This window comes from Streptomyces sp. NPDC088725, from assembly GCF_044751305.1.
Taxonomy (GTDB): Bacteria; Actinomycetota; Actinomycetes; order Streptomycetales; family Streptomycetaceae; genus Streptomyces.
Window position 1 is genome coordinate 463,767 of the sequence record NZ_JBIVLO010000004.1, and the last position, 54,815, is coordinate 518,581.

Annotated in this window: 47 protein-coding genes, 3 tRNA genes, 1 pseudogene and 2 CRISPR repeat arrays; of the genes and pseudogenes, 31 read left to right on the forward strand and 20 right to left on the reverse strand. The window is 70.3% G+C overall.

Annotation, left to right across the window (positions count from 1 at the left end; translation table 11 throughout):
- Positions 1-53: 53 nt before the first annotated feature.
- A tRNA-OTHER gene (locus ACIP6N_RS12280) sits at positions 54-142 on the reverse strand.
- 29 nt (positions 143-171) lie between these two features.
- Positions 172-260: pseudogene (locus ACIP6N_RS12285) on the reverse strand.
- A gap of 176 nt (positions 261-436) precedes the next feature.
- On the opposite strand from ACIP6N_RS12285, the gene ACIP6N_RS12290 reads away from it, so the two are divergent.
- From ACIP6N_RS12290 to ACIP6N_RS12335, 10 genes are all read left to right on the forward strand, one after another.
- Complete coding sequence (locus ACIP6N_RS12290; protein WP_401814980.1) at positions 437-1,429, forward strand: DUF2156 domain-containing protein; 993 nt, start codon at positions 437-439, stop codon at positions 1,427-1,429.
- 116 nt (positions 1,430-1,545) lie between these two features.
- Complete coding sequence (locus ACIP6N_RS12295; RefSeq protein WP_401814982.1) at positions 1,546-1,794, forward strand: hypothetical protein; 249 nt, start codon at positions 1,546-1,548, stop codon at positions 1,792-1,794.
- Between the two features lie 261 nt (positions 1,795-2,055).
- A complete protein-coding gene (locus tag ACIP6N_RS12300) occupies positions 2,056-3,237 on the forward strand; it encodes a fatty acid desaturase family protein (RefSeq protein WP_401814984.1) in 1,182 nt (393 codons plus the stop codon).
- A 150-nt stretch (positions 3,238-3,387) separates the two neighbouring features.
- Complete coding sequence (locus tag ACIP6N_RS12305) at positions 3,388-4,788, forward strand: MFS transporter (protein WP_401814985.1); 1,401 nt, start codon at positions 3,388-3,390, stop codon at positions 4,786-4,788.
- A 169-nt stretch (positions 4,789-4,957) separates the two neighbouring features.
- Positions 4,958-5,164: a hypothetical protein gene (locus ACIP6N_RS12310; RefSeq protein WP_401814986.1), complete on the forward strand. Its 207-nt coding sequence runs from the start codon at positions 4,958-4,960 to the stop codon at positions 5,162-5,164.
- Between the two features lie 269 nt (positions 5,165-5,433).
- Positions 5,434-6,075: a histone deacetylase gene (locus ACIP6N_RS12315; protein WP_401815243.1), complete on the forward strand. Its 642-nt coding sequence runs from the start codon at positions 5,434-5,436 to the stop codon at positions 6,073-6,075.
- 114 nt (positions 6,076-6,189) lie between these two features.
- A complete protein-coding gene (locus tag ACIP6N_RS12320) occupies positions 6,190-7,359 on the forward strand; it encodes a hypothetical protein (protein WP_401814987.1) in 1,170 nt (389 codons plus the stop codon).
- A 542-nt stretch (positions 7,360-7,901) separates the two neighbouring features.
- A complete protein-coding gene (locus ACIP6N_RS12325) occupies positions 7,902-8,213 on the forward strand; it encodes a hypothetical protein (RefSeq protein WP_401814988.1) in 312 nt (103 codons plus the stop codon).
- Between the two features lie 405 nt (positions 8,214-8,618).
- Positions 8,619-9,224: a SigE family RNA polymerase sigma factor gene (locus ACIP6N_RS12330; RefSeq protein ID WP_401814989.1), complete on the forward strand. Its 606-nt coding sequence runs from the start codon at positions 8,619-8,621 to the stop codon at positions 9,222-9,224.
- A 224-nt stretch (positions 9,225-9,448) separates the two neighbouring features.
- Positions 9,449-11,101 carry a long-chain fatty acid--CoA ligase gene (locus ACIP6N_RS12335; RefSeq protein ID WP_401815245.1) on the forward strand — a complete coding sequence of 551 codons (1,653 nt, stop codon included), beginning with the start codon at positions 9,449-9,451 and terminating at the stop codon, positions 11,099-11,101.
- Between the two features lie 72 nt (positions 11,102-11,173).
- On the opposite strand, the gene ACIP6N_RS12340 is transcribed toward ACIP6N_RS12335, so the two are convergent.
- Both ACIP6N_RS12340 and ACIP6N_RS12345 read right to left on the reverse strand, forming a co-directional pair.
- Positions 11,174-15,436 (reverse strand): PAS domain-containing protein, encoded by a 4,263-nt coding sequence (locus ACIP6N_RS12340; protein ID WP_401814990.1) that lies wholly within the window; start codon positions 15,434-15,436, stop codon positions 11,174-11,176.
- Positions 15,437-15,690: 254 nt separating this feature from the next.
- Positions 15,691-16,281 (reverse strand): SSI family serine proteinase inhibitor, encoded by a 591-nt coding sequence (locus tag ACIP6N_RS12345; RefSeq protein ID WP_401814991.1) that lies wholly within the window; start codon positions 16,279-16,281, stop codon positions 15,691-15,693.
- A 272-nt stretch (positions 16,282-16,553) separates the two neighbouring features.
- On the opposite strand from ACIP6N_RS12345, the gene ACIP6N_RS12350 reads away from it, so the two are divergent.
- Both ACIP6N_RS12350 and ACIP6N_RS12355 read left to right on the forward strand, forming a co-directional pair.
- Positions 16,554-16,644: transfer RNA gene (locus ACIP6N_RS12350), tRNA-Ser, on the forward strand.
- 172 nt (positions 16,645-16,816) lie between these two features.
- A tRNA-Arg gene (locus ACIP6N_RS12355) sits at positions 16,817-16,889 on the forward strand.
- A 143-nt stretch (positions 16,890-17,032) separates the two neighbouring features.
- Here the strand turns inward: ACIP6N_RS12355 and ACIP6N_RS12360 are convergent.
- Positions 17,033-17,566, reverse strand: a complete 534-nt coding sequence (locus ACIP6N_RS12360; RefSeq protein ID WP_401814992.1) for an NUDIX hydrolase — start codon at positions 17,564-17,566, stop codon at positions 17,033-17,035.
- Positions 17,567-17,614: 48 nt separating this feature from the next.
- On the opposite strand from ACIP6N_RS12360, the gene cutA reads away from it, so the two are divergent.
- Positions 17,615-17,938, forward strand: coding sequence for a divalent-cation tolerance protein CutA (gene cutA, locus ACIP6N_RS12365; protein ID WP_401814993.1), 324 nt, complete (start codon positions 17,615-17,617; stop codon positions 17,936-17,938).
- A 4-nt stretch (positions 17,939-17,942) separates the two neighbouring features.
- On the opposite strand, the gene ACIP6N_RS12370 is transcribed toward cutA, so the two are convergent.
- The 3 genes from ACIP6N_RS12370 to ACIP6N_RS12380 form a co-directional block, all read right to left on the reverse strand.
- Positions 17,943-18,653, reverse strand: coding sequence for an XRE family transcriptional regulator (locus ACIP6N_RS12370; protein ID WP_401814995.1), 711 nt, complete (start codon positions 18,651-18,653; stop codon positions 17,943-17,945).
- A gap of 66 nt (positions 18,654-18,719) precedes the next feature.
- Complete coding sequence (locus ACIP6N_RS12375; RefSeq protein WP_401814997.1) at positions 18,720-19,265, reverse strand: hypothetical protein; 546 nt, start codon at positions 19,263-19,265, stop codon at positions 18,720-18,722.
- Positions 19,266-19,924: 659 nt separating this feature from the next.
- Positions 19,925-20,896 carry an aldo/keto reductase gene (locus ACIP6N_RS12380; RefSeq protein WP_401814998.1) on the reverse strand — a complete coding sequence of 324 codons (972 nt, stop codon included), beginning with the start codon at positions 20,894-20,896 and terminating at the stop codon, positions 19,925-19,927.
- Positions 20,897-21,028: 132 nt separating this feature from the next.
- On the opposite strand from ACIP6N_RS12380, the gene ACIP6N_RS12385 reads away from it, so the two are divergent.
- From ACIP6N_RS12385 to ACIP6N_RS12395, 3 genes are all read left to right on the forward strand, one after another.
- Positions 21,029-21,940: a DUF2797 domain-containing protein gene (locus ACIP6N_RS12385; RefSeq protein ID WP_401815000.1), complete on the forward strand. Its 912-nt coding sequence runs from the start codon at positions 21,029-21,031 to the stop codon at positions 21,938-21,940.
- Between the two features lie 192 nt (positions 21,941-22,132).
- Positions 22,133-22,888, forward strand: coding sequence for a response regulator transcription factor (locus ACIP6N_RS12390; protein WP_401815001.1), 756 nt, complete (start codon positions 22,133-22,135; stop codon positions 22,886-22,888).
- Positions 22,889-23,181: 293 nt separating this feature from the next.
- A complete protein-coding gene (locus ACIP6N_RS12395) occupies positions 23,182-24,048 on the forward strand; it encodes a TetR/AcrR family transcriptional regulator (RefSeq protein ID WP_401815003.1) in 867 nt (288 codons plus the stop codon).
- A 57-nt stretch (positions 24,049-24,105) separates the two neighbouring features.
- Here ACIP6N_RS12395 and ACIP6N_RS12400 read toward each other — a convergent pair whose 3' ends face one another.
- The 4 genes from ACIP6N_RS12400 to ACIP6N_RS12415 form a co-directional block, all read right to left on the reverse strand.
- On the reverse strand, positions 24,106-24,576 hold the full coding sequence (locus ACIP6N_RS12400; RefSeq protein ID WP_401815005.1) for a PPOX class F420-dependent oxidoreductase: 471 nt from the start codon (positions 24,574-24,576) through the stop codon (positions 24,106-24,108).
- A 286-nt stretch (positions 24,577-24,862) separates the two neighbouring features.
- On the reverse strand, positions 24,863-25,690 hold the full coding sequence (locus tag ACIP6N_RS12405; protein WP_401815007.1) for a YceI family protein: 828 nt from the start codon (positions 25,688-25,690) through the stop codon (positions 24,863-24,865).
- Between the two features lie 150 nt (positions 25,691-25,840).
- Positions 25,841-28,330, reverse strand: a complete 2,490-nt coding sequence (locus ACIP6N_RS12410) for an MFS transporter (RefSeq protein WP_401815008.1) — start codon at positions 28,328-28,330, stop codon at positions 25,841-25,843.
- A 13-nt stretch (positions 28,331-28,343) separates the two neighbouring features.
- The gene (locus tag ACIP6N_RS12415; protein ID WP_401815009.1) at positions 28,344-28,826 is read right to left on the reverse strand and encodes a MarR family winged helix-turn-helix transcriptional regulator; all 483 of its coding nucleotides are present in this window, start codon (positions 28,824-28,826) and stop codon (positions 28,344-28,346) included.
- Between the two features lie 233 nt (positions 28,827-29,059).
- On the opposite strand from ACIP6N_RS12415, the gene ACIP6N_RS12420 reads away from it, so the two are divergent.
- On the forward strand, positions 29,060-29,272 hold the full coding sequence (locus tag ACIP6N_RS12420) for a hypothetical protein (RefSeq protein ID WP_401815010.1): 213 nt from the start codon (positions 29,060-29,062) through the stop codon (positions 29,270-29,272).
- Between the two features lie 154 nt (positions 29,273-29,426).
- On the opposite strand, the gene ACIP6N_RS12425 is transcribed toward ACIP6N_RS12420, so the two are convergent.
- The 3 genes from ACIP6N_RS12425 to ACIP6N_RS12435 form a co-directional block, all read right to left on the reverse strand.
- Entirely contained in the window at positions 29,427-30,311 is an 885-nt protein-coding gene (locus tag ACIP6N_RS12425; protein ID WP_401815011.1) for an RNA polymerase sigma factor SigF, read from the reverse strand.
- 234 nt (positions 30,312-30,545) lie between these two features.
- The gene (locus ACIP6N_RS12430; protein ID WP_401815012.1) at positions 30,546-31,379 is read right to left on the reverse strand and encodes an RNA polymerase sigma factor SigF; all 834 of its coding nucleotides are present in this window, start codon (positions 31,377-31,379) and stop codon (positions 30,546-30,548) included.
- A gap of 187 nt (positions 31,380-31,566) precedes the next feature.
- Entirely contained in the window at positions 31,567-31,860 is a 294-nt protein-coding gene (locus tag ACIP6N_RS12435; RefSeq protein ID WP_401815013.1) for a Dabb family protein, read from the reverse strand.
- A gap of 497 nt (positions 31,861-32,357) precedes the next feature.
- Between ACIP6N_RS12435 and ACIP6N_RS12440 the strand changes: the two genes are divergently transcribed.
- From ACIP6N_RS12440 to ACIP6N_RS12450, 3 genes are all read left to right on the forward strand, one after another.
- A complete protein-coding gene (locus ACIP6N_RS12440) occupies positions 32,358-33,587 on the forward strand; it encodes a S8 family serine peptidase (protein ID WP_401815014.1) in 1,230 nt (409 codons plus the stop codon).
- A gap of 127 nt (positions 33,588-33,714) precedes the next feature.
- A complete protein-coding gene (locus tag ACIP6N_RS12445) occupies positions 33,715-33,906 on the forward strand; it encodes a hypothetical protein (RefSeq protein WP_401815016.1) in 192 nt (63 codons plus the stop codon).
- A 185-nt stretch (positions 33,907-34,091) separates the two neighbouring features.
- Complete coding sequence (locus ACIP6N_RS12450) at positions 34,092-34,697, forward strand: TetR-like C-terminal domain-containing protein (RefSeq protein WP_401815018.1); 606 nt, start codon at positions 34,092-34,094, stop codon at positions 34,695-34,697.
- A gap of 55 nt (positions 34,698-34,752) precedes the next feature.
- Here the strand turns inward: ACIP6N_RS12450 and ACIP6N_RS12455 are convergent, their stop codons facing one another.
- On the reverse strand, positions 34,753-35,406 hold the full coding sequence (locus ACIP6N_RS12455; protein ID WP_401815019.1) for a TetR/AcrR family transcriptional regulator: 654 nt from the start codon (positions 35,404-35,406) through the stop codon (positions 34,753-34,755).
- 132 nt (positions 35,407-35,538) lie between these two features.
- Between ACIP6N_RS12455 and ACIP6N_RS12460 the strand changes: the two genes are divergently transcribed.
- Complete coding sequence (locus ACIP6N_RS12460) at positions 35,539-36,762, forward strand: cytochrome P450 (RefSeq protein WP_401815020.1); 1,224 nt, start codon at positions 35,539-35,541, stop codon at positions 36,760-36,762.
- An 8-nt stretch (positions 36,763-36,770) separates the two neighbouring features.
- Positions 36,771-36,968 carry a ferredoxin gene (locus tag ACIP6N_RS12465; protein ID WP_401815021.1) on the forward strand — a complete coding sequence of 66 codons (198 nt, stop codon included), beginning with the start codon at positions 36,771-36,773 and terminating at the stop codon, positions 36,966-36,968.
- Positions 36,969-37,163: 195 nt separating this feature from the next.
- Here the strand turns inward: ACIP6N_RS12465 and ACIP6N_RS12470 are convergent, their stop codons facing one another.
- From ACIP6N_RS12470 to ACIP6N_RS12485, 4 genes are all read right to left on the reverse strand, one after another.
- Positions 37,164-37,592, reverse strand: coding sequence for a hypothetical protein (locus tag ACIP6N_RS12470; protein WP_401815022.1), 429 nt, complete (start codon positions 37,590-37,592; stop codon positions 37,164-37,166).
- The gene (locus ACIP6N_RS12475; RefSeq protein WP_401815247.1) at positions 37,576-38,082 is read right to left on the reverse strand and encodes an RNA polymerase sigma factor; all 507 of its coding nucleotides are present in this window, start codon (positions 38,080-38,082) and stop codon (positions 37,576-37,578) included. Before ACIP6N_RS12475 ends, ACIP6N_RS12470 begins: the two co-directional genes overlap by 17 nt.
- 102 nt (positions 38,083-38,184) lie before the next feature.
- Positions 38,185-38,823, reverse strand: a complete 639-nt coding sequence (locus ACIP6N_RS12480; RefSeq protein ID WP_401815024.1) for a class F sortase — start codon at positions 38,821-38,823, stop codon at positions 38,185-38,187.
- Entirely contained in the window at positions 38,820-39,263 is a 444-nt protein-coding gene (locus ACIP6N_RS12485) for a sortase-dependent protein (RefSeq protein WP_401815025.1), read from the reverse strand. Before ACIP6N_RS12485 ends, ACIP6N_RS12480 begins: the two co-directional genes overlap by 4 nt.
- A 420-nt stretch (positions 39,264-39,683) precedes the next feature.
- A CRISPR array of direct repeats spans positions 39,684-43,308; the repeat unit is 28 nt; unit sequence GGAACACCCCCGCAGGCGCGGGGCCGAC.
- 237 nt (positions 43,309-43,545) lie between these two features.
- Between ACIP6N_RS12485 and cas3 the strand changes: the two genes are divergently transcribed.
- From cas3 to ACIP6N_RS12530, 9 genes are all read left to right on the forward strand, one after another.
- Positions 43,546-46,527, forward strand: a complete 2,982-nt coding sequence (gene cas3, locus ACIP6N_RS12490; protein ID WP_401815248.1) for a CRISPR-associated helicase Cas3' — start codon at positions 43,546-43,548, stop codon at positions 46,525-46,527.
- Positions 46,528-46,641: 114 nt separating this feature from the next.
- A complete protein-coding gene (gene casA, locus ACIP6N_RS12495) occupies positions 46,642-48,420 on the forward strand; it encodes a type I-E CRISPR-associated protein Cse1/CasA (RefSeq protein WP_401815026.1) in 1,779 nt (592 codons plus the stop codon).
- 65 nt (positions 48,421-48,485) lie between these two features.
- Positions 48,486-49,106 (forward strand): type I-E CRISPR-associated protein Cse2/CasB, encoded by a 621-nt coding sequence (gene casB / locus ACIP6N_RS12500; RefSeq protein WP_401815027.1) that lies wholly within the window; start codon positions 48,486-48,488, stop codon positions 49,104-49,106.
- Positions 49,107-49,252: 146 nt separating this feature from the next.
- On the forward strand, positions 49,253-50,404 hold the full coding sequence (gene cas7e / locus ACIP6N_RS12505) for a type I-E CRISPR-associated protein Cas7/Cse4/CasC (protein ID WP_401815028.1): 1,152 nt from the start codon (positions 49,253-49,255) through the stop codon (positions 50,402-50,404).
- Positions 50,401-51,264 (forward strand): type I-E CRISPR-associated protein Cas5/CasD, encoded by an 864-nt coding sequence (gene cas5e, locus ACIP6N_RS12510; RefSeq protein ID WP_401815030.1) that lies wholly within the window; start codon positions 50,401-50,403, stop codon positions 51,262-51,264. The genes cas7e and cas5e overlap by 4 nt, the downstream gene beginning before the upstream one ends.
- A 5-nt stretch (positions 51,265-51,269) precedes the next feature.
- Positions 51,270-52,118 carry a type I-E CRISPR-associated protein Cas6/Cse3/CasE gene (cas6e, locus tag ACIP6N_RS12515; RefSeq protein ID WP_401815032.1) on the forward strand — a complete coding sequence of 283 codons (849 nt, stop codon included), beginning with the start codon at positions 51,270-51,272 and terminating at the stop codon, positions 52,116-52,118.
- A 3-nt stretch (positions 52,119-52,121) separates the two neighbouring features.
- On the forward strand, positions 52,122-53,294 hold the full coding sequence (gene cas1e, locus ACIP6N_RS12520; protein WP_401815033.1) for a type I-E CRISPR-associated endonuclease Cas1e: 1,173 nt from the start codon (positions 52,122-52,124) through the stop codon (positions 53,292-53,294).
- Positions 53,291-53,569 (forward strand): type I-E CRISPR-associated endoribonuclease Cas2e, encoded by a 279-nt coding sequence (gene cas2e, locus ACIP6N_RS12525; RefSeq protein ID WP_401815035.1) that lies wholly within the window; start codon positions 53,291-53,293, stop codon positions 53,567-53,569. The genes cas1e and cas2e overlap by 4 nt, the downstream gene beginning before the upstream one ends.
- A 398-nt stretch (positions 53,570-53,967) precedes the next feature.
- Positions 53,968-54,159: a hypothetical protein gene (locus ACIP6N_RS12530; RefSeq protein ID WP_401815036.1), complete on the forward strand. Its 192-nt coding sequence runs from the start codon at positions 53,968-53,970 to the stop codon at positions 54,157-54,159.
- Between the two features lie 107 nt (positions 54,160-54,266).
- Positions 54,267-54,784: direct repeats of the CRISPR family, unit length 28 nt; unit sequence GGAACACCCCCGCGTGCGCGGGGCCGAC.
- Positions 54,785-54,815 lie beyond the last annotated feature (31 nt).

Consider the following 54,815-nt stretch of genomic DNA (forward strand, 5'->3'; position numbering starts at 1 on the left):
ATGAGCCGCTCCGGGCACCTCTCCTTTTTCCGGCCTGGTTTCCCGGGCCGTTGCGGAGAGGGCAGGATTCGAACCTGCGTGGGCTGTTAGGCCCGATCTGGCTTGCGCCTGGTCCCCGATGAGCCGCTCCGGGCACCTCTCCTTTTTCCGGCCTGGTTTCCCGGGCCGTTGCGGAGAGGGCAGGATTCGAACCTGCGTGGGCTGTTAGGCCCGACTTGGCTTGCGCCTGGTCCCCGATAAGCCGCTCCGGGCACCTCTCCAACTTGCCGGCCCGGTTTCCCGTGCCGTCTTCATGTCCATAACTGTGCCAGCCCCTGCTGACACCACACTGACGCATATCTGACGCCTCCCCGGAAGGCAAATCCAGGCTTCCCATGACGGGGTGGTCGGTGCTCTACTCGCAGTGGCATACACACTTCAAGAAAGGGTCGCTTTCATGTCCCTCATTGCCACGGAAAACGCGGTTCTCGCGGCCATCCGCAAGCATACGGAAGCCGAGAATCCCAGCTCATTCCTCACCCTCAATAGCGGAAACAGCACGTTCAGCGTGCCCGAGGCCGACGGCGTGATCGTCTATCGGCGCACCGGCCGGCACGTGGTGCAGTTCGGCGGTCCGTTCGCGGCCACGGAGGACTACGACTTGCTGGCCGGACGCTTCCTGGAGCACGTCAGGGAGCAGAACCTGAGCCTGGTCGGCGTGCAACTCCAGCGCCACGACGCCGAGCGGTACCGGCGGTACGGCTTCACCGTGAACCAGGTGGGCGCTTCGTGGGCCAGGCGTCTCGAGGACTTCACCCTGCGCGGCACGCGGTTCATGCAGCTGCGGAACAAGATCTCGCGGGCTCACCGCAACGGTCTGGAGATCCGCGAGGTGGCGGCGGAGGACTGGGAGGCCGAGCTCAAGGTGATCGACGGCGCCTGGCTGTCCTCCAAGGGCGGTGCCAGCCAACTGGAGTTCCTGGTGGGCCAGATGGGCGGCGAGGTCCAGCCCCTGCGGCGGCTTTTCGTCGGCACCATCGAGGGCGCTCCTGTCGCGTACATCTCGTACTCTCCGGTCTACGGGAGCCGCGCCGGCTGGATGCACGACCTCAGCCGCCGTATCCCCGAAGGGTCACCGGGCCTCATGGAGGCCATCAACGCGCACGCCATCGAGGTCTTCCGCGGCGAGGGCGTCGCATGGCTCCACTTCGGCTTCACGCCGTTCACCGGGCTGGACGCCGACTTCGAGATCGAGGGGCACAGCCCCGCGTTCCAGTGGCTGATGAGCGCACTGTGGGCCGAGGGCGCGGCGCTGTACCCGGCCCAGACACAGCTTTCGTACAAGCAGAAGTGGGCTCCCGATCTGGTGATCCCGGAGTACGTCGCCTTCGACGGGCAGGCCTCGCTGGCCTCCTTCGCGCACATATTCCGCGCCTGCAAGGCCTTCTAGACCGGACGACCGGACCCCGGCCGGACCGAGGCGCCACCCGTTGCCGTCCGGACGACCGCATCACCGGACCACCGCATCACCGCACCACCGACCACCCATCCCAGGAGGAGACGGCAGTGAGCACAGCCGAGACGGACATCCCCGACACCACGGCACCGACAACGGCACCGACGACGGAATCGACACCGCCCGCCGCCGCGCCCGAAGCGGCCCCGGCGACCGCACTCGAAGAACTCCAACACGCCATGCTCGGCGGGCTCATGGGCATCATCGGCGCTCCGGACGACCCGGCGGTCGCACAGGCCGGCGACGAGGTCGTGCTGCGGCTGGACGCCCTGCTGGCGAGTCAGACGCCCCCGGCCTGAGCGGTCTCCCGCGCGCATCCCTCGCCGATCAGCCCGGTGTCAGCGCTTCATCAGCTCGACGCGGAACGCTGAGACGTACGTTCGCTCGGCGTCCGATCAAGAGGTGCGGGTCCCGTCCTCCCGAGACCGGTGTCCGTTCCGGCGCTCGGCGCTGGGCATGCCCGGCTCGTAGGGCGCTTGCCCTTCCGTGTCACCGCAGGCCGGGGCCGGGCGTGGCCCGCGTCCTCTTTACCGGCGCCAATGTTTCTTAGGAGAGCATCCATGCAGCGTCCGCAAGAAGAACGGACATCTGGAGCAGCGCCCGCGGCCCCGGTCGAAGCGGAGCAGCCCGCCGCCCCGCAGCACGTCGGAACGGACGATGTCGCCGCCCCGCAGCACGTCGGAACGGACGATGTCGCCGCCCCGCAGCGCGTCGGCGCGTCCGCCACGTTCGCCGAACTGCTGAAGCGCGTCAAGGCGGAGGGCCTTCTCGACCTCAACCCGCGTTACTACCTGGGCCGGTTGGCCCTGAATACTGCCCTGCTGGTGGCGGGCCTGGTGGCCTTCTTCCTCGTGGGCGACTCGTGGTGGCAGATCCCCGTGGCGGTGTGGATGGGGCTGTGCGGTGTGCAGTCGGCCTACATGTGGCACGACGCGGGTCACAAGGCCATGTTCCGGAACAAGCGGGCTGCCTCCGCCGTCGGCTACTTCCACGCCAACTTCGTCAACGGAGTCAGTTTCGGCTGGTGGGTCAACCACCACAACCGTCACCACAGCAACCCCAACCACCTCGACATGGACCCGGACATCGGCCGGCGCACCGCCATCTTCGACATCAAGCAGTACCGCACCCGGACCACCGTTCAGCGCTTCATCGTGCGCTACCAGAGCGTGCTGTTCTTCGTGCTGCTCGTCCTCGAATCGTTCAAGATGCACAAGACCGCGGTGCTCGCCATCTCCCGGGGAGACACCAAGCGTCCGGTCCTGGAGTCCACGCTGCTGCTGCTGCGCGTGGCGATATACCTCACCTGCGTCTTCACCGTGCTCAGCCCGCTGCTCGCGGTCGCGTTCGTGCTCGTTCAAATGGCTTCCCTGGGTGTCTACTTCGGGCTGATCTTCGCGCCGAACCACAAGGGCATGGAGGTGCGTGACGGCGAGGAGGAAAGCCTCGACTGGCTGGAACGCCAGGTCCTGACCTCGCGCAACATCCGCCCGTCGCTGGTGACGGACTTTCTGTACGGCGGCCTCAACTACCAGGTGGAACACCACCTGTTCCCGGCGATGCCGCAGAAGAACCTGGCCCGTGCCCGCGTGCTCACCCGTGCCTACTGCGCCGAACGGGGCGTGCCGTACCACGAGGTGGGGTTCTGGACCTCGTACCGCGAGGTCGCCTCGTACCTCCACAAGGTCAGCGCTCCCGTGCGCAGCGGAGAGGTCGACGGTCTGCTGGAGCAGGCCGCCTGACCGCGCACGAACCGTCGCGCCCCTCTCTCACCTCGCCACCTCCCTCTCTCACCTCCCCACCTCGATCCTCCGTTTTTCTCCCTGGCCCCGGGCCGCGCGCCCGGGGCGCAGGCGGTTCCGGGTGCCTCCTCCTCAGCCTCAGGAGTTCCCATGACCGAGACCGTCACCAGCGCGGGCGCGGCCACCACTGCCGTCTCCACGCCCGCGTCGATCGGTGCGCGCCTGGACCGTATGCGGATCGGCCCGGTACACCGCAGGATCACCGCAGTGATCGGTGTCGGGCTGTTCTTCGACACCTTCGAGAACAACCTGTCCGGCACCATCGGAAAAGTGCTCCAGGGCGACTTCGCCCTCGACGCGACGACGCTGAAGTTCGTGCTGGCGTCCACGTTCATCGGCCAGTTCCTCGGATCCCTGGTCATGGGCAAGGTGGCCGACCGATACGGCCGCCGGCGGGCCTTTCTGCTCAACCTCGCGATCTACTCCGGCTTTTCACTGCTGGGCGCCTTCTCGCCGAACGTCTACTGGCTGATCGCGACCCGCTTCCTGGCCGGCATCGGCATCGGCGCCGAACAAGCGCTCTCCGACTGCTACTTGGCCGATGTGCTGCCCGCCTCCAAGCGCGGCCGGTTCATCGCCTGGGCCTATACCGTCGCCTTCTGCGGGGTGCCGGCCGTCGGGTTCGCCGCGCTCTGGCTCGCACCGGCGTCGTTCCTCGGTGTGTCCGGCTGGCGGTGGCTGTTCGTCATCGGTTCGCTCGGCTCGGCCGTGGTATGGGTCCTGCGCCGGCGGCTGATCGAGTCGCCGCGCTGGCTGGCCACGCGGGGACGGACGGCCGAGGCCGAGGTCCTCGTCACCTGGATGGAAGCCGGGACGCCCGGCGGCGGCGCCCGGCCGGAGCCCGTGGAGCCGGTGGCCGCCGTCGCGCCGGCACTGCGCCTGCGGGACGTCTTCCGGCCCGAACTCCGCCGCCGCACCTCGATGTTGTGGATCCTGTGCGTGCTGTCGGTGGTGGGGTACTACGGCTTCGGCACGCTCGCGCCGCAGGTCCTCGCGGCCAAGGGGTATGACATCGTCGCCGGCCTCGGCTTCACCGCCCTGTCCTTCCTCGGCTACCCGGTCGGCTCCGCGCTGGCGCTCCCCGTGATCGACCGGATGGAGCGCAGGACCCTCCTCGTCCTGTCGGCCGCGGCGATGGCCCTCGCGGGCCTCGGCTTCGGACTGACCACCTCGCCCGCGCTCATCGTCACCTTCGGCTTCGCGTACACGCTGTGCAGCAACATCTTCTCCAGCGTGTCGCACGTCTATCTGTCCGAGCAGTATCCGACGTCGATCCGGGCAGCCGCCTCGGGCGCCGCGTACTCGCTGTCCAAACTCTCCGCCGGAGCCATCCCGTTCGTGCTGCTGCCGGTTCTCGACGCGGGGGGATCGGGCGCGCTGTTCTGGGCGATCGCGGGCGCGATGGCGGTACTGATCGTCTCGGTCCTGTCACTCGGCGACCGGACCACCGGCGTCTCGGTCGACCGTCAACTGGTCTTCAGGAAGGGCTGATTGACCTGGGTGGTCGCCCATTGGTCCGTCGTTTGGACTACTTCCGCAAGTGTCTCGGCGTTTCTCTGGTTGAACCCCTAGTGCCGCGCGAGACACGGGGGTCCGGTGGCGGATGTTCGGTATTTTTTGATTTCGAAAAGACCTGTTGGTTTTCTTCGAAAGGATGACCATGCGCAAGCGCCTGCTCGCCACCGTCGCGCTCGGGGCTTCTCTGTCGCTCGCTCCGCTGATGGCCGGTTCCGCCTCCGCGGCCGAGAACCACGGGACCGTCTCCGCCCATGCCGCATCCGACGCGGGCACCCTGGACGAACTCTGCGGCGAGGGATACCACGTCAAGTGGGACTACCTCCACGGCTTGCTCTGTATCGCCGACTAGTTGTCATGTTGTCCGTTGCTCCGACCCGGTCGGAGCAACGGACTCGCGGCCACGCGTACGCCCCTCCGGGGAAAGACGCGGACCGTAAGGGAAGATCACGTGGTGCGGGCCTCCGGCGGAGGCCCGCACCACCTGTGTGTGGGTGTCCAACTGGACTGTACGTAGGGGTTGGTGAGGCCGTGAGCGGGCTGCGTGTGGTCGAGGGCGGGCCGTGGCCGCGCGGGAGCGCTTCGCCGGCGCGGGTCTGGTACACCTCGTACGGGTCCAACATGGACACCGCCCGGCTGGCGCAGTACATCCTCGGTGGCCGGCCGACCGGGGCCCTGCGGGGGTATCCGGGGTGCCGGGACCGGCGGTTGCCGGAAGCTTCCGTGCCGCTGGAGCTGGACGGCGTCGTGTACTTCGCGACCGAATCGGCCGTCTGGACGGGCGGCCGGGCGTTCTACGATCCCGACGCGCGCGGGCCGGTGTCCCCACGAGGCGCCGAAAGAGACGGCGGCGGGAACGCGACGCAGGGCCGGGTGCTCGCGCGGGCACATCTCGTCACCGTCGGGCAGTTCTCGGACATCGCCGCGCAGGAGATGTACCGCGACCCCGGCGCCGACCTCGACCTGACCGAGGTCCTGAGCCGTGGCAGGGCCGTGCTCGGGGAGGGGCGGTACGAGACGCTGCTGTGCCTGGGGGCGCTGGACGGAGTTCCGGTGGTCACCTTCACGGCGCCGTGGGGCGTGGGCGACGTCGAGTGGCGTCCGCCGGCCGCCCCGTACCTCGCTCACCTGTCCACCGGCCTGCTGGAAGCGGACGTCTGGGCCGTCCCCGCCGTCGCGGCCTACCTGGCCGCCTGTCCCGGCGCCGCCGGGCACTGGACTCCGGAGCGGATCGCCCGACTGATCAGTCCGGAGCGCTTGTAGTCGATTCCGTCATCGTTTCTGCACATCCTCTTCCACAACCCCGGGTGTACGGCAGGTGTCTAGTACATGTCTCGTGCATTTATCTGACCGTCTGTTTCACCGGGGAGTCTCACCATGCGTTTCCGCCCGTCAACCGCGCTCGTGGCCGCCGCAGCCGCCGTACCGTTCGTCCTCGCCCTGGCTCCGGCCGCCGGAGCCGAGGAGGGCGGGCGGCCTGATCTGGTGGTGTCGCAGCTGTCCGGGGACGGGTTCGAGCCGGGGCAGGTGCGTGCGCAGTCCGTGACGATCACCAACAACGGGACCGCGCCCGCCGAGAACGTCGCCTTCCGCGTGCGCCTCACGCGCGGGCTGGCCTACGCGGAACACGCCGCGGGGTGTTCGTACGCGACCGTCGGCGACCAACTCGGCGAGGCTCTCTGCACGTTGGACACCGCGATCGAGCCCGGCAAGAGCGTCACCGTGCCCGTACGCGTCAAGGTGCTCGGGAAGGCGCTGATGGAGGTGGTGCAGTACGGCACCAGCCCGACCGGCGCGGTGCCGGGCGAGGGGTACGACGAGAGCTACCGGCAGCTGACGCTGATGGCCGACAACACCGCCGACCTCGCCGCCGTCGGCGACACGGTCGAGGGCGAGCCGGGCGACACGGTGAACGTCACCGCCGCGCTGCGCAACAACGGGCCCGGCTGGGTGCAGAACAACGAGAGCGACGACCAGCCCGCGCTCATGGTGCGCATACCCAAGGGCACGACGGCTGTCCAAGTCCCCCGGGAATGCCTGCCGTTCGGCATCGACGGGCCGACCGGACCCTCGGAGCCCGGCAAGCCGGTGTATGTCTGTGTGCCGTCCGATCAGACGCTGGACGTCGGCTCCGTGCATTCCTACGCCTTCGCGCTGAAGATCCAGAAGGGTGCGCACGACACGTCGGGCGAGGTGAAGGCCACCTCCGTCTACGACATCAAGCCCGACTTCGACCACACGCCCGCCAACGACAAGGCGCGGCTGACCGTGGACGTGCCGGGTGGGGACGCGTCGGAGGACGGCGGATCCACGACACCGTCCGGGAGCGGCACGTCCGGGAGCGGCACGGGCACGGGTACGGGCACGGGCACGGGGGCCGGCACCGGCACGGGCGTGCAGGCGCAGTCGGCCGCCGCGCCTGTCCTCGCCGAGACCGGGGTGGGCGCGGGCGGCTCGCCGCTCCTCGCCGCCGCGGCGGTCTCGCTCGCCGCGCTCGGCGGTTTCCTGGTCCGCGGCCGTCGGCGTACGGGGGCTCGGGCTTCCTGATTCCGCGTCCCGCCGGGGTCCCGTGCCGTGTCCCGCCGGTTCCTGTGCCGTGTCGTACGACGGCTCCTGTGCCCCCTCGCGGGCCGTGTCCCGGCCGGGCGGCACGGCGCGCGGCGCGCGGCGGGTGTAAAGGGCGCGTAAGCGCGTGTGAACAGGGCGCGGGGTGCCACTCGCCGGGCCGGGAGCGGTTGGACACGGGTGAGGGACGGGCGGGAAGCGGGGCCCTGAGTGGGCGCGCGCGTTCGGAAACGGGCGTGATCGGCTGGCTGATAAACGGTTGGCCGGAAACCTGACGAAACGGTTCTTCTCTTGGGGGAACGGGCTCTATCGGCGTGAAAGGTCCGAGCTGACTCTTTGGGGGCGCAAAGAGGGTTTATCGACATGTCCTCACGCTTGCGAGGGAATCGGGCTCTGCGGGGTGGTTCCTGGCGGATTCGGTGGGCAATCCTTGGAGCGCGACGTCGAGAAGAACCCCCAAGGCGGTCGGCCAACCGCTTTGGAAACAGCCGAACTTCGTAGTTTCCGTTCCTGGAGGAAAAGACATGGCAAGCATCCGTACCGCCCGCGTCATCGCCGCCGTCGCCGCCCTGCCCATCGCCGCCGCGATCTTCGCCGGGGTGGCCCAGGCAGACAACGGAGCCGTCGCGGACGACGGATCGAACGCCGCTGTTGCCACGCTCACGGGCAGCGGCGTCGGGCACGACAACCGGGGCAACTCGACCACCACGCAGCAGGTGGCGACCGGCGCCGGCGCGTCCAACCAGAACAACACCGCCAACGTGATCGGCTCGGGCTTCACGGCGATCGACCAGGACAACAACAACATCGCGCTGACGTTCACCAATCTCTGGTGACACGTGACCCGACGGGGGGCGTGAGCTGAGGGGTGAACGACAGCCTGCGCGGCGGCACTTCGGTGCCGTCGCGCAGGCCGCTGTGGTTGCGCGGCACGTTCGGGACGTACGGACGGCTTCGGCTGCGACCGTGCTTCGGCCGTATGGGCGGCTCCGTCCCCAGGGGCGGCCGCCTCGTGCCGTGCCACGGCCCCGGACGCTCCCGACCTGCGAAGAGGGACCGCCGGCGACACTCACGTACCACCGCCGCATCAGGGGCTGACCCTGAGTGTCCCTGCGCGCTTTGGTCACCCCGTCTCCACCTTCAGGAGGTGGGGAAGGCATCACCCCTACACCCTGGGGCTGACATCGCTTCGGGACCTGCGGCCGATCCCCGGTGGCAGGGCTCACTTCTAGCGTGGAGGTATGACCACGCCTGGCCGCACGAGCGCCACCAGAGCCGCCATGACGGCCTCGCACACCCCGCACGTTCCGCATGCGGCGCACACACCGAGTGCGCCGCATGCCGCGCGTCCGCCGTACGCGTCGTTCTCGTGCTACGTCCGGGCTCGGGGGCCCGTGCTGCTGCGCACCGCGCGCTCGCTCACCGCCAATCCGAGCGACGCGGAGGACCTGCTCCAGACGGCCCTGACCAAGACATACGTCGCCTGGGACCGGATCGAGGACCACCGCGCCCTCGACGGCTACGTGCGCCGCGCCCTCGTCAACACCCGCACCTCGCAGTGGCGCAAGCGCAAGGTCGACGAGTTCGTCTGCGAGGAACTGCCCGAGCCGCCGGGCGTACCGGAGCCCGATCCGGCCGAGCGGCAGGTGCTGCACGACGCGATGTGGCGCGCGGTGATGAGGCTGCCCGACCGCCAGCGGGCGATGGTGGTCCTGCGCTACTACGAGGATCTCAGCGAGGTCCAGACCGCCGAAGTACTCGGCGTCTCGATCGGGACGGTCAAGAGCGCGGTGTCGCGAGCACTCGGCAAACTCCGCGAGGACCCGGAGCTGTCGCCGGTCCGCTGATTGCCTGGCGGTGCCGGTGGTCCCGGCGGCAACTGCGGACGGCAGTCCGGATGGCGGTCGCGTTCACGGTCCCGGCTCGGGGCGCGTCCACGGTTCCTGCGCCGGTCCGGCCGGGGGCGTGTCACTGGTTTCTCTTCCCGGCTAGTGACATACCGCGCGGTACGTGCGCAGAATCCTCGCAAGGACTGATCGCGACGATGCGCCGAGCCCACCGGGAGGACGCCGTGCTGAGCACCATGCAGGACGTACCGCTGATTGTGACCCGCATCCTGCGGCACGGGATGACCATCCACGGAAAGGCGCGGGTCACGACCTGGACCGGGGAGGGCGAGCCGGAGCGCCGCACCTTCGCCGAGGTCGGTGCGCGGGCGACGCGGCTCGCGGGCGCGCTGCGTGACGGGCTCGGAGTCACCGCCGACGAGCGTATTGCGACCTTGATGTGGAACAACTCGAACCACCTTGAGGCGTATCTCGCGATCCCCTCCATGGGCGCGGTCCTCCACACCCTCAACCTCCGCCTCCCCGCAGAGCAGTTGATCTGGATCGTCCAGCACGCCGCCGACCGCGTGGTCATCGTGAACGGCTCGCTGCTGCCGCTGCTCGCGCCGCTCCTGCCGCACCTGCCGACCGTCGAGCACATCATCGTCTGCGGCCCCGGCGACCGCGCCGTCCTGGACGGTTCCGGGACGCGGGCCCAGGTTCACGAGTACGAGGAGCTGATCGCCTCCGGCCCGGCCGACTTCGACTGGCCCGAGCTGGACGAGCGGGCCGCCGCGGCCATGTGTTACACCTCGGGCACCACCGGCGATCCCAAGGGCGTTGTCTACTCCCACCGTTCCGTCTATCTGCACTCGATGCAGGCCAACTCGACGGAGTCGATGGGCCTCACGGACCGCGACACGACACTCATCGTGGTCCCGCAATTTCATGTAAACGCGTGGGGTTTGCCGCACGCCGCCTTCATGGCCGGTGTGAACATGCTGATGCCGGACCGATTCCTCCAGCCCGCCCCGCTCGCCGACATGATCGAGCGCGAGAAGCCCACGCACGCCGCGGCCGTCCCCACCATCTGGCAGGGGCTGCTCGCCGAAGTCACGTCCCGACCGCGCGACCTGACCTCCATGGCGCGCGTCACGATCGGCGGTTCGGCCTGCCCGCCCGCGCTGATGGAGGCGTACGACAAGCTCGGCGTACGGCTCGTCCAGGCCTGGGGCATGACGGAGACCTCGCCGCTGGGCACGGTCGCCATCCCGCCCGCCGGTGTGAGCGGTGAGGACGAGTGGCCGTACCGCGTCACCCAGGGCCGCTTCCCGGCGAGCGTCGAAGGGCGCCTGGTGGGACCCGGTGGCGACATCCTGCCCTGGGACAACGCGTCGGCCGGCGAACTGGAGGTGCGCGGCCCGTGGATCGCGGGCGCGTACTACGGCGGGGCGGCGGGCGAACCGCTGCGTCCCGACGACAAGTTCAGCCGGGACGGCTGGCTGAAGACCGGTGATGTCGGCGTCATCAGCCCGGACGGTTTCCTCACGCTCACCGACCGCGCCAAGGACGTCATCAAGTCGGGCGGCGAGTGGATCTCCAGCGTCGAGCTGGAGAACGCGCTGATGGCACACCCGGAAGTCGCGGAGGCGGCGGTCGTGGCCGTACCGGACGAGCGGTGGGGCGAACGGCCGCTCGCGACCGTCGTCCTCACGGAGGGCGCGACCGCGGACTACGCGGCGCTGCGGCAGTTCCTGGCGGAGCGGGTGGCCAGGTGGCAACTGCCCGAACGGTGGGCGGTGGTGGAGGCGGTGCCGAAGACGAGCGTGGGGAAGTTCGACAAGAAGGTGATCCGCAAGCAGTACGCGAACGGCGAACTGGACGTCACCCGGCTCTGAAACGCCGGCCGGCCCTCCGCTCTCCGCTGCCCGTGCGGCAACGCGTAGATGCGGAGGGCCGGTTGGACCCGGTCAGTTGGTGCCGACCTTCGCGAGCAGTTCGACGATCCGGGCCTGTACGTCGTCGCTCGTGGAGCGTTCGGCGAGGAAGAGCACCGTCTCGCCCGAGCTGAGCAGCGGCAGTTCGGCCTCGTCGATCCCGACCGAGGTGTAGACGACCAGCGGCGTGCGGTTCAACTGCCCGTTCGCGCGCAGCCAGTCGATGATCCCCGCGCGCCTGCGCCGTACCTGCATGAGGTCCATGACGACCAGGTTCGGCCGCATCTGGGAGGCGAGCGTCACCGCTTCGTTGTCGGTGGCCGCGCGGGCGACCTGCATGCCGCGCCGTTCGAGCGTCGCCGTCAGGGCGAGCGCGATCTCCTCGTGCTCCTCGATCAGCAGGACGCGCGACGGGTGTTGCTCGCTGTCGCGCGGGGCCAGCGCCTTGAGGAGCACGGCCGGGTCCGCGCCGTACGCCGCTTCCCGCGTCGCCTGTCCGAGACCGGCCGTCACCAGTACGGGGACCTCGGCGGCGACCGCCGCCTGGCGCAGCGACTGGAGCGCGGTACGGGTGATGGGCCCGGTCAGCGGGTCGACGAACAGGGCCGCGGGGAACGCGGCGATCTGGGCGTCCACCTCCTCGCGGGAGTGCACCACCACCGGCCGGTAGCCGCGGTCGCTCAACGCCTGCGAGGTGGAGACGTCGGGCGCGGGCCAGACCAGCAGCCGGCGCGGGTTGTCGAGGGGCTCGGGAGGCAGTTCGTCGTCGACGGGCCGCGGCTGGGGGCGGTTGGCGACCTCGACCGCGCCGCCGGGGCCGTCCAGCGGCTGGGGGCCCTCCGCGCCCTCGTCGGGCGCGCCGATCGCGTACGAGCGGCCCTCGGAGTGGCCGGCGGTCAGCCGAGAGCCGCCGTGGGACCCGGGGCCGGACTGCCCGGGCCGGTGCGGCTGTCCGGGCTGGGGAATGCCGCCCGGCTCGGCGTGATCGTCGTCGGGGGGCGTGCCGAGCTTGCGGCGACGGCCCGAACCGAGATTGCCGGCCTGTCCCTGGCCCTGTCCCTGGCTCAAGGGGAGCGGCGCCGGACCCGGGTGGTTCTGGGGCTGCGGCTGAGTCTGCGGCTGGACGAAGGGGACGCCCTGGCCGAGCGTGCGCACGCTGAACGCCCGTCCCAGTGTGGAGTCCGCGCTGTGCGGCGCTTCCTCGGGCAGGGGCTGCGCGGGCGGCAGCGGCTGATGGGCCACGCCGGGAGCCGGCAGCGGGGAGCCGGCCGGGACGCTGCCGGTGTCGCCGGCCGCCGGGCCCGGGGCCGGGGAGGGGCTCTGGGGTTCGGCGGGCCTGGGGTCCTCCGGCCAGCTCGGCGGTGGCGTCATGACGCCGAAGCCGGACGACGTCATGCCCCGGCCGTCGGAGACCGGGCCCGGGACGCTCTGGCCGGGCGCTGCCCAGCCGGTCGCGTCGGCGGGCATGGCGCCGGGAACGCCTGAGGCGCCCGGGACACCTGAGGCGCCGGTGTCGTGTCCGGGGCTGTACGGGGCGTCCGGGCCGCCTCGGCGCCGGCCCGCCGGGTTCGACACCGGGTGGGGCTGCGGCGGCGTGTGGTCGTCGTCAGGGGGCGTACGTACGGCGTCGTGGCGGCCGGGCAGCGTGCCGTGCTGCGGCATCGGCGCGGCGGCCGGCGGTGCCTGTGGGGCAGGAGCGGCCTGCGGGGCGGTGCGGTCGGCGGCGGCCGGGGGGAGTGCGAACGCGCTCCGGGCGCCCTCCGGCGCGGGCGGCGGCGGAGTGTGGCGCTCCTGCGCCGGAGCGAGCGCCCGGCGTGTACGGCGTGCCGCAGGCGCGGTGGCCTGATTCTGCCCGGGGCCGAGGCCTTGACCGAGGCCTTGACCGGGCACCGGGCCCTGGTGAGCGGCGGGCGGCGCGACGGGTCCCGACGGAAGCGCGGGCAGGGCGTTCTGACCGCTGTGCCGCGTCGGCCTGCGTCCGGGGCCGGCCGCATGCGCGTTCGCGCCCGCACCCGGGTCCGCGGGCACACCCTGCGGCGGTACGACCCCGCCGCGCGCCCCGCGTGCGGCCGGATGCGCTCCCTCGGGGCCCGGCGCGCCGGGCCTCTCGCCGGGCCTCTCGTCCGACCTGCCCGACGGCAGCGCGAGCGCGGACCCGGGAAGCGGCCCGGGCGGCGCCGCCTGAGGAGCCGCGACGCCCGTACCCGAAGCGGCGGCGGCCTCTTCGGCGGGGTTCGGCCGTCCGCGGCGGCGGCCCGTGCCGCCGGTGGAGTCCTGCCCGGCGCCCGACTCAGGACCTCCGGGGCCTCCGGGACCTGAAGGCCCCGCCGTCTCGTCGCCGGCCGCGCGAGCGGCCCTCCGGCGGCCCGTGGGCTCCCCGGCAGGCTCCTCGCCGGGGCCCTCCAGGAACGCGTCCGTGGACGCCCGCCGCGCGCGCCGCCGGCCACCGCCGGACGTCGCGGCACCCGCGCCGGTCGCATCCGTACCGGCACCCGGACTCGTCGCGGGCCCCGCGCCCGCGGTCGCTCCCGCGCCCGTCGCGTCCGACCCCTGCTGCTGCGCCGGGAGCGCCGGCTGTGCGGGCAGCGCCCGCTGCGCGGGGGGCGCGACCGTGCCCGCGCCCTCGCCGAGCGGCAGTTCGAGCACGTACGCGCTGCCGCTCATGCCCGGCACCTCGTGCGTCTGGAGTACCCCGCCGTGCGCCCGTACGATCCCGCGCACGATCGGCTCGTGCACCGGATCCCCGCCCGCGAACGGCCCGCGCACCTCGATCCGTACGACGTCGCCGCGCTGCGCGGCGGCCACCACGATCGTCGAGTCGACGTACCCGCCGCCCGGCACCAGCCGCGCCCGGCCCGTCGAGTCGACCCCGGCCACGTCGGCGACCAGATGCGCGAGCGCCGTCGCCAGCCGTTCCGCGTCGACCTGGGCCTCGATGGGCGGTGCGTGCACCGCGAACTGCGCACGGCCGGGACCGATCAGCTCGATCGCGCCCTCGACACCGGCCGCCACGACCCCGTCGAGCAGCACGTTCGCCTTCGTCAGCGTCTCCTCGCCGGCGTCGAGCTGCTGGTAGCCGAGGACGTTGTCCACCAGCGTCGTCATCCGGGCGTACCCGGCCGCGAGGTGGTGCAGGATCTGGTTGGCCTCGGGCCACAGCTGCCCGGCGGGGTCGGCGGCGAGCGCGGCCAGCTCGCCGCGCAGCTCCAGCAGCGGGCCGCGCAGCGACTCGCTGAGCACGGCGGTCAGCTGGGTGTGCCGGGCCTCGACGTACCCGTACCGCTCCGTCAGCTCCTCGATCTCGGCGGCGTAGCGGTCACTGCGGTCGGCCAGCTCGGCGACGTGCTGCTCGGTCGCCTCCGTCAGCTCGCCGGTGAGCCGTTCCGTCGTCTCCGCCAGCTCGGTGGTGAGGCGCTTGGTCTCCTTCGCGAGCTTCGACTCCAGGCGCTCCGTCGTCTCCTTCAGCTCGGCGGCGTGCTGTTCGAGGAGTTCCTCGTGCGCGCGCCGGTCGGTGAAGGTCATGACGGCGCCGACGAGCTGTTCGCCGTCGCGCACCGGCGCGGTCGTCAGGTCGACGGGCACCGCGGAACCGTTCTTCGCCCACAGCACCTGCCCGCGCACCCGGTGCTTGCGCCCGGACCTGAGCGTGTCGGCGAGCGGGGAGTCCGCGTACGGGAAGGGCTCGCCGTCCGCGCGCGAGTGCAGGATCAGCGTGTGGAGTTCGCGGCCGCCGAGATCGGTGGCGCGGAACCCGAGGATCTGCGCCGCCGCCGGGTTGACGAGGACGACGCGGCCGTCGGTGTCCGTGCCGACCACGCCCTCGGACGCGGCCCGCAGGATCATCTCCGTCTGCCGCTGCGAACGGGCCAGTTCGGCCTCGGTGTCCATGGTCCCCGACAGATCGCGGACCACCAGCATCAGCAGCTCGTCGCCGGTGTAGCTGTGGATGTCGTTGTACGCGTCCCGGCCGTCCTCCAGGCTCGCGCTGGTGACCTCGGCGGGGAACTCACTGCCGTCCGTGCGCCGCGCCATCATCCGCGTCGGCTTCGTCCTGCCGCGCTCGTCCGCCGCTTCGGGGCGGCGCATCGAGCCGGGGATCAGCTTGGAGTCGAACTCCGGGAGCAGATCGAGCAGACCGCGCCCGACGAGAGCGGTACCGGGCGCCTCGAACAGTTCGAGGGCAATGGTGTTGGCGTTGACGATCGTGCCGTTGGCGTTGACGAGCACCAGACCGTCGGGCAGTGCGTCGAGTATCGCCGCGAGGCGAGCAGCGCCTCGGGATGGCCTGCTGCTCACGACGACGCTTCCTCCCTGAACCACTGCACCTTGCGGACGGCCGCACCCATCTTGCCTGCCGGTCCTCGGCCTGTCATTGCAGGGAGTCTAAAGGCAGCGGAGGGGGGTCCTGCTGCCGATGAGGGGCAGCTCTCACCAAGATTGTGTGCGCAGGCCGTACGGGACGGCCTTGCCGGCGGCATGTCTCCCCCTCATAACTCGGTTCGTCACGCGTTCTCGGCGCTTCTCACTCAGCCGCACGTGCCACGTGTCACTCAGGACGTGAGGGTGGGAAGGACCGGTTCCAGATTCCGCCAACGGGAGATCTCACAACCGTTCTTACGGCTGAAGTCGGCACTCACGCCACGCCCCTGCCAGACGCCGGTGATCCGGGCGGTGGCGGGACCGCCGTACTGGAGCGTGCACATCGTCTCGACGGGCACCGGCGCGAAGGGGTCGCGCGCGCCCGCGCTCTTCCCGGCGCCCACGCCGAATTCCCCGGCGAGCTGCGCCAGCCGGTCGCAGGCGGCCTGCGCCCGCGGATGCGACCCGCCGACGGGCGCGCACGTCAGCTTGTACGTCTGCGTGGCCCCGGAGGCGTCCGCGTCGAGCACCGTGATGGTCAGCTTGTCCGCCTGCTGGCTCAGCGGCATGGGCGGAGGCAGCGGGACGGACAGCGGCAGGGCCGCGGGTACGTGCGCCGGTACGGACACGAGGGCCGACGGTACGGATGCGGACAGGGCCGCCGGTACGGCCACCGGTGCAGCAGCCGGTACGGGCGCGGCCGAGGCGCCCGGCGCGACGGGTACGACCGCGACCAGCGCGGCGGCGGAGGCGACAGCGGTGAAGACGAGACGGCGCAACATGGCAGCTCCTGATGGCTCACGGATCCGGGTACGGCCCCCGCCCTCACTAACGCGCGTCAGGCCCCCGCGTTGCGCACGGTCCCGGTGTTCCTCGCCGCCCCGGTGTCGGGCCGCTGCCCTGGCGTTGCGCGCCCCCCGGCGTTGCGCGCCGAAGATGCTTTGCCCCGCACCCCACCTGCCTAGTACCGTAAGCAGCGATTGGTGGCACCCCACCTGGTTGTGTCATCATCTCCACGCACCATCCGCGCCTGCGCGGATGTGGCGAATGTGTTGGAGGCGTCGCCTAGTCCGGTCTATGGCGCCGCACTGCTAATGCGGTTTGGGTCTTAACACCCATCGAGGGTTCAAATCCCTCCGCCTCCGCGCGCAAGACCCGAAGCCCCGGCCCCCAGGCCGGGGCTTCGGCCGTTCCACCCCCGTTTTCGGGCGTCTTCGCAGGTCAGCGGGGGTCTGGCCAACGGATTTCACCTCACGGCGAAGGTCATGTAATGTTGTTCTCGCAACGCCGACCGGGAAGAAAACACCGGGGAGCCAAGCACTCGTAGCTTAACGGATAGAGCATCTGACTACGGATCAGAAGGTTGCAGGTTCGAATCCTGCCGAGTGCACAGCAGGCGAGAGGCCCGATCGAGACAATCGATCGGGCCTCTCGCGTATGTCCTGAGTTCTACGAGCAGTTGGGCCAACGCGGGCAGAGCCCGCAGGCGCAGTGCCGGTCTTCGAGGCGAAGCCCCCGGCCCCCTCCCGCCGGTCAGCGGAACGCTTCGTCCATGAGCAGGTACAGCAGGCCGACCAGAGAACCACTGCTCACGATCTCGCGGCGGTCGATCATGGCTCGTACCTTCGCGAGGGGGATCCACTCGATGCGGTCGGACTCGTTCTTCTCCGTGGGCGGTCCGGCGTAGGTCGCGCCGTCCGCGCGGAAGACGTGGTGCTGCGAATCGGTGATCCCGTTGGCCGGCTCGGCGTAGATCAGGGGCTTGATGGGGCCGGGACGCCAGCCCGTCTCCTCCAGGACCTCGCGGGCGGCCGTCTCTTCCGGGGTCTCGCCTTCCTCGACCAGACCCATGGGCAATTCCCAGGCCCACGAGTCCGTGATGAAGCGGTGCCGCCACATCATCAAGACCTCTTGGCGACGGTTGACCACGGTGGCCACGGCCAGGTGCCGGAGCCGAACGACGTGGTACGCCAATCTCTGTCCGTCCGGCTGCTGGACGTCGGCCAGACACAGATTCACCCACTCGTTGGTGTAGATCTGTCGCTCACCATGGGTCTTCCAGCGCATATGTGGGGCCCTTCTTGTTCGGTCCTCGGCGCGGATAGGCTCGTGCGCATGACTGACCTCGTGCAGGTGTCCACCGCTACTGAGACCCGCGATCAGGCGGTCCGGCTCGCTCAGTCCGTCGTTCGTGAACGCCTGGCCGCCGGAGCGCAGATCATCGGCCCGGTGACCTCCGTGTTCTGGCACCTGGGGGAGTTCGGGACGGGCGAGGAGTGGCAGCTTCTCCTGAAGACCCGGGCCGACCGGTACCCGGCTCTCGAAGCGCATCTGCTCGAACACCACCCCTGGGACAGTCCCGAGGTGTCCGCCGTCGCCATCGTGGCGGGTTCGGAGAGGTGTCTGCGCTGGGTGGCGGAGAGCACCGAGCCCGCATAGGCCGTCAGCCTGCTGCCTTCTCCAGCAGAGTCGCAACGGCGGAAACGCCTCGATGCCCGTCGAGGCGCTTCAGGAACGGCGTGAGTCGGCGCCGGGGACGTACGGACGCCACTCCGTCGCACAGGTCCAGCGCGCGGTCGGCCACCGCAGCCGCTTGCTCGATCTCCCCGGCGCACAGATATGAGTCGGCCAGCCACGAGAGGTACAGCGCCTTGTCCCGCGCATGACTGTCGTCGTACTGCTCCAGCGCGTTCTCCAACTGGGGAACGGCTCGGAGCGGCCGATTCAACTCCGTCCAGCAGCGGCCTGACATGATCTTGAGTTCGGTGTGGTCGACCCACGCCACCCAATCCGGCTGAGGTGACCCTCCCACGTCATTGAGGGCGGCATTCGCGTCGTGGAGCGCGCGCTCTGTCTCCGAGAGAAGCCCAGCCACGGCACACGCCCACGCCTTCCGTTCGTGAAGCAGCGCGCGGACGCCGGCCGGGGTGTCCAGCCCGATCGTCTCGCAGGAGCGGGCCGCGATCTCGACTCCGGCGTGCCGGTCGCCGCTCACGGTCTGATACGCGAGGAACGCGAGCGCGTTGCCGGCGAGAGCGGTGTCCCCCGCTTCGGCGGCGGCGGCGTAACTGTCCTGGTAGAGCGCGGTGGCGTCAGCTTCCCGGCCACCGTCGAACGCGGCCCAACCGGCTTGCTGCGCTTGCTCGGCCAGCACGGACAGCAGGCCCCGCTCTGTCTCTTCGTCGTAGCCCGACTCCCGGATCCTCGCCTTCGTGGCCTGTTATTCACCGAGGTACACCCGGTAGGTGTCTCCGCCGCCGAGCACGTCGTCCAGGCGTCGCAGCCGCGCCGTGCGCTGCCGCAGTAGGTCGGGGACGTGTTTTCCCAATCGCCTGCCGGTGACGGGCTGGATCAGCTCCGGCAGGCTCGTGGCCAGTCCCGCAACTGAGCTTGCTCGAAGGAATTGCCTGCGCCGCACGTCGTTCCTCTCCCTCTCTCTGGTGCTGTTGCGTGAGGGTGCCGATGGGGACGCGTTCACCTCCCATGGGCGGGCGGCAAGACCGAGCATGTGCCCAGGGATGCGCAGCGCGTCGGCAATGCACACGATCTTGTCGAAGCTCGTCACGCTGCCTTGCCCGCGTGCGAGCGTCCCGACCCTTTCGGGCTGGATATCGCACTCGCAAGCGATCTTCGAGTAACTGATTCCGGCGTGGACGCGCGCGAGCCTGAACACGGTTCCGAAGTCGTGAGCCAGGATCGCCGCCCGGATCTCCGGATGCTCGAACAGCTCGGGAGGTAGAGCGGCCGGCGGTTGGTACCCGGTCATTGATGCCCCGTCGTGCCTGCTCAGCCGAGTGTGGGTCACTGCGCTTCGAGGAGCCTACCCAGCATGGGGATGCCCGTGATGGGGAAGCGGAGAGGTTCACGCGCCCGGACAGTGAGTCCATCAGACCTCCGTGACCGAACGAACGGTCCGGGGGCGTGGCCGACGAGAGATCAAGAGGACGGCGACATGCCGAACGGCACTGGCGGACCGCACCCCGTGTACTTGGGAGACCCGATCGCGCCGCAGCCCAGACCCGCCGAGGGGTGTGACGTGTGCGCCGCCCTGGCGAAGCAGTGGCGGCAGGCCTCGACCCCCGGCAACCCCGCCCACGACCCGTCGCACGCCGCTGATCTCGCCATAGAGATCTCCCGTCACCCGCACGCGCGAACAGCCCGAAGTGGTCGGATGTGATGAGGCGTTACGCGTGGCAGGAGAGTGGCGTCGCGCCACTGGTCGTCGGTCAGGTGGCCGTCCCTGGCCAGTCCGTTGGCCAGGGCGAAGACGCCGGGGAAGTGGCCGCGGGGGCTGCGGGCCGTGTCCTGGAAGCGGATGGGGACCGACGCGTTCGTCTGCGTGACGCCATCGGCCCCGTCCGCAGCCCCTTGCGGCGGCGGGTCCTTGTCCGTCCCGTGTGTCGTCCGCCGCCGGAGGTCCGTACGTCAGCGGTTGACCGGGGACATGTCCGCGTAGCGGTCGCCGGTGGGCGGGGTGAGGGAGCTGAGGCGGGTCAGCTGGGCCGGGGTCAGGGTCAGCGCGTCTGCCGCGATGTTCTCCTCGACGCGCGAGACGCGCTTCGTGCCGGGGATCGGGGCCACGTCGTCGCCCTGCGCCAGCAGCCAGGCCAGCGCCACCTGCGCCGGCGTCGCGCCGGCCTCCGTCGCGACCTCCGTGACCTCGTCGACGATGCGCAGGTTCCGCTGGAGGTTGTCGCCGCTGAAGCGGGGGCTGGTCTTGCGGAAGTCGTCGTCCGCGAGGTGGTCGGTCGAGCGGATGCCGCCGGTGAGGAAGCCCCGGCCGAGCGGGGAGTACGGGACGAAGCCGATGCCCAGCTCGCGCACCAGGGGCAGGAGCTCCGCCTCGGGGTCGCGGGACCACAGCGAGTACTCCGTCTGGAGCGCCGTGACCGGGTGGACGGAGTGGGCCCGGCGGATCGTGTCCGGGGCGGCTTCCGAGAGGCCGATGTGGCGGATCTTGCCTTCCCTGACGAGTTCGGCGAGGGCGCCCACCGTCTCCTCGATGGGCGTCGCCGGGTCGACCCGGTGCTGGTAGAAGAGGTCGATGTAATCCGTGCCGAGCCGTTTGAGTGAGCCTTCGACGGCGCGGCGGACATTCTCGGGGCTGCTGTCGATGCCGGGCCGTGAGCCGCGGGGGTGCGAGATGACGCCGAACTTCGTCGCCAGGACGACCTGGTCGCGCCGGCCCGCGAGCGCGCGGCCCAGCAGCTCCTCGTTGACATAGGGGCCGTACATCTCGGCTGTGTCCAGGAAGGTCACTCCGAGGTCCAGGGCCCGGTGGATCGTACGGATGGACTCGGCGTCGTCCGTGCCCGCGCCCGTGTAGAAGGCGGACATGGTCATGCAGCCGAGCCCGATACGGGAGACGTCGAGGTCGGCGAGTTTGACGTGCTTCATCGGATTCCGTCCCTGTGGAAATAGGTGTGTCCCCCACCGCGAACGCTAACGCCGTCTCCGCCGCCGCGCCCGCCCTCGTAAGCCTGTCCGACCCCGGGTTGTCGCGACCCGTCCACCTACGATCGGTGCACGATGACGAACGCGTGGAGATGTGCCGGACTGCGCTGGACGGACCGCGCGCCCGTGCTCGTGTGGCTGCGGGACGGCGGGGGCCGCAGGGAGAGCGCGCTCGTCTACGGGAGTGACGTGGCGTTCCGCGCTCTCGGCGCGCGCCAGTGCGCCGGGGCGCGCGGCAACGCCTGCCCCCGGCGGGCCACCGTGCCGGGGCGCGGTACCGGCGGGCAGTGCGCGGAGTGCGCCCGGCTCGACCGGCTGCACTCGGTCGCCGCCGACACGATCGCGGACGATCCGCGCACCTACCGCGTCTACCTGGCGTGGTTCGGCCCCGGCCTGGTCAAGGTCGGGATCACCGCGGAGGAACGCGGGGACGCGCGGCTGCTCGGCCAGGGCGCCGTGGTGTTCAGCTGGCTGGGACGCGGGCCGCTGATGGCCGCACGGCGGACCGAGGAACTGCTGCGTACGGCGCTCGGGGTGCCCGACCGGATTCCGTACGCCCGCAAGCGCGCCGTACGGTCCGCACTGCCCGCGCGCGAGGAACGGGCGGACGAGGTCGGCCGGATGCACGCGCGTGCGGTGGCGCTCTCGGACTGGCCGCAGTCGCTGGAACGGCTGGACTTCAGCCCCGTCGACCACGCGGAGCCCTTCGGCCTCGACGGTCTGGCGCCGCTCATGGGGGTGGTGACCGAGCTGGTCGACGGCGGGGCTTTCGCCGGGCGGCTGGTCGCGGCGGCCGGGCCTGACCTGCATCTGGCCACCGTCGGCAGCGGGGCGAGCGGGACGGGCGGTGGAGAGGACGGCGCCGTGATCGTTCTCGACACCCGGCTGATGAGCGGCTGGGAACTGGTCCGGGCGGAAGCGGACGCCGGCGTGACCCTGCCGGTCAGGGACACGCACAGCGGTGGCGTACAGGACGGGCTCTTCTGAGAGCGGGCGGACGGCCGTGAACGATGGGGACACGAGCGGCACCGACACCTCCGTGAGGTGCGCGGTTCACTGACCGGCGGCCGGACGGCCAGGGGGGATGTGGACCGCCTGTTCCCGTCCGGTCCGCGTTTCTCAGGGGATTCACAGGGACGCGAAAGGCGGCTCTCAGGACGCGGCTTGAGGGTGGCCACCATGACCATCACCTCGCCCCGCGGGCGCACCGACATGCTCAGGCCGGACGGCAGCCCCGTACGGGTGCTCGTCGTGGATGACGAAGCGTCCCTCACCGAGCTGCTGGCCATGACCCTGCGGTACGAGGGCTGGGAGGTGTGCAGCGCGGGCGACGGCGCGGGCGCCATGACCTCGGCGCGGGAGTTCAGGCCCGACGCGGTGGTGCTGGACGTGAGGCTTCCCGACACGGACGGTCTCGCCGTGCTGGGCAGACTACGGCGCGAACTGCCGCAGGTGCCCGTGCTCCTCCTGACCGCGAAGGACTCGGTCGAGGACAGGATCGCCGGACTGACGGCGGGCGGCGACGACTACGTCACCAAGCCGTTCAGCCTGGAGGAGGTCGTGGCGCGGCTGCGCGGGCTGATCCGGCGTTCGGGCGCCACAGCCGTACGCAGCGAGTCGCTGCTCGTCGTCGGCGACCTGTCCCTGGACGAGGACAGCCACGATGTCGTCCGCGACGGGCGCTCCATCCACCTGACCGCGACCGAGTTCGAACTCCTGCGTTTCCTGATGCGCAACCCGCGCCGGGTGCTGAGCAAGGCGCAGATTCTCGACCGGGTGTGGTCGTACGACTTCGGCGGCCGGGCCAACGTCGTCGAGCTGTACATCTCCTACCTGCGGCGGAAGATCGACGCGGGACGGCCGCCGATGATCCATACACGGCGGGGCGCGGGATATCTGATCAAGCCCGGAGAACCCGGCGCCGCGCCACGATGAGCGCGCGGGAAGCGCCGGCGGCCTCCTCACCGGCCGGCTCCTCCTACCGGCCGGCTCCTCCTACCGCCGGCTCCTCCTCACCGGTCGGCTGACGGGCGGACAGCCACCGCGCCCCGGTTGTGCCGTGCACAGCGGGCACTATCAGCATCAGGGGCGGCATAACATTCGGAACCTGCGCGCAACGCTGGATTCCGGTCGGCGGCGGCTGAACGGCCAACGCCGGGGCAGTCGTCGGAGCCGTACCACCGGTGGAGTCCGGCCCGCCCGGCCGGTAGGAACGAGGAGGCCCACCCATGGCGTCGGAAGCAGCTCGTGCCAAGCGTCCACCCCGGACCAGCGTATGGCTGGAGGGGAAGCCTCCGGGCCGCAGCCGCAAGCCGGATCCGACCGGCCGGCCCGACGCCACGGGCGACATCTCCGGTGCCTCTGGTGACTCCGGTGTGTCTGGCGCCTCCGGCGAATCCTGCGACGCGGACCACCCCTCCGGCCTCGACCGGCTCAGGATCACCGCGGTCTCCGTACGGCTGCTCGACGCCGAGGGCCTGGCGAAGTTCTCCATGCGGCGGCTGGCCGGGGAGCTGGGGGTGACCGCCATGTCCCTCTACTGGTACGTCGACACCAAGGACGACCTCCTGGAGATGGCCCTCGACTCCGTCTTCGGCGAGATCCGGGTCCCGGACCTGACGGACGAGAACGCCGACTGGCGCGACCAGCTGCGTGAACTCGCCGTCAGCTACCGGACCGTGCTGGTGCGGCACGCCTGGATCTCGCCGCTCATCGGCCAGTACCTGAACATCGGCCCCCGTTCGATGCACTTCTCCTCCGCGGTCCAGGCGGTCATGCGGCGTACGGGCCTGGCGCCGAGCCATCAGAAGGGCGCGTTCTCCGCCGTCTTCCAGTTCGTCTACGGCTTCGGCACGATCGAGGGCCACTACGTGCAGCGGTGCGCGGAGGCAGAGGTCAGCCAGGACGAGTACTACCGGCACGCGATGGGGTCGATCAGCGAAAAGCCGGAATTCCAGGGGTCGTTCCACCAGGAGACGGGCGAGTCCGCCGAGGCGGGCGGCGGCGATACGGTCGAGGAGATGCGCGAACGGGACTTCACTTTCGCGCTCGAACTCCTCATCGCCGGCATCGAGGCGATGCGCGCCCGCGAATAGCTCCGCGGGCGCGCCGCCGCCAAGTGCCTTACCGGTCCGGCGGGTTGCTCCGGCGGCTTACTCCGGCGGTGCCAGCCTCGCCGGGAAGCCGCCGGTCGCGATCGGGCTCCAACGCTCCGGCGTGATCCGGATGATGGACTTCCCCTGCTTCACCATCGCCGCGCGGTACTCGTCCCAGTCGGGGTGCTCGCCGGAGATGTTCCTGAAGTACTCCACCAGCGGTTCGACCGACTCCGGGATGTCGAGCACCTCGGCCGTCCCGTCGATCTGCACCCACGCCCCGCTCCAGTCGTCCGACAGGACGATCACGCTCACCCGGTCGTCGCGCTTCGCGTTGCGGGTCTTGGCGCGCTCCGGGTACGTGGAGACGACGATGCGGCCCGCGTCGTCCACCCCGCAGGTGAGCGGGGAGCCCTGTGGGCGGCCGTCGGCGCGGGTGGTCAGCAGGATCGCGCGGTGCCTGGGCCGTACGAACTCCAGCAGTTGGTCCAGTTCCACAGCGGTATTCGTTGCGATGTTCGGTGCCATGGTCCGCAGCCTACGACCTGCCCGGCCGCCCGGCGGTGCTCCATGCCGCGCGATATGCCGGGCAGATGCCTGGCCATCCGCCGTGCCGTCTGCCGCGCCGGTGCCGTTCGATATGACGGCCCGTCCCGCCCGGCCCGTCCCGCCCGGCCCGTCCCGCCCGGCCCGTCCCGCCCGGCCCGTCCCGCCCGTCCCGCCCGGCCCGTCCCGCCCGGCCCGTCCCGCCCGGCCCGTCTCCCAGCCGGTCTGCCTCGCGACAATCCGACGCGGGGCCACACCACAGCGAGCGCTACGCGCCCGGCACCGTCTCGCCCTGCACGGCCTGGATGTCCAGCTCCACCCGCAGCGTCGTGCCGATCGCCGCGATGCCTGCCTCGACCACCTGGTTGAAGTTCATGTCGAAGTCCTCGCGGCGCAGCTCCGTCGTCGCGCGGAAGGCCGCCCGTACGCCGCCCCACGGGTCGGGTCCCGTGCCCAGGTAGCTGAGGTCGAGGTCGACCTCGCGCTCCACGCCGTGCAGCGTCAACCGGCCGTGTACGGTCCAGCGGTCGGCGCCCGCGGGGTCCAGGCCCGTACTGCGGTACGTGATCTCCGGGAAGCGCTCGATGTCGAGGAAGTCCGGCGACTTCAGGTGCTTGTCGCGCAGCGCGTTGCCGGTGTCGATGCTCGACGCGTCGATGACCGCGTCGACCCGCGAGAAGCCTTCGCCACCCTCGGTCTCGACGATCTCGATCCGCCCGCTGAACTCGTTGAACCGGCCGCGCACGCTGGAGATCCCCAGATGCTGCGCCACCGCGCTCACCGACGAGTGCGCGGGGTCCAGGCTCCAGACACCCGGCGGGGGCAGTTCGACCCCGCCCTGTCTGGCCAGCACGATCGTGCCGATCTCGGCGCGGCCGCTCGCGGTCACCAGGGCGGTGGCGGCGGCGGGCGCGTATCCGATGGCGGTCACGATCACGGTGTACGGGCCCGGCGCGAGCAGCACGCTGTCCGTCACCACACCGTCGCCGTCGGCCGCCGCCCGTACCACCTGGGCGCCGGTCATGTCGGTCATGGTCACGACCGCGTGCTGAACGGCCCAGCCGTCCCGCGTCCGTACCTGTGCGCGAAGTCCCATCCCGTATATCTCCTCGTTCTTGTCACACGTCGGGCCCCGGCGACGGGGTGGCGGGCCGTCCCCTGCCCACCACCCCGTCACCGGGGCCCATTCTCCGCACCGGGTCAACGCACCGTCCGCCATGGGCAACGCGCTGTCCGGGCGTCTTGACTACTCGCCCGGGTGGGCGAGTTCGATGTCGTGGCCGTCGACTCCGCGGCCTGCCACCGTCAACGCACCGGCGACCGGCGGGTATCCGGTCGCGATGACCGTGTACTCGCCCGCGGTCAGGTCGGCGAAGGCGTACGCCCCGTCGTCCCCGGTCGTCGCCGTGCCGACGACGTTGCCCGCCGCGTCGATGAGCGTGACGCGCGCGTCCGGCAGCGGGTGCCTGGCGGCGCCCGCCCGGATGACGCCCTGGACCAGGGCGCCGGACTGGAGGATGGCCTCGATACGGGTGACTCCCTGGCCGCCGATCTCCACCGGCAGGGCCAGCGGCCGGAAGCCGGCGGCGTTGACCGCGACGGTCACGGAGCCGGGGACCAGCTCGACGAAGGCGAACTCGCCCTGTACGGCGGACTTCCCGGTGGCCAGCACATCGCCGCGCACATCGGTCACGATGACCATGGCGCCCTCGATGGGCTGCCCGTCCTCGGCGGCGCGCACGGTCCCGGCGAGACCGCTCGTACCGGAGAGCAGGATGTCGTACGACAGTTCCTCGGTGCCGACGACCACGGTGGACGCCTGCGGCTGGAAGCCGTCGGCGGACGCGATCAGCACGTAGCTGCCGCTGCCGGGCGCGTCCAGCACGTAACCGCCGTCCTGCTGCGCGACGGAGCGCGCGAGCTGGGTGCCGCCCAGCGAGATGAGCGTGACGGCCGCCCGGGGGACCGGGACGCCTTCGGAGGCGTTCACGACACCCCGTATCGCGGTGCCGTGAATCTCGGTGGTCTGCGTCGCCGGGGCAGACGACGAGCCGGACGCGGAGGGGGCGGGCACCGCGGCGGGCAGCGGAGCCGACGCGCCGGCCTGGGCCGGGACCGCGCCCGCGGGCGCCTCGGCGCCCGGCTTGTCCTCGCCGAGGTTCCGCGTGCGCAGCGGGATCTCCTTGATGAACAGCGTGATCAGGAAGGCGACCAGCGCGGCCGGGGCCGAGTAGAGGAAGACGTCGCCCACGCCGTGGCCGTACGCCGCCTCCATGACCTCACGCAGCGGGGCGGGCAGGGTGGCCAGGTTCGGGATGGAGCCGTCACTGCCGCCGCCGCCGAGGCCGGCGGCCTGCGGGCCGAGGTCGGCCAGGCCGTCCTTCACGTAGTGCGTGACCCGGTTGCCGAGCACCGCGCCCAGCGCCGAGACGCCGACCGCACCACCCAGCGAGCGGAAGAACGTGACGACGGAGCTGGCGGAGCCGAGGTCCTTCGGGGAGACCTGGTTCTGCGTGCACAGGACGAGGTTCTGCATCATCATGCCGACGCCGAGGCCCATGGCGACCATGTAGAACGCCATCTGCCAGTACGGCGTGTCCACCCGGATCGTGCCCAGCAGCCCGAGGCCCGCCGTCACCAGGAAGCCACCGCTGACCAGCCAGACCTTCCAGCGGCCCGTCTTGGTGATGATCAGACCGGAGATGGTGGAGGAGAGGAACAGGCCACCGATCATCGGGATCGTCATGATGCCGGACATCGTCGGCGACTTGTCGCGTGCCAGCTGGAAGTACTGGCTGAAGAAGACCGTGCCGGCGAACATCGCGATACCGACGAAGAGCGAGGCCACCGAGGCCAGCGTGATCGTACGGTTGCGGAAGAGGCGCAGCGGGATGATCGGCTCGCTGGCCTTCGACTCGACGAGGACGAAGATCGCGCCGAGCACGATCGAGCCGCCGACCATGACGTACGACTGCCACGAGACCCAGTCGTACTTGGAGCCCGCGAACGTCACCCAGAGCAGCAGCAGCGAGACGGCGGCGCTGATGAAGAAGGCGCCGGACCAGTCGACCTTGACCTTGCGCTTGACGACCGGGAGCTTGAGGGTCTTCTGGAGCACGATCAGCGCGATGACGGCGAACGGGACGCCGACGTAGAAGCACCAGCGCCAGCCCAGCCACGAGGTGTCGGTGATGACACCGCCGAGCAGCGGTCCGCCGACGGTGGCGACGGCGAAGGTCGCGCCGAGGTAGCCGCTGTAACGGCCGCGCTCGCGCGGCGAGATCATCGCCGCCATGACGATCTGGGCGAGGGCGGAGAGACCGCCGACGCCGATGCCCTGGAAGACACGGCAGGCGATCAACATCTCGGAGTTCACCGAGAGGCCGGCCACGACCGAGCCCAGGACGTAGATGATCAGGGCTATCTGGACCAGCAGCTTCTTGCTGAAGAGGTCGGAGAGCTTGCCCCACAGCGGAGTGGTCGCCGTCATCGCGAGCAGCGAGGCGGTCACCACCCAGGTGTAAGAGCTCTGTCCGCCCCCGAGGTCCGAGACGATCTGGGGCAGGGCGTTGGTCACGATCGTCGAGGAGAGGATCGCGACGAACATGCCGAGCAGGAGCCCGGAGAGGGCTTCCATGATCTGGCGGTGTGTCATCGGCGCGCCGGCTTCGGAGGCGGGTTCGCCTCCGTGCTTGGCGTGGCCGCCCCGCACACCGGATGGTGTGGTCGTAGCCATTGAGTTCCTTGTCTTACGTCTGTGAATGCGCGGGTGTACGGGAGTGCGTACCTTCGTATTGCCAGTCGCGGCAGTCGCTGAAGTCGCTGCGCAGGCGGTCGAGCATCGCGCTGAGTTGTCCGACCTCGTCGTCGGACCAGTCTTCGAGCGTGCGGGCGAACATCTCGGTTGTCCGCACGGCCAGTTCGGCGAGCATGTCGTGTCCCTGGGGCGTGAGCCGCAGGATGCGCGAGCGCTTGTCGGCGGGGTCGGCGGACCGCTCCAGCCAACCGCGTTCCGCGGCGTGTGCGACGTGCCTGCTGGTGACCGACATGTCGACGGCGAGCAGTTCCGCGAGGCGGCTCATCCGCATCTCGCCGTGCTGTTGCAGCAGGCCGAGTACGACGGCGATACCGCTGGGGCACTCGGCGGGCATGATGCGCGCCAGTCCCCGTTTGACGGCGCCGAGAGCGGTGAGCTGCCGGGCCAGCTCCGCGTACTGGCTCTGTGCGGCCATGAACCCTCCGACATGTTGTTGCTTGGGGCAACCATAGAAGCCGTTGGTTGCTGCAGGCAAACTAAATCGGGGCAGTGAGAGTAAAGGAACCCAAAAGGCTTCACCTGGAACGGGTCAATGTCCGGCGGGGGAGGGCCGCGGGTGTCCGAAAACGCGATCAGGGGGCGTCCGGGGGCAATTGACAGCGGTCCCGGGGTTGGGCGGCGGCGGTGCGTTCGCTAGGGTCCTGGACCATGGCACACAACCCCCAAACTCCGCAGGGACCAGGTCCTCAGGGCAACCCCGACCCCGCGGGCAGCACTCAGATGTTCCGCGCGTTCGTCGACGAGGGCGAGCCGCAGCGACAGCCGGCCGCGCCGCAGAAGAGCGGATCGAAGGCCGGCGTGGTGATCGGCGTCGTCGCGGTCGTCGTGGTCCTGGTCGTGGTGGCCCTGCTGGCCTTCTGACGGCCTGCCGGCCTTCTGGTGGCCTGTTCGGGCCCACGGCGGCCTTTGTATGGCCCTCTGACGACCTGGCGGCTCCTTGACGGTCCGGCCGCCACCGGACCCCTACTCCGTCATACCGGAACCCCGCCCGCGAGTTGGGCGGGGTTTCCGTGCCTCAGTCGGAGATCAGCCCCTCGCGCAGCTGCGCGAGCGTGCGGGTCAGCAGCCGCGAGACGTGCATCTGTGAGATGCCGACTTCCTCGCCGATCTGTGACTGCGTCATGTTGGCGAAGAACCGCAGCATGATGATCTGCCGCTCGCGGGGCGGCAGTTTGGCCAGGAGCGGCTTCAGCGACTCGCGGTACTCGACGCCCTCCAGGGCCATGTCCTCGTAGCCGAGACGGTCCGCGAGGGAGCCCTCACCGCCGTCGTCCTCGGGCGAGGGTGAGTCCAGCGAGGACGCCGTGTACGCGTTGCCGACCGCGAGGCCGTCGACCACGTCCTCCTCGGACACACCGAGCACCACGGCGAGTTCGGGGACGGTCGGCGAGCGGTCGAGCTTCTGCGCCAGCTCGTCACTGGCCTTGGTGAGCGCGAGCCGCAGCTCCTGGAGGCGGCGGGGGACCCGGACCGACCACGAGGTGTCGCGGAAGAAGCGCTTGATCTCACCGACGACCGTGGGCATCGCGAACGTGGGGAATTCCACGCCCCGTTCGCAGTCGAAACGGTCGATCGCCTTGATCAGGCCGATCGTTCCGACCTGGACGATGTCCTCCATCGGCTCGTTACGGCTGCGGAATCGCGCCGCCGCGTAACGGACCAGTGGCAGATTGAGTTCGATGAGAGTGTCACGCACGTAGGTGCGCTCCGGGCTGTCCGTTTCGTCCGTGCCCAGTTCGGCGAGGCGAAGGAACAGAGAGCGGGACAGAGTGCGGGTGTCGATGGCTTCCGGCTGTGACACCCGCGGCTGAGCCACGTGCACCACGGTGTCGAGAGCATCGGGCGCGGGAGCGCTCTTTGTGAGCGTGAGCACCTTCGAGCTGCCCTGTTCTGCGGACATGCCACCCCCTTGAGGTCGCTGACGGACGCGGTGGCCGCTCCCGTCGGAGGAACGCAGCCTCCACCTGAATACCGGACGCGGGGCTGCGGCAAACGCGGTTCCAGCAGAATGTCACATGTCGGCAACACGCTGTAGTGACTTGTCGACAAGTGGCTGCCTGGCTCTGTGCCGGAAAGAGGGGGTATGGGGCTTTTGTTCCACCCGTGCCCTCGGAAGCGGGAGTGCCCGCGGGGATTACGCCTCGATCCGATTTGCTGATCGAAGGCGAGCAAAGCTTCTGGCGAGAAGCCTCGACACATGCATCTGGGAGACTCCCAGTTCCTGACTGATCTGAGATTGGGTCAGATTATTATAATAGCGGAGCATCAGGATCCGCTGTTCCCTTTCGGGTAGTTGTACGAGCAGATGCCGGACCAGGTCGCGGTGCTCCACCCCGGCCAGTGCCGGATCCTCGTACCCGAGCCGGTCGAGCAGCCCCGGCAGTCCGTCGCCCTCCTGGGCGGCCTCCAGTGACGTCGCGTGGTACGAGCGGCCCGCCTCGATGCAGGCGAGGACCTCGTCCTCGGAGATCTTCAGCCGCTCGGCGATCTCGGCGGTCGTGGGAGAGCGTCCGTGAGCCGTCGTCAGGTCCTCGGTCGCGCCGGTGACCTGGACCCACAGCTCGTGCAGCCGGCGCGGCACGTGGACGGTCCGTACGTTGTCCCGGAAGTACCGTTTGATCTCGCCGACGACCGTGGGCATCGCGAACGTCGGGAACTGCACCCCGCGGTCCGGGTCGAAGCGGTCGATGGCGTTGATCAGGCCGATCGTGCCGACCTGGACGACATCCTCCATCGGTTCGTTACGGCTGCGGAAGCGCGCCGCCGCGTACCGCACCAGCGGCAGATTCGCCTCGATGAGTGCCGCGCGCACCTTGCTGTGCTCCTCGGTGCCCGGCTCCGCGTCCTTCAGCCGGGCGAAGAGCACCTGCGTCAGCGCCCGGGTGTCCGCGCCCCGGGTCTGCGCCGTGGAGGGGCGTGGTTCGGTCTCGATCTGGGGCGGCACTTGAGGCGTAGAACTGGCCGGCACGGTCACGCCACCCCTTTGCTGTCCACTGCGGTCTACTGCGGTCAACTCATCCGTCAAAAGCGGTCATAGCATCACAAGACATGTGCACCGTGCGCAAGTACCAGATAATGCCGTGTTGACGGCAAGTTGGGGCAAAAAACCCAAAAGCCCCACATCGGAATGATGTGGGGCGGAGAGGGGGGAGGGGTCAGAACTCGTAGTCCGCGATCACCCAGGTGGCGAATTCACGCCACAGTGCGACGCCCGCCTGATGAGCGGGGTGGTCGAGATAGCGCTGAAGCGCGTCGCGGTCGGCCACCGCCGCGTTGATGGCGAAGTCGTAGGCGATCGGGCGCTCGCTGAAGTTCCAGGCGCACTCCCAGAACTCCACCTCGGGCACCTGCCCGCCCAACTCCTGGAACGCCTTCGCCCCGGCGGCCACGCGCGGCTCGTCGCGCGAGACGCCCTCGTTCAGCTTGAAGAGGACCAGGTGGCGGATCAAGGGGCGCTCCTTGGGGGCGGGGCTGTACGGGGGGCCGTGCCGAGCGGGGTGGCGCGGGGCCGGTCCGGATGGGGCTGGGGTGGGTCGGGCGGCTGGGCGGGGCCCGGTTACCGGACCAGATCGGACATGAACTGCCCGACGCCCTGGGCGGCACTCGATATGCCTTCGAACCCTACTCCGACAAGCTCCGCCGACCTCTGCGGGGAGGTGATGATCGTGTAGAGCACAAAGACGATCAACGCATAGAAAATGACCTTCCCGGCTTTCCCCATCCGCCACTGCCTCCCCTGCTGACGCTGTGCAGTCGCGTGAGTCTAACCGTATGAACGTGACCGTTCGATGGCTGATCCTGATCAGTGATCAGGCAATTGAGGATCAAGGTGTGTCATCCGGCCGAGGGCGCTCAAGGTAGGGGCGCCGGCCGGACGAAGGAAGAGTGTCCGCCGCCCGCGGACGCGTCCCGTCCGTGGGCGGCTCCCTCTTCCCTAGGAGTACGTATGCGCCTGCGCGCGCGCTGGGTATCGACCGCCCTGCTGCTGCTCGTCCCGCTGGCCGCCGGCGCCGTCAGCGCCGACGCCCAGGCCGTCCCCGGACGGCGTGCTCTGCCGGTCGCGCGGTCCGCCGACGCGGTTCCCGGGCAGTACATCGTCACGCTCAAGCCCGCGTACTCACCGGCCGCGGTGCTGCGGCAGCTCCGCCTCACCCCGCTGTTCACGTACGAGAGCGCCCTGCGCGGGTTCGCCGCCGTCCTCAGCCCGGCCCAGCTGCGGACCGTACGCACCCTGCCCGCGGTCCGGGCCGTCGAGGAGAACGCCAGGGTCGCGCTCGATCTGCCGCGCTTCGTACGGAGGGCCGCGAAGGCCCCGGAAGCGGAACGGGCGCGGTCCACGCGGAGCGCGGTCGTGGCCGAGAGCTGGGGTCTCGACCGGATCGATCAGCGCTACCTTCCGCTCGACAACCAGTTCAACGTGAACGGCACGGGCCGGGGTGTCACCGCGTACATCGTCGACACCGGAATCGAGACCGCGCACAGCGAGTTCGGCGGCCGCGCCACCGTCGGGTACGACGCCGTGGGCGACGGGCACGACGGGCAGGACTGCAACTTCCACGGCACGCACGTGGCGGGCACCACCGGCGGCGCGACCCACGGCGTGGCCCGCTCCGTCTCGCTGGTCTCCGTCCGCGTGCTCAACTGCGAGGCCAAGGGCAGCCTGGCAGGGATCATCGCCGGCTTCGACTGGGTCGCCGGGCACGCCAGGCGGCCCGCAGTCCTGAACGCGTCCGTCGGAGGACCCGTGTCACAGGCGCTCGACACCGCCGCCGACGCCGTCGCGGAAAGCGGCGTCCTGCCCGTCGTCGCGGCCGGCAACGACTCGAAGGACGCCTGTGACATCTCCCCCGCCCGCGCCGAGAGCGTGGTCACCGTAGGCGCGACCGATACCGAGGATCACGAGGCCCACTTCAGTAACTTCGGCCGTTGCCTGACGACGTACGCGCCCGGCGTCGCCATCGTCTCGGCGAAGCTCGGCGGAGGCTTCAGCACGCTCAACGGCACCTCCATGGCCAGCCCCCACGTCGCCGGAGTCGCCGCCCTCTATAAGGAGGAGCACCCGGAAGCCACTCCGGACGAGGTCGCCGGCTGGCTCGCCGCACACTCCACGAAGGGAGTCGTGGCCCCGATCGGCGCGGGCTCACCCGACCGCCTGCTCTACACCGACGGGCTGTGAGCCCCGGACCGGCCGCCAATCGGGTGATGAACGCGAGCACCGGGTGTGTGAGGCGATGCCGTGAGCGGTTATCGGTCGTTGGAGGACCGAAGCAACACCAGACATCTCACAACAAAAGGAACTGATGATGCGCGCACTTCGAATCGCCTCCGCCGCTCTCGGCCTGGCCGCCGCCTCCGTTCTGCTCGGCGTCGGCTCGGCGAGCGCCACGGCCCTGGCCGGTCACGAGGGCCCTGAGGGTCACGGAGTCGGCCAGGCCACCCACGCCGAGGTCGGCGACATCTCCTACGGTTCGTTTTCTTTCGCCGCGGTCAACTGACCGGCCGCGGAACTGAACCCGGTGGGTGCCTGCGAGCTGATCGCCGGCGCCCACCGTCGTCCGCCCGTCCGCGTCAGTGGGGGCGCGGACCGAAGCGCCGACCCGCGGTCGCCGTGCTGCCTGCGCGAGCAGCGCGGGAAGATTGACGAGACGTGACCGTTCCGTCTCGTGGTATGTTCTGAAGTATGCCCACATCATCAGAGCGCCGCGCGTCCGGCGGCCCGGTTCTCCAGGATGCCGTCACCGACGCGATCATGACCGCGATGTTCGAGGAGCTGGCCGCCGTCGGGTACGGAAAGCTGTCGGTCGAAGCCGTGGCCAAGCGCGCGGGCGCGGGCAAGGCGGCGATTTACCGCCGCTGGCCGTCCAAGCAGGCCATGGTCATCGAGCTGGTCACGCAGGTCGCGATCCGGACGGCCGACGATCCGGACACCGGCAGCCTCCGCGGTGATCTGCGCGCGTTTCTCGCGGCGGCCGAGGCGGGGCTGAGGCACCCTCTCGCGTCCAGGATCATCCCTGACCTGTTCGCCGAATCCGGCCGTACGCCGGAACTCGCCGAAGCGATGCGCCCCAGAATCAGCCAAGTCCGCCGCGAACAGGCCGGAGCCCTGCTCCAGCGGGCCGTCGAACGCGGCGAACTGTCGGCCGACCTGAACGTCCCGCTGGCCCTGGACTTCCTCGTGGGTCCCCTCTACTGGCGGCTGACCGTGCTCGCGGCCCCGACCGACCCGGACTACCTCGACCAGCTCACCGACATGCTGCTGACGGCGTTCGGGGCCGGGGCCGCCTGAGCCGAGGCGTCCCGGATCCGGTTTTCGTGAGCCAGGGTCTCCGGGGCCCGCACGCTCAGTTCCCTGGCGACGGAGGGGAGTTGAAGCTGTCGACGCCAAGGGCCTGGCCGGGCAGCGGTGAGTCCGACCGGGACCGCAGGCCGTCCAGCATCAAGGCCATCGCGCGCTCCGAGACCATCCACGCGGGGGCGTCCGGCGTGGTGGGCATCGGCCGGAGCAGCAGTGTGAGCAATGCGGCCACGTCGCCGGCGCCGACATCCTGGCGCAGTGTTCCCTCCTCCTGCGCGGCCCGCACCACACCGTCGAGAGTGGCGAGCAGTTCACGCCGGAATTGAACGGCCTCCGGGTCGTCCTTGATGATCGACCAGGCCACCGGCGACAGGATGGCGAGCTGCACGCTCAGCTGCAGTTCGCGCGAGGTGCGGAGCAGCCGTACGAGGGCGTCCCAGGCGCTCGGCTCCTCCGCGGCGGCTGCCTGGGCCTCCGTCAGGACATGGGCGAAGCTGTCGTGCGCGACCGCCCGGATCAGCGCCTCCCGGTCGGGAAAACGCCGGTAGAGCGTGCCGGTTCCGACGCCCGCCTGCCGGGCGATCTCCTCCATCGGCACGTCCGGGCCCTGATCCCCGAAGACCTTCTTGGCGGCCGCGAGGATCTGGCCGCGGTTGCGGAGCGCGTCGGCCCGCAGTCTTCTCTCCCGGTCCGCCGTCATGTCCTCACCTCTCCGTCAACGAATGGCCGATTCTCTCACCCACCATGTGGACGAAAAACCTCCACTTGGCTACGGTGAAATGCGTATCCAGCGGGTGCACTTTGCGCCTTCTGTCCTGACTGGGGTGATCTGATGAGCGACCAATCGGCGCTGGTGCTTCCGGCTCTGCGCACCTGTCCCTACGCGCCACCGGCGGAATACCAGGAGTTGCGCGAGCAAGCGCCCATCTCCCGGGTGACCCTGCCCACCGGCCGTACCGCGTGGGCCCTGACCCGGCACGAAGACATCCGGGCGATGCTGACCGATCCCCGGTTCAGCTCGGACCGCACCGACCCCCGCTACCCCGTCATGGTCGAGGGGCAGCAGAAGGTGGCGGCCGACTTCCGGCCGTCGCTGATCTCGATGGACGCGCCCGAACACGGGCCGGCCCGTCGCGCGGTGGTCGGGGAGTTCACCGTCAGGCGGATGAACGAGCTCAAGCCGCGCATCCAGGAGATCGTGGACGAGCACATCGACGCCATGCTGGCCGGCCCCCAACCGGTCGACCTGGTACAGGCGTTGTCCCTGCCGGTGCCTTCCCTGGTCATCTGCGAACTGCTCGGTGTGCCGTACGCCGACCACGACTTCTTCCAGTCCCGTTCCACGGAGCTGCTGCGCCGTACCAACTCGACCGAACAGCGGGTGCGGGCGCGTGACGATCTGCGTTCCTACCTCGACAAGTTGATCACGGAAAAGGAGCGGGAGCCCGGCGACGACCTGCTCAGCAGGCAGATCCTGAAGCAGCGCGAAAGCGGCGAGGCTCAGCACGAGACCGCCGAGGCCCGGCACGAGGACCTGGTCGGCCTCGCGTTCCTGCTGCTCATAGCCGGCCACGAGACCACCGCGAACATGATCTCGCTCGGCACGCTGGCGCTGCTTGAGCACCCCGAAGACGCGGCCGCGCTCCGCGAGGACCCGAGCAAGACCCTCGGTGCCGTGGAGGAGTTGCTGCGCTACTACACCATCGTCGAGTTCGCGACGTCCCGTCTGGCCACGGCCGACGTGGAACTCGGCGGAGTGCTCATCCGTGAGGGAGAAGGGGTGGTGACCCTCGCCGTCTCGGGCAACCACGACCCGGACGTCTTCGACCGGCCGGAAGAACTGAACATCGAGCGGGGTGCCCGCAATCACGTGGCTTTCGGCTTCGGCGCGCACCAGTGCCTCGGCCAGAATCTGGCCAGGCTGGAGCTGCAGATCGTCTTCGACACCCTGCTCCGACGGATTCCCGGACTGAAGTCCGGCGTGCCGACCGACGAGCTGCCGTTCAAGGACGACAGCAACATCTACGGTCTGTACGAGTTCCCCGTCACTTGGTAGGAGGCACGATGCGTATCGTCGCGGACACCACGCGCTGCGTGGGCGCGGGACAGTGTGTGCTCACCGCACCGGACCTGTTCGACCAGAGCGAGGCCGACGGTACGGTCCTCGTCCTGGTCGAGCGTCCCGACAAGGACGGACTGGAGCAGGCCAGGTACGCGGCCCACATCTGCCCGAGCCAGGCCCTGTCCGTCGAGGACGACTGACCGGATCCTGACCGGAGCGCACGGCACGGCCCGAGCTGTCACCACCGGCTCGGGCCGCGCCGTGCGCGCCCGGCTTCATGGCGCGGACGCGGCCGGGACCGCCTCGGAAGTCATGAGGGCACCGTGTGCCGAGTCGGTGGTGTTCCGCATCGCGGTGCCTCCTCGTCACCAACACCGGCGGCCACGACCGCGATCTCACGGCGAGTTGACGTCTGAGCCGCCGCCGCGCGAGGGGTCCCTGGGCGACGAAGTCGCACGGGTCGGTGCCGGCGGCGCCGAGTCGGCGTGGTGGTCCTGCCGGGGTGCCGCGGACGGTGCCGGTGTGGGAGGCGTGGTCGGTCGTCGCGACGGAGGAGGGTCGGTCGGAGGGACGGAGGCCGCCGGTACTACCGCCGGGCCCTGCGCCGGGGGTGACAGCAGGCGCAGCGGCAGGGCGACGATCGCCGCCACAGCAAGGGACGCCCCCACCTGCGCGGCCGCGCGCAACACCTTCCGCCGGGCCGCCGCACGGCGGACCTCCCGGAAGCGGCCGGGCGGCGGCCCGAGGAGTGCCGTGCCGGGCTGCAGAAGCAGGATCAGCTCCGGATCGCGTTCCTCGTTCGGGTCCTCAATGGGCGTGATCAAAACCCCTCCTGAGTCCGGCTCGCAGCAGTCCCCTCGCCGCGTGCAGGTCTGCCTTCACGGTTCCTTCCTTCCGGCCGGTCACAGCAGCCACCTCCCGGACCGTCATGTCGGCGTAGTAGTAGAGCAGGATGGGCACCCGCAGCCGCTCGGGCAGCGACTGCACGAGCATCCGTACCGAGGAATCGGTCTGCCCGTCGCGTCCTTCGCCCTGCCCGCCGACCAGCACCTCCGTGCCGGCACGCCGCATGGCCCTCCGTTCGCGCTCCAGCTTCCGCCAGTGGTCGCGGACGATGTTGGCGCTGGTGACGTAGAGGAAGCCGCGCGGTTCGTCCACGCTCGTCCAGCGCGCCCACAGCCGGGTGAAGGCCTCCGAGGCGATCTCGTGGGCCGTCCCGTCGTCGTCGACCAGCCGTCGGCACCAGCCGGCGAGGGAGGGATACAGGGCGGCGAACAGCTCGGACGCCGCTTCATCCCGGGAGGACCGTTTCAACACGTGCCACATTTCATTGTTCATCACACCCGGGGTGCGCGCCCGAGCACATCACTGTGCGGGCCGGGCCGCAGGCACGGTGCCCGTGGCCCGGCCCCGTGCCTACCGCCGGTCGCGGCCCGCCGATGTCAGGGAGGCGTACACCACGACGTTGTCCTGGTATCCGCTCCCGTCGGCGGTGCGAGGTCCGCCGCAGGTGATCAGACGCAGCTCGGGGCGGTCCACGTCGCCGTAGACCTCCTTGGTCGGGAAGCGCGCCTTGGACACGTTCCGCACCCGGAACACCGTGAACTCCGCCGACACGCCGTCCTTGAGCCCCGCCACGACCCGGTCGCCCGGCCGCAGTTGTGCGAGGTGGCGGAAGACTCCGTCGCCGTACTGGCCCACCGTGACGTGGGCCAGGAGTACCGACGGGCCGAGCCGGCCCGGCGTAGGGGACTGCCTGTACCAGCCGGCAGGCGAGTCGCGCGCCACCGGAGGGACCTCCACCGTGCCGTCCGGGGCCAACCCCAGCTCCATGACCGGCGTGTCGACCCCGATGGCCGGGATCCGCAGCCGTACCGGGACTGAGCGGGCGAGCGGGGCGGGAGATGACGGGTGCGTGCGGGCCGCAGCCGGCGGCGCGGAGGCGACGTGCGGAGCGGCGACGGGACCGCCACCGGAGCGGTCGGCACACCCGCCCGCCCAGGGAAGCGCGGCCAGGGCCGCCAGCACCACGGCCCGCCTCGCACCCGGCGTCATGCGGCGGTGGTGCGCCTGCGCCGCGTCACCGTGAACGCGCCGCCGGCCAGGGCCAGCAGGCTGCCCGCAGCGACCCCGGCGACTACCGTGCTGTCCGGCCCACCGGCTGCGGCCGGGGACAGCACCCCGGTGTTGGGCGCACCGGAGGGCACTGCGCGGACCTGACCGGGATCGGACTCGGGGGCAGGCGCGTCGTCCTGCGTGGAGGAGGCCTTCACGTCGTCCTGAGTCGAGGACGCCTTCACGTCGTCCTGCGTGGAGGACGCCTTCACGTCGTCCTGAGTCGAGGACGCCTTCACGTCGTCCTGCGCGCCGGCGGCGGGGGCCGGGCTGTCCGCCCGGGTGGGCTGCGCGCTCGGCCCGTCGGCGAGCGCGGGCGCCGTACCGGCCAGCACAGCTGTGCACGCGACGGCCGCGGCGGCGAGAAGAATCCTGCGCATCGGAAACCACTTTTCTTCGTCGACCCGCCGCTCCCCGGCGGGGTGCGGGCGGGATCTGGTCAACTGATCGTGCGAAGAGACGACGCAACACACGAGCAGGTTGTAAAGAGAAGGCAAAGTCGCGGCGGGTGGACGTTCCTCGCGATCGGTCACCATGCAACTGGCTGCCCTGAGTCGGGTGACTTGCCAGTGAGGCACCCTCCGGCAGCCGATGACTCCGGCGATCACCGCCGCGTCACCGCCGCGCGCGCCTTGTCCGCGCGATGACGAACGGCGGAAGATCTATCTGGCGGACCAACGTTCGCAGGGTGGAACGTCCTCGCGGGAATGCAGGGAACCACGGAACGAGTCCGACTACGTGGTGGGCGATTTCTATACAGGTTTCGCTGAGACGGCGTACGGCGCAGCCCTCTGACGGCCGGAACACCCCCGCAGGCGCGGGGCCGACGCGGCACGGCGCACGCCCGACAGCGGGTTGCGGGGAACACCCCCGCAGGCGCGGGGCCGACCCGGTCCACCACCGGGCGTTGAGGTAGGTGCGGGGAACGCCCCCGCAGGCGCGGGGCCGACAGTCAGATAGACGAGCACTTGGGGCAGAGGGTCGGAACACCCCCGCAGGCGCGGGGCCGACGTACATCCTCGTGCTCCGCAAAGCCGGCCAGCCGGAACACCCCCGCAGGCGCGGGGCCGACATCGGGCCCGTCCTGGGCTACCGGGGCCAGCGCGGAACACCTCCGCAGGCGCGGGGCCGACTGGCCGGTCGAGCCCTTCGCGGGCGGAAGCCGGGGAACACCCCCGCAGGCGCGGGGCCGACCACCTGAACGGTGTCTGAACTCCACCATGGGCCGGAACACCCCCGCAGGCGCGGGGCCGACCAGCGCTCGAACCGCGCCTTGCCGTCCTGGGCCGGAACACCCCCGCAGGCGCGGGGCCGACCAGCGCTCGAACCGCGCCTTGCCGTCCTGGGCCGGAACACCCCCGCAGGCGCGGGGCCGACGCACCTCGGACTCTCCGACCCGGGGAGGTCGTAGGAACACCCCCGCAGGCGCGGGGCCGACCCCAGACCGGGGCACTGGCGGCCGCGGCCGCGAGGAACACCCCCGCAGGCGCGGGGCCGACCGAGAGCTTCACCAACTCCCGCCGTGGTGGCGGGGAACACCCCCGCAGGCGCGGGGCCGACTCATCAACGTCGGCTACACCGGCACCGACCCGCGGAACACCCCCGCAGGCGCGGGGCCGACGCGGTGTAGGAGGGGAACTCGACCACCGTTTGAGGAACACCCCCGCAGGCGCGGGGCCGACGAACTCACCGTCCGGGGCGAGCAGCACGCCGTCGGAACACCCCCGCAGGCGCGGGGCCGACCATCATGAAGTCACGCAAGGAACTCGCGGAGAGGGAACACCCCCGCAGGCGCGGGGCCGACCATCATGAAGTCACGCAAGGAACTCGCGGAGAGGGAACACCCCCGCAGGCGCGGGGCCGACGCGAGCATCATCGCCACGGCGCCCTCGGTCGACGGAACACCCCCGCAGGTGCGGGGCCGACCGCTACGCGGACCTCAACCGCCGCGTTCGCGAGGGAACACCCCCGCAGGCGCGGGGCCGACGCGGCGAGCTCGGCGCCCGCGGATTCCCACGGGGGAACACCCCCGCAGGCGCGGGGCCGACGGTGGCGTTCTTGGCTTCGATGACCAGGTACCGGGAACACCCCCGCAGGCGCGGGGCCGACATGCCGAACTGGTCCATCATGTCGCCGAGGTACGGAACACCCCCGCAGGCGCGGGGCCGACATGCGGCACCAGCCGGTGAAGTCGGTCCAGGCGGGAACACCCCCGCAGGCGCGGGGCCGACGACCAATCCGGCCTCCGCCTGGCGGGCCCGCTCGGAACACCCCCGCAGGCGCGGGGCCGACGCGACCGGGTCGGTGAACCTGCCGGGTCTCGGGGGAACACCCCCGCAGGCGCGGGGCCGACCCGACGGAACGCGGGCGCGGGTCGAGCTGTCCCGGAACACCCCCGCAGGCGCGGGGCCGACGGTTTGCCTCCCCGGTCGAGGACCGGCTCTCCGGGAACACCCCCGCAGGCGCGGGGCCGACCGCGGTCCGCAGCATCGCGTCCAGGCGCAGTAGGGAACACCCCCGCAGGCGCGGGGCCGACCCAGCGCGATGCTCGAGGGTGTAGCCCTGCAAGGGAACACCCCCGCAGGCGCGGGGCCGACTCCGGGATGACGCTCTGTGTGAGCGCGTAGGAGGGAACACCCCCGCAGGCGAGGGGCCGACCGCGCTGTCGAGGTCGCTGTCGGCCTGCTCAGCGGAACACCCCCGCAGGCGCGGGGCCGACGGACGGCTTGGAGGTCGCTGATTGCCCGCGCGGGGAACACCCCCGCAGGCGCGGGGCCGACGCCAGGGTGGTGTCACTCATCGTCGTCCTCGGAGGAACACCCCCGCAGGCGCGGGGCCGACTCAGCCGGTGGGTGGACGCGCTGCCAGATCGGAGGAACACCCCCGCAGGCGCGGGGCCGACGGCAAACGCGCGGTCGGCGCGCTGGTCTACGACGGAACACCCCCGCAGGCGCGGGGCCGACTCGGGGACGCGCCGGTTGGCCGGGCGGCGGGAGGGAACACCCCCGCAGGCGCGGGGCCGACGCCGGCAGCTGACTCCACAAACTTGGTCATCATGGAACACCCCCGCAGGCGCGGGGCCGACCCTTCGGGTTGGCGGGCGAACGGGCCGGCGGTGGGAACACCCCCGCAGGCGCGGGGCCGACTCCTGACCAAACGGACCGTCCGGCTGCTCCCAAGGAACACCCCCGCAGGCGCGGGGCCGACGTCAATCAGGACGGGAAAGGTTCCTCGGAGCCCGGAACACCCCCGCAGGCGCGGGGCCGACGTCTTCCTCTTCCTCGGCCTGACGCTCCCCGTGGGAACACCCCCGCAGGCGCGGGGCCGACCAGCGATACCCGGCGTCCAGGTCGAGGGTGGGCGGAACACCCCCGCAGGCGCGGGGCCGACGACGCCGTCGAGTACGCAGCCCAGAGATATGCAGGAACACCCCCGCAGGCGCGGGGCCGACCGGCCGACGATGCCGCAGAGCTGGCCGAACGGAGGAACACCCCCGCAGGCGCGGGGCCGACGGGCGTACGGGCGTGGGGCGAGGTCGGCATGGAGGAACACCCCCGCAGGCGCGGGGCCGACCGCATCTCGCGAGAGCTCACCGTGTACAGACCCGGAACACCCCCGCAGGCGCGGGGCCGACCGCATCTCGCGAGAGCTCACCGTGTACAGACCCGGAACACCCCCGCAGGCGCGGGGCCGACCTCCAGGCCATCGCCAACGAAGCCGAGGGCCGGGGAACACCCCCGCAGGCGCGGGGCCGACCGGTCACCGGCGATCCCTCCCCGAGGTCCGGCGGGAACACCCCCGCAGGCGCGGGGCCGACTCGAGGCGCTTGGCGAGGGCGTCGGTGACACGCGGAACACCCCCGCAGGCGCGGGGCCGACCAGGAGTGCCTGCGAGCGTCCGGCGCTGTGGTAGGAACACCCCCGCAGGCGCGGGGCCGACGCCCTGTCCCGGGTACGGCACTCCAACGCCTGGGGAACACCCCCGCAGGCGGGGCCGACGCTATTGGCTCCAGTTGAAGGTCACCCGCAGTAGGAACACCCCCGCAGGCGCGGGGCCGACCCCCCGGCCGGACTCCGGCCGGGGGCGGCGGTGGGAACACCCCCGCAGGCGCGGGGCCGACGTCTTGGGCAAGTGCAGACAAACGGGGGAGAAGGGAACACCCCCGCAGGCGCGGGGCCGACCCAGGACCTGTCGGCGGCGAACACGTCGCCACGGGAACACCCCCGCAGGCGCGGGGCCGACGCGAGGGAAGATCCGGATGGCCCAGGTGCGGAGGGAACACCCCCGCAGGCGCGGGGCCGACGCGGTGAAAATCGCGCTGGGTATCGCGGCCGTCGGAACACCCCCGCAGGCGCGGGGCCGACCGGCCGGAGCTGCCAGAACCCGCGCACGAGCCCGGAACACCCCCGCAGGCGCGGGGCCGACACTTGCTGACCTGTGCCTTTATCCGCCGAGAGCCTTGATTTCATTCAGTGGGATCAGCCCGAGGCGATGAAAGACGTTCCGTCGACAGGCGGCACAAAAGAACAATTGCGGTCGATCCCCCACTCCTTGTCGCTGCCGACCTTAGGCTGCGCAGTCACCTTACTGAACTGACTGGAGCGGGTGGGCGTGTTCGGAAGCGGTGTGGAGTCGGGCAGCGGTTGCGATGATCTCCTTGGGGTGCTGTGGGGGAAGTCCGAGGAGAAGGCCGGCGGCACGATGAATCTGCTGTTGTCGCATCTTCTGGACACTGCGGCGGTCGCGGAACGTATGTGGGACGGCTTCCTGGCACCGTCCACCAAGCAAATGTTGGATGAGATCGCAGGAGGTACGGGGAAGGGGCGTCGGCTCTTCTCCTGGCTGTGTGGGGTGCATGACTGTGGGAAAGCGACGCCGGCATTTCAGCGGCTGTGGGTGAAGGGTGCCGAAGCGGTGAGAGCGGCCGGGCTCGGCTGGTCTGAGGCTGCGATCGCTCGGTGCAGGTGGAGGCATGACCGGGCGGGCGGGTATCTGCTGCGAAAGCTGCTGCCGAAGGAAGGCTGGCACGAGGAACAGGTCTCCTGGGTATGGCCGTTGGTGGCAGGGCACCATGGTGCGTTCCCCGATCGCGCGACGACCCGGCCCGCTCGCAAGGCGCGGGGGCAGTTGGCCGGTGGTGGTCGCTGGCCCGAAGCGCAGCAGGCATTGGTACGGCGTTTCACCAAGGAGCTGGGTTTTGGTGACCTGGCCGATGTGGAACCGTGCCGGGCTCCCTCGCGAGCGGCGCAACTGCACCTGAGTGGGCTCATCGTGATGGCGGACTGGATCGCCAGCGACGAGACACACTTCAAGGGTGTCGATGTCTTGGCGGAGGTGACCCTCGACAACGCCCGTGCGCGCGCCGGATTGGCGTGGGAAGCACTTCGTCTGCGCGGTGGTTGGGGTCGTCTGGCCGAGCCGGGGCCGGAGGCGTTCGGTGACAGGTTCGGGCAGGGGCCTCGTCCGTCGCAGCGGATGGTCATGGAGGCGGCGCGGAGGATGGAGGCGGCGGGGCTGCTGGTGGTGGAGGCGCCGATGGGGGAGGGCAAGACGAAGGCCGCGCTGCTGGCCGCCGAGATCCTGGCGGCGAAGTTCGGGGCGGACGGCGTGTTCGTGGGGATGCCGACGCAGTCCACGAGCGACCCGATGTTCAGCCAGGTCAGGACGTGGGTCGGCGCAGTGGACGAGGACTTGGCCTCTCAGGTCGCCCTGCTTCACGGCAAGCGGATGTTCAACAAGGAGTGGCGGGAGCTGACGGAGCCGGGCGGCACCTCGGCCCCCGAGGACCGGTTCGGAGCGATCGACGAGTGCGGCGAGTGCGAGGGCGACGACCTGTACTACGGGGACAGCACGCTGTACGGAGATCCATACGGGACCAGCGATCCGTATGGCAATGGCGATCCGTACGGCGACCGCCCAGCCGCCCGGGGAGGAGCGTTGCCCCAGCCGTCGTCCCGTGGGCCCGCCGAGTGGTTCCTGGGCGCGAAACGGGGGCTGCTGTGTCCGTTCGTGGTCGGGACCATCGACCAGTTGCTCTTCGCCGCGACCCGGACCAGGCACGTGATGCTCCGCATGGCGGGCCTGGCCGGCAAGGTCGTGGTGCTCGATGAGATCCATGCCGCGGATGTCTACATGTCCCAGTTCCTCAAAGAGGGGCTGCGCTGGCTGGGGCAGGCCGGCGTCCCGGTGGTTCTGTTGTCCGCGACGCTTCCGCCGCGCCAGCGAAGCGAGTTGATCGACGCATATCTCGCCGGTGCCGTGTCCCGCGAGGAGTTCACGGCCAAAGGCATGCCCGATCCGCAGGGCTATCCGTCGGTCAGCGCCGCGTGGATGGCTCCTGACGGGTCTGGTCCACACTTCGCTGTCGAGGAGTGCGCCAGTTGGCGTGATGATCTCTCCGTCGCGGTCGAGTTGATGCCGGAGGCGATTCCCGGACCGCGAACGCCGTACGAAGAGCGGGAAGCGCTCAAGGCCGAGGCCAACGCCTCGGTTGCCGCGTATCTCGGGCGCGAGCTTGCCGACGGCGGGTGCGCGCTGGTCATCCGGAACACCGTGGACCGTGCGCAGTCTCTGTATACGGAACTCCGTAAAAGCTTCGGTGACGATGTTCTTCTGCTCCACGGGCGGATCGCTGTCGGCCCGCGAGCCGACCGTACGGAGAAGTGCCTGCGTCTGCTGGGCGCGCAGGAGAAGGGACAGCCACGGAGCAGGCCGGCGCGGTTGATCGTGGTCGCCACTCAAATCGCGGAGCAGTCATTCGACGTCGACGCGGATCTCCTCATCACCGACCTCGCCCCGATCGACCTGGTGCTTCAGCGGATCGGCCGTCTACACCGGCACAAGGAGACCCGACGCCGCGCTCGGCTGGCCGAACCTCGCGTGGTGATCACCGGTTTCGCCGACGCGGACGGCACGTGCGGGACCGCGGGCTTTGAAGACGGTACGAAGGCGTTGGAGAGTCCCGCGCCGCGATTTCTCGGCGGGTCCGAGTTCATCTACGGGCGACACCTGCTCCTCAGGGCGGCCGCGCAGTTGTTCACAGCTGTGGACGGCTGGCGCATTCCGGGGCAGGTTCCCGAACTGGTCGCGGCGGGCTACGGGGAGGGCGAGGACGGGATGCCGCAGGCATGGCGCGAGGACGCGGAGGCGGCCCGGCTGCGGTGGGAAGGTGAGCAGCGTCGGCGGGCCGACAACGCGGCCGGCTGTCTCCTTACCCGGCGGGGCGACAGAGAGGGGTCGACTCTGTCCGGACTGCACTACTCCTCGGTTCCGGGCGCGGGCCGTGACACGGACCTGGACGCGGTGGTCCGAGACGGCGAGGCCAGTACGGAGGTCATCGTCGTGATTCAGGCCGGTGAGACGTACCGGACGCTCTCAGGCCGTGCTCTGACGGTGAACGGAGATGTGCCGGACGAGTTGCTGGAGGAGGTCCTCGGCGGGACGGTGCGGCTTCCTCCGCGCTACACGCCGGCAGCGGCCGAGCTTGCTCCGCTGCCCGGATGGCTCGGTCACCCGCGGCTCGGATACAGCCCGGCGCTCGTTCTCGACTCCCGACGCGGGACGGTCCTCGCCGACCGGGTGGTGCGTTACGACGGGCACTTGGGCCTGGTGGAGGAGAGGGCTTCCGCTGTGCCCGCCGGGTAAGGGTGACGACTTCCTCCCGGCTGCGGGTCGATACAGCATGGCGAACCTCTGGCCAATGATTCCGGCTTATCTCCTTTTTCCTCTCAAGTCGCATGCTGATGTGTAGGGTTGCTTATGCGTCTTGAGGTGAGGAAGGGCTTGGGGGGAACCGAGTTGTTCAATTTGCTGGATGAGCCATGGCTGCCCGTAAGGGGCCTGGACGGTTCCAGGGAGCCGAGTTCGCCGAATCTTGGCGCGGTTGAGGACGTCGGACTGCGCCGGATTCTCCTCGAATCCGATCGATTGCAGGACCTCGTGGTCGATCTACCGACTCAGAAGCCCGCCATTCTGCGGCAGTTGTTGCTGCCCATCGTGTTGCACGCTCTCGGCCGACCGGCTGACCCCGCCCGGTGGACGGCGATGTTCCGGGCCGGTGCCTTCGCCCCCGATCAGCGACGGAAACTCGCCGACTATCTGGATGAACACCACCATCTTTTCGACCTGTTCGATCCCGTCGACCCCTTCGGCCAGGTAGCCGGACTGTGCACGGCCAAAGGGGAGACAAAGGGATCGGCTCTACTGGTGGCGACGGCCGCGACCGGGAACAACGTGCCGCTGTTCTCCTCCCGTACGGAGGGCGATCCGCTGGAACTGACTCCCGCGGAGGCCGCCCGCTGGCTTGTGCACACACATTGCTGGGACACGGCCGCCATCAAAACCGGCGTCGTGGGAGATCCTCAGGCGAAGGCCGGGAAGACGACGGGGAACCCGACCGGGCCCCTGGGGCAGTTGGGCGTTGTGATGCCCGTGGGGCGCACGATGTACGACACCCTTCTGCTGAACGTTCCCTCCGGACCGCCACCTCTGTCGGACGACCTGCCGCAGTGGTCCCGGCGAGCGAGAGAAGGCAGGATCGAAGGCAGCCTGTCGTGTGCCACCCCCGCCTGGCAGACGCGGCCGGCTCGCGGGCTGCTGGATCTGTGGACCTGGCAGTCACGGCGCATCCGGCTCATCCCCGAGGAGACTCCCGCCGGGACCCGGGTCACCCGGGTGATCGTGGCGGCCGGCGACCGGCTCGCTCCGACGCCCGCCGACGAGCCCCACACCACCTGGATCAGAGACCGTCCCGCATCGCGGACCAAGAAGACCGGCAAGACCGGCACGACCGTCAAGGCCGCGGCGCCGACGAGCGAGCGACCCCGCCGGCATCAGCCGGGGCGAGCCGCCTGGCGCGGCCTCGAAGCTCTGCTGGCAGTCGACAGCGCCACCACAGACGACGAGGCGACCGCCACCCGCGCCGGTTTTCGCACGAGTGCCCTGCTCGGCGCCCTCAGCGACATGGCGGACCGGATGCCGGAGGCGTACCCGCTCCAAGTGGAGCTGACCGGTATCACCTACGGCAACCAGTCCGCCGTAATCGAGGACGTCTTCTTCGACCGGATTCCGCTGCCGCTGATCGCGCTGGACCCGGACGGCATCGTCTACGGCTCGCTCCTGGCGGCCGTCGAGCAGGCCGAGAGGCTGGCCGCGGCTGTCAACAACCTCTCCGCGGATCTGCGGCGGGCCGGAGGCAGCGAGCCGATTCCGTGGGACAAGGGACAGCGTCCCGGCGACACCCTGCTGCACGCACTCGACCCGGTCGTGCGGCGCCTGCTGGCCGGTCTGCGCACCGTAGGAGAGGACTTCGACCAGTCCGAGCGCGGGCTTGAGGCATGGGAGGAGAAAGCCGGACGCGCGACGTGGAAGGTGGCCGAGCAGGTCTTCTCCACCGCTGCCCCCGCTCTGTTCACCGGTCGTTCGGTGAGCAAGGACGGCAAGGAGTACACCTTCCGGCTCAGCACGGCGGAGACGAACTTCCGCGACCGTCTGGACGCGGTCCTCACCCGCCGCGCCGCGCGGCGCAAGGGCCGGTGAACCATGACCCGCGCGTTTCCGGGACCACTTCACGCCTGATTGCCTTCTGACCGAAGGGGACCGTTGTGTCCACGACTCCGCAGACCGACACCATCCACGCCGCCACCCCCGACCTCCGCCGCTACTGGGCACAGCGCATCGACGGAAACGGTGTCTGGCGCACACCGCGGGCGGGCGGGAAGCCCATGCAGCCGCCGGGCGAGGACCTGGCAGTTCTGCGCTCCGGCTTGGGGCGACCGGCCGGCACCGTACACAAGCTCTGGCGTTTCTACACCTCCCCCGTCGACGGGCGGGTGACGTCAGAACTGGAAGCCGAACACGCGGCCTTGGCGCTCTACGGCCTGCACCAGCAGAGCCAGAGCCGTCCCATGCACAAACCCGGTGTCCACGTGGGGACCGCCCTGCGGACCCTGTACCGCAGCAAACGCTTCGGTGAGGAGGCCGTCGACCTCCGCGTCGCCGCAGCGGTTCAGGCCTCCTCCGTCACGGCCTTGGTCTACCGGCTGCGGGGCCTCGTCACGCAACTCCGCTCGGTGGAGCAGCCGTTCGACTACGACCGGCTGCTCCAGGACATCAAGCGCTTTGACCACCCCGAATCCCGGCAGAGAGTCCGCCGGGACTGGGGTCTTGCCTATCACGCACGGAGCACACGCGGCGACAAGGAACCCCCGGTGACAGCGCTCTGACCGCGCCGCGGCCTCCGGTGAGCCGGCCGAACTGGCACCCGGCCCCCCGCCACCTCACCCGTAGCGGTCCGTCAGGGCCGTTTCGTACCCGTACCCGCTGACACTCACAGAACTGCTGGAACACTCACCGAACCGCTGGAGGAGTCATGGCGCTGCCCGCGTCCCGCACCTACATTGATGTCCACATCTTGCAGACCGTGCCCCCGGCCAACCTCAACCGGGACGACCAGGGCAACCCGAAGGAGGCGTACTTCGGCGGTGTGCGCCGTTCGCGCGTCTCCTCCCAGGCCTGGAAACGCGCCACCCGGACCCACTTCAGCGAGCGCCTTCCTGATCAGGACCTCGCCACCCGCACCCGGCGGATCGGTGGCGCCCTCGCCAAACGGATCGCCTCCGTCGCCGACCTGAACGCCGAGGACGCGAACCGTCTGGCGGGCGCCCTCTTGGCGCCTTTGAAGATCAGCGCGGGCAAGAGGGAGGGCGACACCGCCTATCTGTTCTTCTACGGCCGTCGCCAACTCGACGCAGTAGCAGCTTTGGTCAAGGACAGGACAGCCGAACTCCTCGCCCTGGACGAGAAAGAGCTGACCGCCGAGATCGAACAGCTCGCTGTCCATAAGGAGTTCAGCACCGGACATCCCATCGATGTCGCTCTGTTCGGACGCATGGTCGCCGATATCCCGGCGCTCAACGTCGACGCGGCCACCCAGGTCGCCCACGCCCTCTCCACACACGCCGTGGAGTTGGAGTTCGACTACTTCACCGCCGTGGACGACGAACAGGAGAAGGAAGAGGAGACCGGCGCCGGCATGATCGGCACCATCGGCTTCAACTCCGCGACTCTGTACCGCTACGCGACGGTCGGCCTGCACCAACTCGTCGACAACCTCACGGACGAGGAAGCGGCGGTGACCGCGGTCGAGGAGTTCATGATTTCCTTCGCGCGTTCCATGCCCTCCGGATACGGCAATTCCTTCGCGCACCGCACCCTGCCCAGCCTCGTCGCCGTCACCGTACGGTCCGACCAGCCCGTCAACCTCGTCTCCGCCTTTGAGGAACCGGTCACCGCCTCCTCGGGAATCGCGGCTGCCTCCGCGAGGAAGCTGGCCCGCGAACACGCCGCGGCCGTCAAGGGTTGGGGAGTCACTCCCGCCTTCACCGCCCTCTGCCACATGTTTCCCACCGGCGACACCGCCGAGCTGCTGGAGCACACGTTCGGCGAACCCCTTCCCTTCACGGAACTCCTCAGCGGCCTGCGCACTCACCTGACCGACACCCTCAACCAGGCCGCCCGATGACGCCGTCCTCCGCCTCCGCGCCACCGCCCGTACCGCATGAGGACTACGCCGTACTGCTGCTCCGGCTCGCAGGACCGCTCCAGTCGTGGGGCACGCGCAGCGCCTTCAACCGGCGTGAGACCAATCCGGAACCCACCAAGTCCGGCGTGATTGGGTTGCTCGCAGCGGCTTCCGGGCTTGCCCGTGAGGACCCGCTCGACGAACTCCTGCCGGTGCGCCTGGGAATCCGTGTCGACCAGCCCGGGACGCTGCTGCGCGATTACCACACCGTCAGTGACTACCGGGGCCGCCCGTTACCCCAGGCCGGTGTGAACGCCAAGGGGATCCAGAAGCCGACTTCCCCCGCCAAGAACACCCATGTGACCATCCGCTACTACCTCCAGGACGCGGTGTTCCTCGCCGCCGTAGGAGGCCCGCGCCCGCTGCTCACCACACTCGACCGGGCGGTCCGCGCACCCGCGTTCCCCCTCGCACTGGGCCGTCGCTCGTGCCCGCCCACCCAACCGGTCTCCTGCGGTGTGCGCGACGGAAGCATCGAGGACGTGCTGCGGAAGGAGCCCTGGCAGGCGTCCCGGAGAGCCCGCGAGCAGTACGCCGCCCAGTGGGGCCGCGAGCGGAACCTGGGGCGCTCCCTCTACCCGGCTCGCATCGACCGCGCCGTGACCGTAGAGGACCCGGACGGGGACGACATTCTCCAGGACGTCCCCGTTTCTTTCCGCCCCCACTCCCGCACCCTCACCAGCCGGCGCGTACGGCACGACTGGCTGAGCATCCCCACCGGCTTCCCCGGAGTCCCCGACGACCTCGACGGCCCGGACGAGCAAGCCGGCCACGACCCTTTCGCCCTGCTGGGCTGGTGATCGCCATGACCTATCTCTCCCGTATCCGCATCAACCCGCTGCGGGCGCAGAGCCGTCTGTTGCTAAGTAACCCCCGCGTCATGCATGGCGCTGTCATGGGAGGCATCCCGGGCGCACCCGGGGGCGAACGCGTCCTGTGGCGGCTGGACGCCGACAACCCTCACCGCCCCCACCTGTTCGTCCTCACCAGCTCCAAGCCCGACTGGACGCATGTGATCGAGCAGGCCGGCTGGCCCGACGCCGACGGAGAACACGCGGCAGTCCGCGACTATGCCCCCGTCCTCCGGCAGATCGCCGCCGGACGCGAGTTCGCCTTCCGCCTGACGGCCAGCCCCGTGCAGAACGCACAGGCGCCGAGTAACCCCACCCCGGCCCAGGTGGCCCGGCTGGCCGCCCGTACGGACAACAAGCGCGGACGCGGTTTCCGGCTCGGGCACCGTACCGTCGCCGCCCAACTGGGCTGGTTCCTCGACCGGACCGAACGCTGGGGCTTCGACATCCCGGCGTCCCGTACAGACCCGCCGGCGCCCGGTCTCGACTCTCTTGCTGACGACCTCGGATCCCGGGCTCCCGGCCTTGGCCGGCCGGATCCGGAACTCGCACCGGACGCACGGGCGGCGCCCCGGGAGACCAACCCGCTCCGCGAAGTCCGCATCACCGATCGGCAGCGCCACTCCTTCACCAAGAGCGGCGGAGGCCCCCACGTCACCTTCCACAGCGCGACCTTCGAGGGACGTCTCCGCATCACCGACCCCAAGGCTTTCACCGCCCGCCTTGTGGAAGGGATCGGCCCCTCCAAGGCGTACGGCTGTGGGCTGCTCACCCTCGCCCCCCTCCCCGCACAGAAGGACTGAGCCATGGCCGAACCCTGGTGGAAAGCCGACCCGCACGACCTGCACCGCATCGTGGACCGTGTGTCCAGCGTCTACGTTGAGCGAAGCCACCTCGACCGCGACGAGAACGCCGTCGTCATCGTCAACAAACGCGAAACCGTGCGCGTACCGGCCGCCATGATCGCCGTCATGCTGCTCGGCCCCGGCACCCGCGTGACGCACGGCGCCATCCGCCTCCTCGCCGACTCCGGCACCACCGTCTGCTGGGTCGGAGAACAAGGCGTACGCATGTACGCGGCCGGTCTCGGCCCCAGCCGAGGCGCCGGTCTTCTCCACCGCCAGGCGTGGCTCATCACCCGCCCCAAGGAACGCCTGAACGTCGCGCGTGCGATGTACGGCATGCGCTTCCCCGGCGAAGACGTCTCCAAGGCCACCATGCAGCAACTCCGAGGCCGCGAGGGGGCGCGCTTCCGCAAGCTGTACCAGGACCACTCGCGCCGCAGCGGCGTTCCCTGGGATGGCCGTGTCTACAAGGCCGGCGACGCGTTCGCCGCAGGCGACGACCTCAACCGCCTGCTGTCCGCCGCCAACGCCGCCCTCTACGGAATCTGCCACGCCGTCATCGTCGGGCTCGGCGCCAGCCCCGGGCTGGGCTTCGTCCATACGGGATCGGCTGTCTCCTTCGTCCTCGACATCGCCGACCTCTACAAGGCCGAATACACTCTTCCCCTCGCTTTCGACCTCACTGCGCAAGGACTCACCGGCGAACGGGACGCCCGGGTCGGCCTCCGCGACCAGATCGCCGAAACCAAGCTCCTGGGCCGCATCGTGCACGACGTCAAAGCACTCCTGAATCCACCGGGCACTGATTTCGACACCCCGGAAACCAGTGAACTGTGGGACGAACGAATGGGATCGGTCGCCGCAGGAGTCAACTGGGCCGCCGATGCGCCGCACGACCCGGCGGAGGCGCCGCCCTCAACGCGCACCGGCTCGGACGGTCAGACGGAACCGAACGGTCAGGCGGAATCGGACGGACCCGTCGCGCCGGACCTGACCGGGGCCGGTAGGGGCGGCTCCAGTATGACCGAGGCGGGTATGGGCGAGCAGCACATCGCCATCATCGGACCGGAGTTCGAGGAACCACCGTCACCGGAGCCCCCGAAATCCCCCGAGCCCCCGGAGCAGACCCCATGACCGTCATCGTCCTGGTCGCCGCTCCCGACGGGCTCCGAGGCCACCTCACCCGCTGGATGGTCGAGGTCAACGCCGGAGTCTTCGTCGGCAACCCGAGCCGCCGCGTTCGTGACCGCCTTTGGGAACTTCTCGCCACCCGCATTGGCGACGGCCAGGCAGTCCTGGTCGAACCAGCCTCTAACGAACAGGGCTGGGCCATCCGAACGGCCGGCCGAGACCGCTGGTGCCCCACGGACTTCGACGGCCTGATCCTCTCGGCCCGGAATCGACGATGACCTGATCACCACGCGGTCCAAAGGCGCGCGGCGGGGCCGTGCGCATGCCGACTGCAGGCGCGGCGGGGCCTCGCCCCCGATGCCGGGCTTAGCCTCTGGGTGAGATCCCGGAGAGGTCCACAGGTTCGCGCTGCCCCGCGTCTGCGGGGATCGCCCTGACCTGACGACTGGGAATGCCACGTCCATGGGTTCTGGCCCCGCAACGGCGGGGGCGACTTCGGTAACGAGTCGGGAAGGCCGTCCGCACCTTTGGGTGCGGACGGCCTTCATGTTTTCCGCGCCGGTCTTTTCTGAACGTATCCAAGTGCGGTGTGGGTCGTTGAACATGCGGCCTCAAGGGCGCTGGGCCCCCGTCGTGAGGTCTTTGTTCAATGGCTTGGATCTCCGAGGAGTACACAATGACCTGCAGCTCCGCTCGGCTCTTCTCACACAAGACCATCAAGTCCATCATCTGGATCACGGGACGACCCTTCGGCTGGATCCTCGCCCGCCGTCGGACCATTGTCGTTCAAATGCTCCGAGGCGCCTCCTACAGCGTGGGAGCCGGTTTTGTCAGCATCCTCACCGTCTGGGCCCAGCGACACCTCTGACTGATCCCCCTTGCCTTGCGTGAGGTACCTGGGCAGGCCACAGTGATGACCACGAGCACGTCAACGACGTTTCGTGGCGTCCCTGTCGGCACCCTCCAGCATTTCTGCTGCGAGGTCGGCGTGCGCGGGGGCGACACCTGCGTCACCTGGTCCGTCACCTGCTCACCGGGTACACCCCCCCGCGTGCGCGGGGCCGACCCAAAGACCTGACCACGAAGCAGTGGAAGCGCCGGAACACCCCCGCGTGCGCGGGGCCGACCTCTCGGCCGGGCGGACGTACACCGAGCCGTCCGGAACACCCCCGCGTGCGCGGGGCCGACGGCGGTGATGGTGGTCATCGGGCTCTCCCTCGCGGAACACCCCCGCGTGCGCGGGGCCGACGCTCACCCCCCGCTCGAGGGCCCGCCCGTCGCGGGAACACCCCCGCGTGCGCGGGGCCGACAAGTTGCACAGCCGCATCAGCAGGTCGATGCCCGGAACACCCCCGCGTGCGCGGGGCCGACAGGGCATCGACCGCGCGAGCGACCGAGCCCGGGGGAACACCCCCGCGTGCGCGGGGCCGACCGCGACCGGTGGTGTGAGTGGTGCGGCGTCAACGGAACACCCCCGCGTGCGCGGGGCCGACCTGCGTAGCTTGCGGTCGCCGTCGTGGAGCA

Excerpts from the sequence above, each read along its gene's own strand:
- cas7e (WP_401815028.1), top strand. The coding sequence starts at position 49,253 with ATGGCGCTGCCCGCGTCCCGCACCTACATTGATGTCCACATCTTGCAG.
- ACIP6N_RS12450 (WP_401815018.1), top strand. The coding sequence starts at position 34,092 with ATGCCCACATCATCAGAGCGCCGCGCGTCCGGCGGCCCGGTTCTCCAG.
- ACIP6N_RS12345 (WP_401814991.1), bottom strand. The coding sequence starts at position 16,281 with ATGTTGCGCCGTCTCGTCTTCACCGCTGTCGCCTCCGCCGCCGCGCTG.
- ACIP6N_RS12320 (WP_401814987.1), top strand. The coding sequence starts at position 6,190 with ATGCGTTTCCGCCCGTCAACCGCGCTCGTGGCCGCCGCAGCCGCCGTA.
- ACIP6N_RS12530 (WP_401815036.1), top strand. The coding sequence starts at position 53,968 with ATGACCTGCAGCTCCGCTCGGCTCTTCTCACACAAGACCATCAAGTCC.
- ACIP6N_RS12485 (WP_401815025.1), bottom strand. The coding sequence starts at position 39,263 with ATGCGCAGGATTCTTCTCGCCGCCGCGGCCGTCGCGTGCACAGCTGTG.
- cas1e (WP_401815033.1), top strand. The coding sequence starts at position 52,122 with ATGGCCGAACCCTGGTGGAAAGCCGACCCGCACGACCTGCACCGCATC.
- ACIP6N_RS12315 (WP_401815243.1), top strand. The coding sequence starts at position 5,434 with ATGGACACCGCCCGGCTGGCGCAGTACATCCTCGGTGGCCGGCCGACC.
- ACIP6N_RS12480 (WP_401815024.1), bottom strand. The coding sequence starts at position 38,823 with ATGACGCCGGGTGCGAGGCGGGCCGTGGTGCTGGCGGCCCTGGCCGCG.
- ACIP6N_RS12390 (WP_401815001.1), top strand. The coding sequence starts at position 22,133 with ATGACCATCACCTCGCCCCGCGGGCGCACCGACATGCTCAGGCCGGAC.
- ACIP6N_RS12460 (WP_401815020.1), top strand. The coding sequence starts at position 35,539 with ATGAGCGACCAATCGGCGCTGGTGCTTCCGGCTCTGCGCACCTGTCCC.
- ACIP6N_RS12440 (WP_401815014.1), top strand. The coding sequence starts at position 32,358 with ATGCGCCTGCGCGCGCGCTGGGTATCGACCGCCCTGCTGCTGCTCGTC.
- ACIP6N_RS12400 (WP_401815005.1), bottom strand. The coding sequence starts at position 24,576 with ATGGCACCGAACATCGCAACGAATACCGCTGTGGAACTGGACCAACTG.
- ACIP6N_RS12325 (WP_401814988.1), top strand. The coding sequence starts at position 7,902 with ATGGCAAGCATCCGTACCGCCCGCGTCATCGCCGCCGTCGCCGCCCTG.
- ACIP6N_RS12425 (WP_401815011.1), bottom strand. The coding sequence starts at position 30,311 with ATGTCCGCAGAACAGGGCAGCTCGAAGGTGCTCACGCTCACAAAGAGC.
- ACIP6N_RS12455 (WP_401815019.1), bottom strand. The coding sequence starts at position 35,406 with ATGACGGCGGACCGGGAGAGAAGACTGCGGGCCGACGCGCTCCGCAAC.
- ACIP6N_RS12420 (WP_401815010.1), top strand. The coding sequence starts at position 29,060 with ATGGCACACAACCCCCAAACTCCGCAGGGACCAGGTCCTCAGGGCAAC.
- cas6e (WP_401815032.1), top strand. The coding sequence starts at position 51,270 with ATGACCTATCTCTCCCGTATCCGCATCAACCCGCTGCGGGCGCAGAGC.
- ACIP6N_RS12300 (WP_401814984.1), top strand. The coding sequence starts at position 2,056 with ATGCAGCGTCCGCAAGAAGAACGGACATCTGGAGCAGCGCCCGCGGCC.
- ACIP6N_RS12410 (WP_401815008.1), bottom strand. The coding sequence starts at position 28,330 with ATGGCTACGACCACACCATCCGGTGTGCGGGGCGGCCACGCCAAGCAC.
- ACIP6N_RS12330 (WP_401814989.1), top strand. The coding sequence starts at position 8,619 with ATGACCACGCCTGGCCGCACGAGCGCCACCAGAGCCGCCATGACGGCC.
- ACIP6N_RS12380 (WP_401814998.1), bottom strand. The coding sequence starts at position 20,896 with ATGAAGCACGTCAAACTCGCCGACCTCGACGTCTCCCGTATCGGGCTC.
- casA (WP_401815026.1), top strand. The coding sequence starts at position 46,642 with ATGCGTCTTGAGGTGAGGAAGGGCTTGGGGGGAACCGAGTTGTTCAAT.
- ACIP6N_RS12310 (WP_401814986.1), top strand. The coding sequence starts at position 4,958 with ATGCGCAAGCGCCTGCTCGCCACCGTCGCGCTCGGGGCTTCTCTGTCG.
- ACIP6N_RS12395 (WP_401815003.1), top strand. The coding sequence starts at position 23,182 with ATGGCGTCGGAAGCAGCTCGTGCCAAGCGTCCACCCCGGACCAGCGTA.
- ACIP6N_RS12305 (WP_401814985.1), top strand. The coding sequence starts at position 3,388 with ATGACCGAGACCGTCACCAGCGCGGGCGCGGCCACCACTGCCGTCTCC.
- ACIP6N_RS12465 (WP_401815021.1), top strand. The coding sequence starts at position 36,771 with ATGCGTATCGTCGCGGACACCACGCGCTGCGTGGGCGCGGGACAGTGT.
- cutA (WP_401814993.1), top strand. The coding sequence starts at position 17,615 with ATGACTGACCTCGTGCAGGTGTCCACCGCTACTGAGACCCGCGATCAG.
- ACIP6N_RS12405 (WP_401815007.1), bottom strand. The coding sequence starts at position 25,690 with ATGGGACTTCGCGCACAGGTACGGACGCGGGACGGCTGGGCCGTTCAG.
- ACIP6N_RS12415 (WP_401815009.1), bottom strand. The coding sequence starts at position 28,826 with ATGGCCGCACAGAGCCAGTACGCGGAGCTGGCCCGGCAGCTCACCGCT.
- ACIP6N_RS12385 (WP_401815000.1), top strand. The coding sequence starts at position 21,029 with ATGACGAACGCGTGGAGATGTGCCGGACTGCGCTGGACGGACCGCGCG.
- cas2e (WP_401815035.1), top strand. The coding sequence starts at position 53,291 with ATGACCGTCATCGTCCTGGTCGCCGCTCCCGACGGGCTCCGAGGCCAC.
- ACIP6N_RS12375 (WP_401814997.1), bottom strand. The coding sequence starts at position 19,265 with ATGACCGGGTACCAACCGCCGGCCGCTCTACCTCCCGAGCTGTTCGAG.
- ACIP6N_RS12290 (WP_401814980.1), top strand. The coding sequence starts at position 437 with ATGTCCCTCATTGCCACGGAAAACGCGGTTCTCGCGGCCATCCGCAAG.
- cas5e (WP_401815030.1), top strand. The coding sequence starts at position 50,401 with ATGACGCCGTCCTCCGCCTCCGCGCCACCGCCCGTACCGCATGAGGAC.
- ACIP6N_RS12360 (WP_401814992.1), bottom strand. The coding sequence starts at position 17,566 with ATGCGCTGGAAGACCCATGGTGAGCGACAGATCTACACCAACGAGTGG.
- ACIP6N_RS12445 (WP_401815016.1), top strand. The coding sequence starts at position 33,715 with ATGCGCGCACTTCGAATCGCCTCCGCCGCTCTCGGCCTGGCCGCCGCC.